The sequence below is a fragment of the Burkholderia sp. FW306-1C-G01B genome (genome assembly GCF_058781685.1).
Window position 1 is genome coordinate 285,790 of sequence record NZ_JBYSWZ010000001.1, and the last position, 57,671, is coordinate 343,460.

48 protein-coding genes and 1 pseudogene (1 of these 49 running past the window's edge) are annotated in these 57,671 nt (G+C 67.5%); 21 read left to right on the plus strand and 28 right to left on the minus strand.

All coding sequences use genetic code 11. From position 1 onward, the window contains the following. Positions 1–811: the 3' portion of a sensor histidine kinase gene (locus AC3WLY_RS01260; protein ID WP_492310121.1), read on the plus strand. 611 nt of this gene lie to the left of the window's left edge; 811 of the gene's 1,422 nt are visible here — the last part of the coding sequence; its start codon lies off the left edge, out of view; it ends in the stop codon at positions 809–811. 92 nt (positions 812–903) lie between these two features. On the opposite strand, the gene AC3WLY_RS01265 is transcribed toward AC3WLY_RS01260, so the two are convergent. From AC3WLY_RS01265 to AC3WLY_RS01280, 4 genes are read right to left on the minus strand one after another with little or no spacing between them, the layout of a single operon-like run. Continuing rightward, entirely contained in the window at positions 904–1,668 is a 765-nt protein-coding gene (locus AC3WLY_RS01265) for an ABC transporter ATP-binding protein (protein WP_492310122.1), read from the minus strand. Beyond that, complete coding sequence (locus AC3WLY_RS01270) at positions 1,665–2,522, minus strand: ABC transporter ATP-binding protein (protein WP_175960702.1); 858 nt, start codon at positions 2,520–2,522, stop codon at positions 1,665–1,667. The genes AC3WLY_RS01265 and AC3WLY_RS01270 overlap by 4 nt, the downstream gene beginning before the upstream one ends. 11 nt (positions 2,523–2,533) lie before the next feature. Continuing rightward, positions 2,534–4,345 carry an ABC transporter permease gene (locus AC3WLY_RS01275; RefSeq protein WP_492310149.1) on the minus strand — a complete coding sequence of 604 codons (1,812 nt, stop codon included), beginning with the start codon at positions 4,343–4,345 and terminating at the stop codon, positions 2,534–2,536. Positions 4,346–4,383: 38 nt separating this feature from the next. Next, on the minus strand, positions 4,384–5,577 hold the full coding sequence (locus AC3WLY_RS01280) for an ABC transporter substrate-binding protein (protein WP_492310123.1): 1,194 nt from the start codon (positions 5,575–5,577) through the stop codon (positions 4,384–4,386). A 123-nt stretch (positions 5,578–5,700) separates the two neighbouring features. On the opposite strand from AC3WLY_RS01280, the gene AC3WLY_RS01285 reads away from it, so the two are divergent. The 5 genes from AC3WLY_RS01285 to AC3WLY_RS01305 are packed head-to-tail and all read left to right on the plus strand — an operon-like array spanning position 5,701 to position 9,534. Further along, positions 5,701–5,880, plus strand: coding sequence for a hypothetical protein (locus tag AC3WLY_RS01285; RefSeq protein ID WP_492310124.1), 180 nt, complete (start codon positions 5,701–5,703; stop codon positions 5,878–5,880). Positions 5,881–5,933: 53 nt separating this feature from the next. Then, entirely contained in the window at positions 5,934–6,947 is a 1,014-nt protein-coding gene (locus AC3WLY_RS01290) for a LysR substrate-binding domain-containing protein (protein WP_492310125.1), read from the plus strand. Continuing rightward, positions 6,944–8,368 carry an NAD(P)-binding domain-containing protein gene (locus tag AC3WLY_RS01295; protein ID WP_492310126.1) on the plus strand — a complete coding sequence of 475 codons (1,425 nt, stop codon included), beginning with the start codon at positions 6,944–6,946 and terminating at the stop codon, positions 8,366–8,368. Before AC3WLY_RS01290 ends, AC3WLY_RS01295 begins: the two co-directional genes overlap by 4 nt. Positions 8,369–8,413: 45 nt before the next feature. Beyond that, a complete protein-coding gene (locus tag AC3WLY_RS01300) occupies positions 8,414–8,944 on the plus strand; it encodes a CMD domain-containing protein (protein WP_492310127.1) in 531 nt (176 codons plus the stop codon). Continuing rightward, the gene (locus AC3WLY_RS01305; protein ID WP_492310128.1) at positions 8,941–9,534 is read left to right on the plus strand and encodes a peroxidase-related enzyme; all 594 of its coding nucleotides are present in this window, start codon (positions 8,941–8,943) and stop codon (positions 9,532–9,534) included. Before AC3WLY_RS01300 ends, AC3WLY_RS01305 begins: the two co-directional genes overlap by 4 nt. Before the next feature lie 138 nt (positions 9,535–9,672). Here the strand turns inward: AC3WLY_RS01305 and AC3WLY_RS01310 are convergent, their stop codons facing one another. Further along, entirely contained in the window at positions 9,673–9,834 is a 162-nt protein-coding gene (locus AC3WLY_RS01310) for a hypothetical protein (protein WP_492310129.1), read from the minus strand. A 255-nt stretch (positions 9,835–10,089) separates the two neighbouring features. On the opposite strand from AC3WLY_RS01310, the gene AC3WLY_RS01315 reads away from it, so the two are divergent. Next, on the plus strand, positions 10,090–11,013 hold the full coding sequence (locus AC3WLY_RS01315; protein ID WP_425130129.1) for a LysR family transcriptional regulator: 924 nt from the start codon (positions 10,090–10,092) through the stop codon (positions 11,011–11,013). A 73-nt stretch (positions 11,014–11,086) separates the two neighbouring features. Here AC3WLY_RS01315 and AC3WLY_RS01320 read toward each other — a convergent pair whose 3' ends face one another. Then, entirely contained in the window at positions 11,087–11,449 is a 363-nt protein-coding gene (locus AC3WLY_RS01320; protein ID WP_492310150.1) for an Lrp/AsnC family transcriptional regulator, read from the minus strand. Between AC3WLY_RS01320 and AC3WLY_RS01325 the strand changes: the two are divergent. Further along, positions 11,368–11,784 (plus strand): annotated as a pseudogene (locus tag AC3WLY_RS01325) (Rossmann-fold NAD(P)-binding domain-containing protein); the annotation flags it as partial. The gene AC3WLY_RS01320 and the pseudogene AC3WLY_RS01325 sit on opposite strands and share 82 nt — an antisense overlap. Positions 11,785–11,843: 59 nt before the next feature. Next, positions 11,844–12,851 (plus strand): citrulline utilization hydrolase CtlX, encoded by a 1,008-nt coding sequence (gene ctlX, locus AC3WLY_RS01330; protein WP_492310130.1) that lies wholly within the window; start codon positions 11,844–11,846, stop codon positions 12,849–12,851. A 154-nt stretch (positions 12,852–13,005) separates the two neighbouring features. Here ctlX and AC3WLY_RS01335 read toward each other — a convergent pair whose 3' ends face one another. The 4 genes from AC3WLY_RS01335 to AC3WLY_RS01350 form a co-directional block, all read right to left on the minus strand. Further along, positions 13,006–15,807, minus strand: a complete 2,802-nt coding sequence (locus tag AC3WLY_RS01335) for an Hsp70 family protein (RefSeq protein ID WP_492310131.1) — start codon at positions 15,805–15,807, stop codon at positions 13,006–13,008. A 5-nt stretch (positions 15,808–15,812) separates the two neighbouring features. Beyond that, positions 15,813–17,654, minus strand: coding sequence for an Hsp70 family protein (locus tag AC3WLY_RS01340; protein ID WP_492310132.1), 1,842 nt, complete (start codon positions 17,652–17,654; stop codon positions 15,813–15,815). Continuing rightward, entirely contained in the window at positions 17,651–18,238 is a 588-nt protein-coding gene (locus AC3WLY_RS01345) for a DUF2760 domain-containing protein (RefSeq protein WP_175960723.1), read from the minus strand. The genes AC3WLY_RS01340 and AC3WLY_RS01345 overlap by 4 nt, the downstream gene beginning before the upstream one ends. A 259-nt stretch (positions 18,239–18,497) precedes the next feature. Beyond that, on the minus strand, positions 18,498–18,938 hold the full coding sequence (locus tag AC3WLY_RS01350) for an Rrf2 family transcriptional regulator (RefSeq protein ID WP_072442206.1): 441 nt from the start codon (positions 18,936–18,938) through the stop codon (positions 18,498–18,500). Positions 18,939–19,079: 141 nt separating this feature from the next. Here AC3WLY_RS01350 and AC3WLY_RS01355 point away from each other — a divergent pair, with 141 nt between their 5' ends. The 5 genes from AC3WLY_RS01355 (at position 19,080) to AC3WLY_RS01375 (ending at position 24,218) form a co-directional block, all read left to right on the plus strand. Further along, entirely contained in the window at positions 19,080–19,994 is a 915-nt protein-coding gene (locus AC3WLY_RS01355; protein ID WP_492310133.1) for an NAD(P)/FAD-dependent oxidoreductase, read from the plus strand. A gap of 163 nt (positions 19,995–20,157) precedes the next feature. Then, positions 20,158–21,117: a LysR substrate-binding domain-containing protein gene (locus tag AC3WLY_RS01360; protein ID WP_492310151.1), complete on the plus strand. Its 960-nt coding sequence runs from the start codon at positions 20,158–20,160 to the stop codon at positions 21,115–21,117. Positions 21,118–21,245: 128 nt separating this feature from the next. Further along, a complete protein-coding gene (locus AC3WLY_RS01365) occupies positions 21,246–22,376 on the plus strand; it encodes a DSD1 family PLP-dependent enzyme (RefSeq protein ID WP_175960729.1) in 1,131 nt (376 codons plus the stop codon). A 111-nt stretch (positions 22,377–22,487) separates the two neighbouring features. After that, a complete protein-coding gene (locus AC3WLY_RS01370) occupies positions 22,488–23,459 on the plus strand; it encodes an ornithine cyclodeaminase family protein (RefSeq protein WP_492310134.1) in 972 nt (323 codons plus the stop codon). A gap of 36 nt (positions 23,460–23,495) precedes the next feature. Continuing rightward, entirely contained in the window at positions 23,496–24,218 is a 723-nt protein-coding gene (locus AC3WLY_RS01375; protein ID WP_492310135.1) for an HAD family hydrolase, read from the plus strand. Positions 24,219–24,583: 365 nt separating this feature from the next. On the opposite strand, the gene AC3WLY_RS01380 is transcribed toward AC3WLY_RS01375, so the two are convergent. From AC3WLY_RS01380 to AC3WLY_RS01415, 8 genes are all read right to left on the minus strand, one after another. Next, the gene (locus AC3WLY_RS01380; protein ID WP_492310136.1) at positions 24,584–24,979 is read right to left on the minus strand and encodes a hypothetical protein; all 396 of its coding nucleotides are present in this window, start codon (positions 24,977–24,979) and stop codon (positions 24,584–24,586) included. 635 nt (positions 24,980–25,614) lie between these two features. After that, positions 25,615–26,010, minus strand: a complete 396-nt coding sequence (locus tag AC3WLY_RS01385) for a hypothetical protein (RefSeq protein ID WP_492310137.1) — start codon at positions 26,008–26,010, stop codon at positions 25,615–25,617. Between the two features lie 46 nt (positions 26,011–26,056). Then, on the minus strand, positions 26,057–26,749 hold the full coding sequence (locus tag AC3WLY_RS01390) for an RHS repeat-associated core domain-containing protein (protein WP_310131118.1): 693 nt from the start codon (positions 26,747–26,749) through the stop codon (positions 26,057–26,059). A 42-nt stretch (positions 26,750–26,791) separates the two neighbouring features. Continuing rightward, positions 26,792–27,187 carry a hypothetical protein gene (locus tag AC3WLY_RS01395; protein ID WP_492310138.1) on the minus strand — a complete coding sequence of 132 codons (396 nt, stop codon included), beginning with the start codon at positions 27,185–27,187 and terminating at the stop codon, positions 26,792–26,794. Beyond that, positions 27,184–32,109: an RHS repeat-associated core domain-containing protein gene (locus AC3WLY_RS01400; protein WP_492310152.1), complete on the minus strand. Its 4,926-nt coding sequence runs from the start codon at positions 32,107–32,109 to the stop codon at positions 27,184–27,186. The genes AC3WLY_RS01395 and AC3WLY_RS01400 overlap by 4 nt, the downstream gene beginning before the upstream one ends. 44 nt (positions 32,110–32,153) lie before the next feature. After that, complete coding sequence (locus tag AC3WLY_RS01405) at positions 32,154–34,967, minus strand: type VI secretion system Vgr family protein (protein WP_492310139.1); 2,814 nt, start codon at positions 34,965–34,967, stop codon at positions 32,154–32,156. Between the two features lie 139 nt (positions 34,968–35,106). Then, positions 35,107–35,724, minus strand: coding sequence for a glutathione S-transferase family protein (locus AC3WLY_RS01410; protein WP_492310140.1), 618 nt, complete (start codon positions 35,722–35,724; stop codon positions 35,107–35,109). A gap of 89 nt (positions 35,725–35,813) precedes the next feature. Then, positions 35,814–36,182: a hypothetical protein gene (locus tag AC3WLY_RS01415; protein ID WP_310131103.1), complete on the minus strand. Its 369-nt coding sequence runs from the start codon at positions 36,180–36,182 to the stop codon at positions 35,814–35,816. Positions 36,183–36,263: 81 nt separating this feature from the next. On the opposite strand from AC3WLY_RS01415, the gene AC3WLY_RS01420 reads away from it, so the two are divergent. After that, entirely contained in the window at positions 36,264–36,731 is a 468-nt protein-coding gene (locus AC3WLY_RS01420; protein WP_492310141.1) for a MarR family winged helix-turn-helix transcriptional regulator, read from the plus strand. A gap of 31 nt (positions 36,732–36,762) precedes the next feature. Here the strand turns inward: AC3WLY_RS01420 and AC3WLY_RS01425 are convergent, their stop codons facing one another. After that, positions 36,763–37,356 (minus strand): TetR/AcrR family transcriptional regulator, encoded by a 594-nt coding sequence (locus AC3WLY_RS01425; protein ID WP_492310142.1) that lies wholly within the window; start codon positions 37,354–37,356, stop codon positions 36,763–36,765. Positions 37,357–37,474: 118 nt separating this feature from the next. On the opposite strand from AC3WLY_RS01425, the gene AC3WLY_RS01430 reads away from it, so the two are divergent. Together AC3WLY_RS01430 and AC3WLY_RS01435 are read left to right on the plus strand one after the other, a co-directional pair. Beyond that, the gene (locus tag AC3WLY_RS01430) at positions 37,475–38,533 is read left to right on the plus strand and encodes a saccharopine dehydrogenase family protein (RefSeq protein WP_492310143.1); all 1,059 of its coding nucleotides are present in this window, start codon (positions 37,475–37,477) and stop codon (positions 38,531–38,533) included. Continuing rightward, the gene (locus AC3WLY_RS01435; RefSeq protein ID WP_492310144.1) at positions 38,520–39,281 is read left to right on the plus strand and encodes an isocitrate lyase/PEP mutase family protein; all 762 of its coding nucleotides are present in this window, start codon (positions 38,520–38,522) and stop codon (positions 39,279–39,281) included. The genes AC3WLY_RS01430 and AC3WLY_RS01435 overlap by 14 nt, the downstream gene beginning before the upstream one ends. A gap of 141 nt (positions 39,282–39,422) precedes the next feature. Here AC3WLY_RS01435 and AC3WLY_RS01440 read toward each other — a convergent pair whose 3' ends face one another. Further along, complete coding sequence (locus tag AC3WLY_RS01440) at positions 39,423–40,322, minus strand: LysR family transcriptional regulator (RefSeq protein ID WP_425131847.1); 900 nt, start codon at positions 40,320–40,322, stop codon at positions 39,423–39,425. Between the two features lie 104 nt (positions 40,323–40,426). Between AC3WLY_RS01440 and AC3WLY_RS01445 the strand changes: the two genes are divergently transcribed. Next, entirely contained in the window at positions 40,427–41,305 is an 879-nt protein-coding gene (locus AC3WLY_RS01445) for an aldo/keto reductase family oxidoreductase (RefSeq protein ID WP_492310145.1), read from the plus strand. 48 nt (positions 41,306–41,353) lie between these two features. On the opposite strand, the gene AC3WLY_RS01450 is transcribed toward AC3WLY_RS01445, so the two are convergent. Beyond that, complete coding sequence (locus AC3WLY_RS01450; RefSeq protein WP_492310146.1) at positions 41,354–42,556, minus strand: MFS transporter; 1,203 nt, start codon at positions 42,554–42,556, stop codon at positions 41,354–41,356. Positions 42,557–42,627: 71 nt separating this feature from the next. Here AC3WLY_RS01450 and AC3WLY_RS01455 point away from each other — a divergent pair, with 71 nt between their 5' ends. Next, positions 42,628–43,677, plus strand: coding sequence for an AraC family transcriptional regulator (locus AC3WLY_RS01455; RefSeq protein WP_175960753.1), 1,050 nt, complete (start codon positions 42,628–42,630; stop codon positions 43,675–43,677). Positions 43,678–43,790: 113 nt separating this feature from the next. On the opposite strand, the gene AC3WLY_RS01460 is transcribed toward AC3WLY_RS01455, so the two are convergent. Both AC3WLY_RS01460 and AC3WLY_RS01465 read right to left on the minus strand, forming a co-directional pair. Continuing rightward, entirely contained in the window at positions 43,791–43,958 is a 168-nt protein-coding gene (locus tag AC3WLY_RS01460) for a hypothetical protein (RefSeq protein ID WP_175960755.1), read from the minus strand. Between the two features lie 56 nt (positions 43,959–44,014). After that, positions 44,015–45,934 (minus strand): DUF3857 domain-containing transglutaminase family protein, encoded by a 1,920-nt coding sequence (locus AC3WLY_RS01465; protein WP_492310147.1) that lies wholly within the window; start codon positions 45,932–45,934, stop codon positions 44,015–44,017. A 220-nt stretch (positions 45,935–46,154) separates the two neighbouring features. Between AC3WLY_RS01465 and AC3WLY_RS01470 the strand changes: the two genes are divergently transcribed. Next, positions 46,155–46,313, plus strand: coding sequence for a hypothetical protein (locus tag AC3WLY_RS01470; protein ID WP_175960757.1), 159 nt, complete (start codon positions 46,155–46,157; stop codon positions 46,311–46,313). A 6-nt stretch (positions 46,314–46,319) separates the two neighbouring features. Here the strand turns inward: AC3WLY_RS01470 and AC3WLY_RS01475 are convergent, their stop codons facing one another. Next, on the minus strand, positions 46,320–46,445 hold the full coding sequence (locus AC3WLY_RS01475) for a hypothetical protein (RefSeq protein WP_275557390.1): 126 nt from the start codon (positions 46,443–46,445) through the stop codon (positions 46,320–46,322). A gap of 21 nt (positions 46,446–46,466) precedes the next feature. Next, positions 46,467–48,437, minus strand: a complete 1,971-nt coding sequence (locus AC3WLY_RS01480; RefSeq protein WP_492310148.1) for an APC family permease — start codon at positions 48,435–48,437, stop codon at positions 46,467–46,469. A gap of 538 nt (positions 48,438–48,975) precedes the next feature. Between AC3WLY_RS01480 and AC3WLY_RS01485 the strand changes: the two genes are divergently transcribed. Continuing rightward, a complete protein-coding gene (locus AC3WLY_RS01485; protein WP_492309551.1) occupies positions 48,976–49,839 on the plus strand; it encodes a crotonase/enoyl-CoA hydratase family protein in 864 nt (287 codons plus the stop codon). A gap of 52 nt (positions 49,840–49,891) precedes the next feature. Here the strand turns inward: AC3WLY_RS01485 and pdeR are convergent, their stop codons facing one another. From pdeR to AC3WLY_RS01500, 3 genes are all read right to left on the minus strand, one after another. After that, complete coding sequence (gene pdeR, locus AC3WLY_RS01490) at positions 49,892–51,895, minus strand: cyclic di-GMP phosphodiesterase (protein WP_492309552.1); 2,004 nt, start codon at positions 51,893–51,895, stop codon at positions 49,892–49,894. A gap of 689 nt (positions 51,896–52,584) precedes the next feature. Beyond that, on the minus strand, positions 52,585–56,223 hold the full coding sequence (locus tag AC3WLY_RS01495) for a hydantoinase B/oxoprolinase family protein (protein ID WP_492309553.1): 3,639 nt from the start codon (positions 56,221–56,223) through the stop codon (positions 52,585–52,587). Positions 56,224–56,338: 115 nt separating this feature from the next. Continuing rightward, positions 56,339–57,637 carry an MFS transporter gene (locus AC3WLY_RS01500; protein WP_492309554.1) on the minus strand — a complete coding sequence of 433 codons (1,299 nt, stop codon included), beginning with the start codon at positions 57,635–57,637 and terminating at the stop codon, positions 56,339–56,341. Positions 57,638–57,671 lie beyond the last annotated feature (34 nt).

Genomic DNA, 57,671 nt, shown 5'->3' on the forward strand with positions numbered 1-57,671 from the left:
GCGCGACCCGGCCGACCTGCGGCCGGTGGCCGTCGACACGCCGCGCGAGATCGACGCGATCATCGGGTCGATCAACGGGTTGATACACCGTCTGGCCGAACGCATCAACGCGATGCAGCGCTTCATCGCCGACGCCGCGCACCAGATGCGCACGCCGCTCGCGCGGCTCGACGCGCAGATCGAACTGCTCGACGGCGAATCCGATCCCGCGCGCCATGCGGCACGCCTCGACGCGCTGCGCGCGACCTGCTCGGACGTCGGCCGCCTCACCGGCCAGCTGCTCAATCATGCGATGGTGATCCATCGCATCGAGGCCGTGCCGCTGCAACCGGTCGAACTCGTCGCGCTCGCGAAGGACGTGCTCGGCCGCACGATTCCGCTCGCGGACGAGCGCGACGTCGCCGTCGCGTTCGCGAGCGACGCGCCGCTTGCGTGGATCGACGGCGATGCGATCAGCTTGCAGGAAGCGCTGTCGAACGTGCTGCACAACGCGCTGCTGCACGGTCATGCCGACGACATCGTCGTATCGGTCGCGACCGCGGGCAACGCAGACGGCGCGGTGACGCTGACCGTCACCGACAACGGCCGCGGGATTCCGCGCGAGCACTGGGACGCCGCATTGCAGCCATTCGTGCGGCTCGCGCCGGACGGCAGCGAACGGCGCACGGGGTCGGGCCTCGGGCTCGCGATCGTGCAGGAAGTGATGAAGGCGCACGGCGGGCGCGTCGGGTTTGCGTTTCCGGAAGCAGGCGGGTTCGCGGTGGTGATGACGTTTCCGCGGGCGGCGGGGATGGGTGCCCGGCAGGCATAGGCCGGTGAAACCCGGCTCACGGTCGATCGGGCACTTGCTTCGACTCATGAGCCGCGGGTCATCATGCTTCGGCCACCGATGAGCCACGCCAACTACCCCGCTACCGCCTCCCCGCCCAGATACGCATCGCGCACGCGCGCATCGTCGAGCAGCGCCTTCGCGGGCCCTTCGAGCACGACGCGCCCCGTCTGCAGCACATACCCGTAGTGCGCGATCTCCAGCGCGAGGCTCGCATTCTGCTCGACCATGAACACCGTCACGCCCTGCTTGTTGATCGCATCGATCAGTTCGAGCACCTTGTCGACGTAGAGCGGCGACAACCCCATCGTCGGCTCGTCCATGCAGATCAGCTTCGGCCGCGCCATCAGCGCGCGCGCCATCGCGAGCATCTGCTGCTCGCCGCCCGACAGCGTGCCCGCGCGCTGCGCGAGCCGCTCCCGCACGCGCGGAAACAGGTCGAGCACGCGTTCGTAATCTTCCGCCACTGCCGTGCGGTCGCTGCGCGTATACGCACCCATCAGCAGATTCTCCCGCACGCTCATGTCGCCGAACAGCCGCCGCGCCTCGGGCACGGCCGCGATTCCGCGCCGCACGCGCTGCGGCGTCGCGAGCGCCGTCACGTCGTCGCCGTCGAAACGCACGACGCCGCGGCGCGGCCGCATCAGCCCGAGAATCAGCTTCATCGTCGTCGACTTGCCGCTCGCGTTGCCGCCGAGCAGGCTGACGATCTGCCCGCGGCCCACTTCGAAGTTCACGTCGAAGTGCACCTGCACCGGCCCGTAGAACGTATCGAGGTGTTCCAGTTTCAGCAGCGCGTCGGTCACGGTCGTGTCGGGTCCGGAGGAAAGCGTGTTCATGCGGCCGCCTGCGTCGTGCGCTCCGCGGCGGCACCGCCCGCATGGCGCCGGCCGAGGTACGCCTCGATCACGCGCGGATCGTGCCGCACGTCGCGCGGCGCGCCTTCGGCGATCTTCGCGCCGTTGTCGAGCACCATCACGCGGTCGGACACGCGCATCACGAGTTCGAGCTTGTGCTCGATCAGCAGGATCGTCAGGCCGCGCGCCTTCAGCGACTGGATCAGTTGCAGCATCTCGGCCGTCTCCGTCTCGTTCATCCCGGCCGTCGGTTCGTCGAGCAGCAGCAGGCGCGGATGCAGCGCGAGCGCGCGGCCGATCTCCACGCGCCGCCGGTTCGCGTACGACAGGCTGTGCGCCGGATGATCGATGCGCGGCGTGAGCCGTTCGCCGAACCCGGCGACGATCGCGCGCGCCTCGTCGCGCAGCGCCGCTTCCTCGCGCCGCACCGACGCGGGCCGCACGAGCGCGCGCAGCACCTCGGCCGCCGCACCGAGCGCGGGCCAGCCGGGCCGTGCCGCACGCAGCCGCGCATGCGCGCCGATCAGCACGTTGTCGAGCACGCTCAGGTTGCCGAACACGCGGCCGTGCTGGAACGTGCGCGCGATGCCGAGCGCCGCGAGCCGTTCGGGCGCCGTGCCCGTGATGTCGCGGCCGTCGAACGTCACGCGGCCGGCATCGGGCCGGTCGGCGCCCGCGATCAGGTTGAACAGCGTCGACTTGCCGGCGCCGTTCGGCCCGATCACGCTCAGCAGTTCGCCGTCGGCCAGCGTCAGGCTCGCGCCGTCGAGCGCGGTCACGCCGTCGAAGCGGCGCGTCAGGTCCTGCACGTCGAGCAAGGGTCGGGGGGTGGTCATCGCATTCCTCCTCACACCGTGCCGAGCAGGCCCTGCGGCCGGAACCGGACAAGCAGCAGCAGCACGACGCCGTAGATCAGCATCCGGTAGTCGGCCGCCCAGCGGAACAGCTCGGGCAGCCCGATCAGTGCGACCGCGCCGGCGATGCCGCCGAGCACGTTGCCGAGCCCGCCGAGGATCACCATCGTCAGCGCGAGGATCGACACCTGCGAATCGAAGGTCTGGTGATTGATGTAGCTGTACAGGTGTGCGGCGATGCCGCCGCTCACGCCGGCCGCGACGCCGCCGACCGCGAACGCGATCGCCTTGTAGCGGTTCGGCGCGATGCCGTGCGCGCGTGCGGCGACATCGTCCTCGCGCACCGCGCGCAGCGTGCGGCCGAGATGCGAGCGCAGCAGCCGCACCTGCACGAGCGCGAAAACGACGAGCACCGCGAACGTGAACCAGTACGCGGCGCGCGCGGTCGTCGCCCACGGCAGCGGCGCGATGCCGGCGATGCCGAGCGGGCCGCGCGTGAGGCCGTCCCAGTTCAGGATCACGAGGCTCACCACTTCGCCGATGCCGAGCGTCGCAATCGACACGTAGTGCCCGCGCAGCCGGAACGCCGGATAGACGAGCAGCGTGCCGAGCACGGCCGCGATCGCGCCCGCGCACGGAATCGTCACGGCTGGCGACCAGCCGAGATCCGACGACAGCAGCGCCGACGCGTACGCGCCGATCACAAGCAGCGCCGCAGCCCCAAGCGAGATCTGCCCGACCGTGCCCGCGACGAGCGTGAGGCTCAGCGCGAGCAGGCCGTACAGCCAGGCGTTGGTCAGCGTCTGCAGCACGTACGGCGACGCGCCGAGCCACGGCAGCACGGCCGCGAGCGCGATCAGTACGACGAGCGCCGGGCGCGGCACGCGCACGGCTTTCGCGGCCGCGAGGAAGGTGCCCGTCATCGGCTCGGGCGGCAGCGCGCGGTTCGCGCTGAACAAGCCGTTCGGGCGCCAGACGAGGAACACGATCAGCAGCCCGAACGCGAACAGGTCGCGATAGCTCGTGCCGAACAGCGCGACGCCGTAGCTTTCGACAAGGCCGAGCAGCAGGCTGCCCGCGATCGCGCCCGGCACGTTGCCGAGCCCGCCGATCAGCAGCGCGACGACGCCCTTCAGCGTCGCCTGGAAGCCCATCGCCGGATCGATGCTGTTGTAGTACATGCCGACCAGCAGCCCGCTCACGCCGCCGAGCGCGCACGCGATCGCGAACACGGTCTGGTTCACGCGATCGACGTCGACGCCCATCTGCAGCGCCGCGTCACGATCCTGCGCGGTCGCGCGCACGGCCCAGCCGAGCCGCGTGAAGCGCAGGAAGCCGTACAGCAGCGCGGCCGCCGCGATGCCGATGCCCGCGATCAGCAGGTCGAGCGAGCCGAGCGTCGTGCCGGCGATCCGCAGGTGCCAGTCGGGCAGCGGCGTCGGCACCGCGCGCGGGTCCGCGCCGAATGCGAGCTGCGCGAGCTGGTCGAGGATGAAGCTGATGCCGATCGTCGCGAGCAGCGGCGCGATCCGCGCCGCATGGCGCAACGGCCGCAGCCCGATCCGCTCGATCGCGACGCCGAGCGCGCCGCAGCCGACGACGACCGCCGCGAGCGCGACCGGCAGCGGCAGCCCGAAGCGTGTCAGGCACAGCCAGCCGATGAACGCGCCGGCCATGTAGACCGAGCCGTGCGCGAAGTTGATCAGGTGCGACACGCCGAAGATCAGCGCGAGCCCGACCGCGAGCAGCGCGTAGATGTTGCCGACGATGAGGCCGTTGAGCGTGTAGTCGACCAAGGAAGCCATCACGATGCGTCCGTCACTTGCATGCGGTTCATTCGGAATCAGCGCGCGGCGAGCTGCGGCTTCGCGCCGTCCCACAGCGCCCACTGTCCCTGCTTCACGACCAGATACACGGTGCGCGCGCCCGCGACGCGGCGCGTCTGCGGATCGAAGCGCACCTTGCCGAAGATCACGCTCGGCACGTCGCTCACTTTCGCGAAACCGTCGTGCGCGGCCTGGCGCGTCGTACCGTAGCGGCGCAGCACCTCGGCTGACAGGATCAGCGCGTCGTATGCGCGCGCAACGAACGAATCGGGATCGGCGTGGAATTTCGCGCGATAGCGCTGCACGAACGCCTGCACCTCGGGGCGCGGCTCGGCCGGGAAGAAGTTCGATTCCGTATAGACGCCGTCGACGGCCGCGCCGCCCAGTTCGAGGAATTTCGGCGAATACACGGAGCCGACCGCCGCGATCGGCAGCGCGACGCCCGACGTGCGCGCCTGCCGCACGATCTGCGCGCCGTCCGCGTAGTACGAGATCAGCACGATCGAATCAGGCTTCGACGCGCCGATCCGCACGAGCGTCGAGCGGAAATCCTTCTCCGCCGGCTGGTAGCCCTCGGCCGCGACGACCTGCGCACCGAGCCCGGCCACCGCCTTCGCGAAGATGTCCTTGCTGGTGCGGCCCCAGTCGGTGTTCAGGTACAGCACCGCGATCCGCTTGAAGCCGAGTTCCTTCACCGCGTAGCGCGCGAGCAGCGGCTGCTCCTCGGCCTGGCTCAGCGCGGTGCTCCACAGGTAATCGCCGCCCTTCGTGAAATCCGGATGCGAGTTCGTGAAGCCGAACTGGATCAGTTGCCCGCGCTGGTAGATCGGCGACGCGGCCATCGACGTCGCGCTCGAGAAATCGCCGAGCTCGATCGTAATGCGCGGATCGGCGACGAACTTCTGCGCGATCGCCACGGCCTGGCGCGGATCGCTGCGGCTGTCCTGGAAATCGATCGCGAGCGGCCGGCCGTGAATGCCGCCGCTGCCGTTGATCTCGTCGAGCGCGAGATCGAAGCCGCGCTTCCATTGCTCGCCGTATTGCGCGTCCTGGCCCGTCAGCGGCCCGCTCACGCCGACCACCACCGGCTCGCCCGACACGCCCGCCGCGAGCGCGCCGCCCGCCGACAAGCCCCATGCGGCAGCGAGCGCCGCCACCGTGCCCAGCACGCGCCGCCATGCGCCGCGTGCGTCGTTCCCCGAAACGTTCATGCCGCCCCCCACCTTCAGTCAGTCGAAAAGAGTGAGGGCATGTAACCATCCGGTTCAGGGCGATCCAACGAAGTTTTGCGCATATCGATATCGCGCGCGGCGCGAAGCGGATGACGCGCGCGGATGGCCATCCGCATGCGGCGCATCGTGCAGTGCGTCTGCGTGCATCGCATCGCGTTGATTCGATTGCGGTTTCCCGCGCGGCTCTCCTCTCAGCCGAGGCGCACGTACGCGCCGCCGGCCATCGCGAAGATCGCGCGCTTCGCAGTTTTCGCGCTGTCGATAGCAAAAATCATTATATGAATCGCGCATGCTCGCACTCCTACAATGCGCAAATCGCATCATCGGAACGCGTCATGGAGCTGCATCAACTCGAAGCCTTTTCCGCGGTCATGTCGGCCGGCAGCGTGACCGGCGCGGGCGAACTGCTCGGCCGCTCGCAGCCGGCCGTCACGCGGCAGATCCAGGAGCTCGAAGCCGATCTCGGCTACGCGCTGTTCGACCGGCACGGCCCGCGCGTCACGCCGACGCGGCGCGCGTTCCTGCTGTACGAGGAAGTCGAGCGCTCGCTGGTCGGCCTGCGCGCGATCGAGGCGCGGGCACGCGCGCTCGGAAACGAAACGGCCGAACCCGTGCGCATCGCGGCGACGCCGTCGCTCGCGGCCACGCTCGTGCCGGCCGCGCTCGCCGCGCTGCCCGACGGCGCACACGCGCCGCACTACCAGTTGCGCAGCGAATCGGCCGAACATGTCGTGCATGAAGTGCTGGCCGGCACGGCGGATATCGGCGTCGTCACGCTGCCGATGGCGCACGCGGGGCTCGACGTGCACTGGATCGCGCAGACGCCATGCGTCGCCGTGCTGCCCGCCGGCGACCCGCTCGCGGCGAAGCCGCGCATCGCGCTGCGCGATCTCGCGCGCCGCCGCATCGTCACGGTCGCGAACCGGCACCGGCTGCGCCAGCGGATCGATGCGGCATTCGCGGCCGCGCGCGTCGATGCACGCGTGTTCATCGAAACCAATGCGTCGCTGAATGCGGTGATGGCCGCGCGCGCGGGCATCGGGATCGGCATCGTCGATCCGGCGACGGGCGCCGCGCTGCCGGTGGACGGCGTCGTCGCGCGCCCGCTCGACGTCGACATCCCGTTCGCGTTCGGCGTCGCGACGCCGGCCGGCAAGGCGCGCACGGCCGCCGTCGATGCGCTGCTCGACGCGCTGCACCGCACGACGCGCGCGCTGCTCGACGACGTGACCTTTCACGACGCCGCCGCGCACGACGCGCTGCTGCGCGGCGACCGGCTGCGCAGCGAACGCGCACCGCGCCCGCCTCGCACGACACGCACGCGCCGCACCCGCCCGGAGGCCGCATGACGACGCCGCTCGACGCACTCGAAGCGCGGCTCGCGCAAGACCTGCGCTGGCTCGACCTGCCCGCGCCGTCGTGGGTGCCGCCGCGCGAGGCCGACGGCGCGCGCGTGCTCGACGTCGCGATCGTCGGCGGCGGCATGGCGGGGCTCGCGGCTTCAGCCGAACTGCGCCTGCTCGGCATCGACAACCAGTGCGTGATCGACCGCGCGCCGGCCGGCTACGAAGGGCCGTGGGTCACGTTCGCGCGGATGGACACGCTGCGCTCGCCGAAGCAGCTCGCGGGCCCCGCGCTCGGCCTGCCCGCGCTGACGTTCCGCGCGTGGTTCGAAGTGCAATACGGCCGCGACGCGTGGGACGCGCTCTACAAGATTCCGCGTACGCAATGGATGGATTACCTGCGCTGGTATCGGCGCGTACTCGACCTGCAGGTGCGCAACGACACGACGCTCGTCGCGCTGCGCCCGCGCGACGACGGGCTGCTCGCGCTCGACGTGCGCGGCAACGGCGAAGCGCAGACGCTGCTCGCGCGGCACGTCGTGCTCGCGACCGGCCGCGACGGCCTCGGCGGCCCGTACGTGCCGCCCGTCGCGCAACGCGCACCTCGCACGCGCTGGGCCCACTCGTCCGAGCCGATCGACTTCGCGGCGCTCGCGGGCAAGCGCGTCGGCGTGGTCGGCGCGGGCGCATCCGCGTTCGACAACGCGGGCACCGCACTCGAAGCCGGCGCCGCGCGCGTCGACCTGTTCTTCCGCCGCGCGGACATTCCGCGCATCAACAAGCTGACCGGTATCGGCAGCCCGGGCCTCGTGCACGGCTACGCCGATCTCGACGATGCGACGAAGTGGCGCTTCATGCACTACGCGTTGACGTCGCAAACGCCACCGCCGCGCGACAGCGTGCTGCGCGTGTCGCGCCACGAGCACGCGCATTTTCATGCGGGCAGCCCGATCGAGACGCTCGCCGACCGTGCTGACGGCCTCGACGTGACGACGCCGCGCGGGCGCTACACCGTCGACTTCCTGATTTTCGCGACGGGTTTTCATTCGGACTGGACGACGCGTGCGGAATTCGCGTCGTTCGGGCAGCACGTGCGGCGCTGGAAGGACCGCTATCGACCCGAACCGGGTGCATGGCTCGACGAGCTCGCCGAATCGCCCGATCTCGGCCCCGCGTTTGCGTTCCAGGAACGCGAGCGCGATGCGTGCCCTGCCGTCACGCGGATTCATTGCTTCAATCATGCGGCGAGCCTGAGCCACGGCAAGCTGTCCGGCGATATCCCGGCCATCAGCGCGGGCGCCCAACGGCTCGCGCGCGGCATCGCGAGCCGGCTGTTCGACGCCGACCGCGACCGGCACTACGACGCACTCGTCGCGTATGCGAACGCCGAGCTGCAAGGCGACGAATGGCGCGACGCCGACGCATGAGCGCGCGTTCATCGATCACATAAACGACGAAGGGAAACCAAAACGATGACTGAATCCATCACGTCGGCCGCCGCGCCGGACACGATCGACGCGGTAGCCGGCCTGCGCGACGGCGATGCCGTGACCGCACTGCGCCGCGCGCGCGACAAGGTGCTGCTCCATACGCGGCTGAGCGAAGCCGCGCTGTTCGATCCGGCGTTGCCCGATCTTTCGTTGGTCGAAAGACTGCATGCCGCAAGATACGTCGCGCAACGATCGAACGCGCACGCACTGGCCTCGACGTATCGCACGCGGCTGCTCGACGCGGGCGGCATCGCCGAGGACATCGCGCTCGCCGACGCCGATGCGTTCGACGCGCTCGCCCCGCGCGTTGGCGCGATCCTCGCTCATGCGCGGCTGTTGACACACGCGCCCGCCGATGCACGCCCCGCCGACCTCGATGCGCTGAGGTCGGCCGGACTCACGACGCCCGCGATCGTCGCGCTGTCGCAGCTCGTTGCGTTCGTCGCGTATCAGTTGCGCGTCGCGGCTGCCGCGCAAGCGCTTCAGGCACGTGCCGCGAAGGAGGCCGCATGACGACGCCCGCCCACGGCTTCACGTCCGCCACACTCGGCTGGCGCGCGTGGCTCGACACGGTATCCCTCGATGCCGCGACACCCGATCAGCTTGCGGCACTCGAAGCAAGCCACCCGCATGCGAAAACATCCGACTACTACCTGCTGCTCGTCCACCTGCCCGAAATCCTGCGGCAGCGCTCGGGCGTATTCAACGCGATCATGTACGGCCCGGGCGGGCTGTCGCGTGCGGAGCGCGAACTCGCCAGCACGGCCGTGTCGCGCGTGAACGGCTGCGTGTATTGCGCGTCGGTGCATGCGCAGCGCTTCGCGCAGCTCGCGAAACGCACCGATGCGATCGAGCAGGTGTTCGACGATCCGGCGACGGCCGGCACGACGGCACGCGAACGCGCGATCGTGCGTTATGCGATCGCGCTGACCGAACGGCCAGATACGGTAGATGCGGACGACATCGCCGCGCTTGAAGCCGAAGGGCTGACGCAGGAGGACATTCTCGACCTGTCGCACGCGGTCGCGATCTTCGCGTGGGCGAACCGGTTGATGCTGACGCTGGGGGAGCCGGTGTTTCCGGAGCCGGCAATCGACGCCTGATTCGGCGACGCACACCCGACGGCATACGCTGCCCGGGTGTCGCCCGACACATCGATCATGCGATGCGTCGCCGACGCCGAACGCGCGCCCCCGACGCGCATCGCGCGTGACGCCGCACCCGCGCGGCGTCGCCTCCGCTCAGCGCCAGCTATCGACGTAATCCGCAACGAACCGCTCGAACGCGATCGGCGCCCGCCCGAGCAGCGCCTGCACGTCGGCGCTGACGGCCGCCTTCAGTTGCGCGACGAGTTCGCGCCCGATGTTCCCGGTCGCGCCGGTCACGAGAATGGTGTGGGACATGATGTGCCTCCTGATCGCAAATGGAATTCGCGCCGTATTGCCGGGCCGCGACGACCGCCTCGACATACGAAGCCGCCATCGCTGCCGTGCCGGCGCGCAAGCAGCTCCGCGCCCGTTCGCGTTCGTCACGGATAGCTGATGATGCGCCGCCTTTCCGTGGAACACGACACGACGGACCTCATCCTAGTCGCGCTCATTCATGCCGAATAGTCCATAATGTGTCGAATTAATTTCAACGATTTCGATCGAATCGTCATGAACGATCTGCGTGTGCTGGAAAGCTTTCTCCGGACCGTGGAAGCCGGCAGCTTCTCCGCGGCGGCCAACCGGCTGGGCGTCACGCCTGCGGCCGTCAGCAAGCATGTCGCGAAACTGGAACGCAGCCTCGGCACGCGGCTGTTCCGCCGCACGACGCGCAGCCTCACGCTGACGGAGGCCGGCGAACGGCTGTACGCCGAAACGTCGGCGGCGGCCAACGCGCTGAGCCAGGCGATGGCGACCCTGACCGAGCGCGACGCGCGTCCCGCCGGCACGCTGCGCATCAGCATCGCGCCGGGGTTCGGGCGCCAGTACGTGTTGCCGCTGATGCCGGCGTTTCTCGAACGCTTTCCGGACCTCCGGCTCGACTGGAGCCTCGAGAACCGCCACGTCGATCTGGTGAAGGAAGGCTTCGACGCCGCGATCGGCTCGGGCGTCGAGGACGACGCAAACGTCGTCGCGCGCGAGCTGGTGCCGATCCGGTTGCTGACGGTCGCATCCCCCGCGTATCTGGCGAAGCACGGAGAACCGGCGACGCTCGCCGAGCTGTCGCGCCACGACTGCATCCGGTTGCGCTCCGCGACGACGGGCCGCGTGCGCGACTGGGCGTTCACGGTGAATGGCGAAACGGTGACGGTCCCGATCGACGGACGCGTCGTGCTGACCGACCTGGATGCCATCTGCGATGCGGCCGTGGCAGGCATGGGGCTCGCGCGGCTCGGCGCGCATCATGTGCTGCCGTATCTCGACGAAGGCCGGCTCGTGCGCGTGCTCACGCGCTATCCGGCGACGGCCGGCACGATCTACGTGTACTACGCGCACGCGCGCCTCACGCCGCCGAAGGTGCGCGCGTTCGTCGAGTTTCTGACGGAGTCGTTTTCGCGAAGCGACTGGCGGGCGCGCGTCGACACGTTCGGTTGACGGGAATCGACAGGCGCCGGCTTGTCACGCGCGGTCGATTCATGCCGACCTCCCGACGCGGGCCCGGCCCGCGTCACGCCTTGTGCGTCGACAACAAAATACTCGTCTCGGTACTCGCGATCCCGTCGATCAACCGGATCGCGCCGAGCACGCGATCGAAATGCTCGAGCGAATCGGCGTGCAATTCGGCGACGAGATCCCAGCGCCCGTTGGTACTGTGGATCGACGCGACGTTCGGGTGCCCGCGCAGCACCTTCACCACTTCCGCGCCGCGATTGCCCTGCACCGCGATCGACATCAGCGCGCGGATCCGGTGCCGTTCGGCCGCCGGCTTGAGCCGCACCGTATAACCCCCTGAACGCGGTCGGCGGCGATTGCCCCGGCAAGACCGAGCTCGAAGCGGGCGTGCTGCACGCGGGCCGCGTGTTCGTCGAATTCGAGCCGCAGTCGCGCATCGAGGGCGAGATCCAGCAGATGCCGGCCGACTTCCCCGTCACCGAGCTGTGGCGCGTGCTGCAGGGCGAAACGACCGGCCGCGAACGCGCGGACGAAGTCACGGTGTTCGACTCGGTCGGCTTCGCGCTCGAGGATTATTCGGCGCTGCGCTACCTGTATGCGCTCGCGCAGCAGCACAACGCGGGCGTCGAGATCGCGCTGATTCCGCCGGCCGTCGACCCGAAGAACCTGTTCGCGCTGATCGACGACCCGGCCGCGATCGCGCAGGGTCACGCGGCATTCGTCACCGAAGCCGTCGCCGCATTCGCGCGCTGACCGTCATCGCCGGGTGGCCTATGCGCCGCCCGGTTCCCTGCCTTTCGCCCCTTCCTTCCTTGAATCTCGTATCGATCCAAGCGCCGGCCGCCGTCGTGATGATCCGGCCGCATCGTTTCCTGCCGAACCCGCAGACCGCGGCCGACAACGCGTTCCAGCGCATGGCCGCCGGCAGCGCGGGCGACCCGACGTCCGTGTCGGTGTCCGCCGCCGCGCGCGACGAAGTCACGGCCGCCGCGCAAACACTCGCCGACGCAGGCGTGCACGTGCACGTGTTCGACGACCACGGCGAGCGCGACACGCCCGACTCCGTGTTCCCGAACAACTGGTTCTCGACGCATCCGGGCGGCCACGTCGCGCTGTATCCGATGCACAGCCCGAACCGCCGCCGCGAGCGGCGCGCGGACATCGTCGAGATGCTGAAGGCCGAGTATCGCGTGCAGGACGTGATCGACTATTCGGGTCTTGAATACGACGACGTATTCCTGGAAGGCACGGGCGCGATGGTGCTCGACCACGTCGCGCGGATCGCATACACCGCGCGTTCGCGCCGCGCCGATCCGGTCGCGCTCGAACGCTTCTGCACGCACTTCAATTTCGAGCCGATCTGCTTCGATACGGCCGACGCCGACGGGCGCCCGATCTATCACACGAACGTGATGATGAGCGTCGCAACCGAGTTCGCGATGGTCGGCCTCGACCTGATCGCCGACCGCCGGCGCCGCGCCGAAATCGCGCAACGCCTGACTGAAACGGGACGCGCGGTGATCGCGCTCGATCAGTCGCAGATCGCGAACTTCGCGGGCAATACGCTGGAATTGTCGGGAAGAAACGGGCGCGTGCTCGCGCTGTCGCGGCGTGCGTTCGATTGCCTCACACCCGACCAGCGCGCGACGATCGAGCGCTCCGCACGGCTGCTGCCGCTCGACGTGCCGACGATCGAACTGGCCGGCGGATCGGTGCGCTGCATGCTCGCGGGGATTCATCTCGCGCGGCGGGCAACCGCGCCGGATGCGATCGCCGGAGAATCGGCCGCATCGCCACGCGAGACGACGCCGCAGATCTGACCGGCAACCCGGCAAAGCGCAAACGGCTGCCGATGCGATGCAACGGCAGCCGTTTTCTTGTTCGACGGGGCATTGAATCGGCGGGCGTCGGCCCGCATCGGCAACGCCGCGGAATGCTCCGGCATCCGAACGATACCGGAGCCCGCCGCGCTGCTCACCCGGCCAGCAGCTTCAACCCGGCCGGCAGCGTCTCGCCGAACACACGCACCGTGTCGGCTTCGTCGAATGCGATCGCTTCGCGCACCATGTCGATCCATGCGGCCGATGCATTCGCGGCCGACAGACGCTTGATCACCGCGTCGCGCGTATCGTCCGGCAGGTCGCGCGAACGGTCGCCCGTCATCCGGGCAATCTGCGCAGCCGCGAATGCGGCCGGCTCGACCTGCTTCCAGTCGAGCGCGAACAGCGCGTCGAGCCAGCCATTGGCGACTTCCGCAGGCACGACACTGTGCGCGCTGCCGTAGAACGGCCGGCGCGCACCGATGCGCCCGAGCGCCCATGCGCACAGCGCACGCTCGGCCGGCTTCTGCAATTGCGCGATCAGGCGCTCGGCCAGCTCGACCTTGCGCTCGACGGGCAACCGTTCGAGCGATGCGGACAGCCGCGTCATGTCGGCCGGGCCGACCTTGCCCGGATCGAACGGCAGCTTGCGCCGCTTGTCGTCGGACGGTTCGAGGAACGCGATCGCGTCGCGCACCTGCGTCTGCGCATCGTCGTCGAGACCGCCGGCCACGCGCCGCCACAGCGTCCACCACTCGGACCATACCTGAGCGTCGTTCACGTATTGAATCCCGTCGTCGAACAGCGGCCAAAGCTGCTCGATGCGCCACGCGTCGAGCGGATGGCCGAAGCCCGGACGCAGGCAATAACCGGCGAGGTTCAGCCACGCGCGTTCGTGATCGGCCGAGCGCCGGCGGCGCCGCGCCCGCGCAAGCAGCGCGTCGAACAGTTCGCGCGCGAGCGCGACGTCCCACTCGTCGCGCGGGCCGAGCACCTGCTCAAGTTGCGCGCGCAACCGGCGCGTATCCTTCGGCGTAACGTCGGCGGCCTTGCTGCCGAACGAGCGCTCGATCAGCTCGATGGCCTGGTCGAGACGCGGATGCCGCGCGGGCGCATCGTCGCCGCCGTGCGCCGGCGCATCGCCGCGCAACTGGAATTCGAGCCGCCAGCGGCGTGCCGCGTCGTCGGTCGCGATGCAATGCATTTCGAGCGTGCCGACCTCGGTCAGCGATGCGGTGAGCTTCACCGGCGTTTCGCGCGCATCGCTGCCCGCCTGCCGCTCGACGACCGTCGCGATCGGCGGCAGCCGCACGAAATCGCCGCCGTCGAGTTCGACCAGATCGCCGGGCCGGTACGCGGTCTCGGCCACCGTCGATACGAGGTGGAAACGCACCGGCTGCCCGAGCTGCAGCGCGAAGGTGCGATCCTCGAGCCGGATCTCGCGGCCCTCTTCCGCGCCGCGCGGCAGCAGGCAGACGCCGCGCGCGGCTGCGTCGCCGGCGCCATCGTCGAGCACGAGGAAATAGCTGCGCGCGGAACCGCCGCCGATGCGCGGCGCATGCCCGGCGCGCGCGAGCCCGTAGGCCACCGCGCCGCGCGCGACGGCCACGTCCGGATGCGCGTTGTGCAGCACGTCGAGCGGCGCGCCGCGCCACGCGCCGAGCGTCTGCGCGAGACGGCCGGCGAGCGCGCCCGCACGGAACACGCCGCCGTTGAGCAGCAGCGTGTCGGGCAGCGGGCCTTCCGCATGACGGTTCAGGAACGCGGCGACGTGCCGCGTGACGGCCGGGTCGCTCGCATACGGCAACCCGAATTCGACGATCGCCGCCCGCGCGCGGCGCGGCAGTTCGCCGGCCTCGACCTGCGGAAAGAAACCGTCGACGACGATCTGTTCGACTTCCTGCCGTGTCAGTTCGGCCGAACGCGCGCCGCCGACGAGCTTGCTGCCCGCGCCGAGCAGCGTGACGGTGACGGACGCCGGTGCGTCGTCGCCGAGCAGCCGCTCCTTCGCCGCACGGCAGCGCTCGACGAGCTGCGACAGGCTCGCGGCCGACAGCCGCGTGCCGGGCTCGGTCAGCCGCGTCTCGACCAGGCGCGCGAGCGCGAGGTCCATGTTGTCGCCGCCGAGCATCAGGTGGTTGCCGACGCCGACGCGCGTAAAGGTCGGCTCGCCGTCGTCGCCCGGTGCGACATCGACGAGCGTGAGGTCGGTCGTGCCGCCGCCGACGTCGCAGATCAGCACGCGCCGCGCGTCGGCGAACGTGTCGCGCAACGTCGCGCGCTGGCCGTACAGCCAGTCGTAGAACGCGGCCTGCGGCTCTTCCAGCAGCCGCAGCGCGGGCAGCCGCGCGCGCCGCGCGGCCTCGACCGTCAACGCGCGCGCGCCGTCGTCGAACGACGCGGGCACCGTCAGGATCACGTCCTGCTTCGCGAGCGGCGCATCGGGAAAACGTGCGTCCCACGCGTTGCGCACATGCGCGAGATAACTCGCGCTCGCGTCGACCGGCGATACCTTGTCGACGCCGTCGGCCGCGCCCCACGGCAGGATCGCCGCGAGCCGGTCGACCGATGCGTGCGACAGCCAGCTCTTCGCGCTCGTCACGAGCCGGCCCGGCACCTGCGCGCCGAGCGTGCGTGCATAGCGGCCGATCACGGGCGGCAGCGCGTCACCAGCGCCGCTGTCACGACCGGCTGACCCGCCGTCACGGCCGCCGCCCGAACGGGCGGCCGCGTCGCGTGCGCCGGCCGCCTGCCACGGCAACCTCAACGCGTCCGCCGCGAGCTCACCGGCCGCCGGGTGATAGCGCACCGACGGCAGCAGCGGCTGCGCGGCCACTGCGCCGGGGCCGACGAGCTGCTCGACGTCGAACACGCGGATCGCGTCGGAGCCGGCCTCGACGTATGCGACGACCGTATTGCTCGTGCCGAGGTCGATGCCGACCGTATAGCGCTTCATCGCGCTCAGGCGGCGCCGCGCACGTCGAACTCGACCTTCCAGCGCTCGTTCGTGCCGCTCGGGATCGCCTCGAGTTCGAGCGTGCCGGCTTCGGTCACGCGCGCATGCAGCTTCACCGGCACGATCTCGCCGACCGTGCGCCCTTCGGCGGGCAGCGTCGCCTGGATTTCCTCCAGCTCCTGCAATTCTTCCGGCGACCAGTAGTCGAGCAGCGTACCGACCTGGTCCTGGCGGCGCACCGACGAACCGAAGAAGCGGAACTGCACCGGTTCGCCGACGACGAGGCCGAACTCCTGCGGCGGCAGCGCCGCGTCCGAGCCTTCCTCCATCCCGAACGGCGCGACGCACAGCGCCTGCACCGGCGGTTCGAGCCCCGGCACCGCGGGCATCGCCGATTCGATCGCGACGTAGTACGCACGCGCCGTGCCGCCGCGAATGCGCACGCCACGGCCGCGCTTCACGTAGCCGTAATAAGCCGCGCCGCGCGCGACCGCGAGATCGAGATCGGCGCCTTCGAGCAGGCGCGCGGGCGGCGCGCCTTCGGCGGCCAGCCAGCTGTTGAGCGTATCGAGCACGCGCTGCGTGAGCAGCGCCGACTTGAACACGCCGCCGTTGAACAGCACGGCCGTCGGATGCAGGAACGTCGCACCCTGCGGCAGCGTACGCTGCACGCCTTCGAGCGTGTCGAGCGCCGCGACCTGGCGGCCGAGGAACGCCGCGAGATGGCGCGTGATGCCCGCGTCCTGCGCATACGGCAGGCCGAGCTGCGTCAGGCCGACGCGCGCGCGGCTCACCGGGCGCGCGGCCGCATCGACCTGCGGGAAGAAGCCTTCGAGGATCGTCTGCGTGAGTTCCGCGCGCGTGAGCTCCGTGCGGATCGAACCGCCGATCAGCTTCGAGCCGCGGCTCGGCACGACGAGCGGAACCGCGTCGGTCGTCGGGTCGGACAGCAGCGTTTCCTTCGCGGCGCGGCATGCGTAGGTGAGCGCGCGCAGTTGCCACGGATCGGCCTGCGTGCCCTGCTGCGCGAGCTTGCGCGCGACCACGTGCGCGAGCGCGAGGTCCATGTTGTCGCCGCCGAGCAGGATGTGCTCGCCGACCGCCACGCGATGCAGTTCGAGATTGCCGTCGCGCTCGACCACCGCGATCAGCGACAGGTCGGTCGTGCCGCCGCCGACGTCGACGCACAGGATCAGGTCGCCGACCTGCACCTGCTTGCGCCAGCCGCCTTCGCTCTTCTGGATCCAGCTGTACAGCGCGGCCTGCGGCTCCTCGAGCAGCGTCATCCGCGTGTAGCCGGCGGCAAGTGCGGCCTCGGCCGTCAGTTCGCGCGCGGCCGGATCGAACGATGCGGGGATCGTCACGGTCACGTCCTGGTCGGCGAACGGCGCGTCGGGATGCGCGTGGTCCCACGCTTCGCGCAGGTGCGTCAGGTAGCGGATCGAGCTTTCCAGCGGCGACACGCGCGACACTTCGGGCGGCGCATCGCTCGGCAGGATCGCCGCGCGGCGGTCGACGCCCGGGTGGCACAGCCAGCTCTTCGCGCTCGACACGAGGCGAATCGGCGTGCCGGCGCCGCGCGTGCGCGCCATCTCGCCGACCACGAAGCCGCGCGAGGCCGTCCACGGCAGCGTCAGGTCGCCCTGCGTCAGTTCGCTTTCATGCGGCAGATAGAGGAACGACGGCAGCAGGTCGCGCGACTCCAGCGCGCCGGGCGCGGTGAGCTGCGCGATCGGCAGCACCTGCTGCGTGATTGTTTCGCCGTCGCTCGCGGCGCTGTCGACGTACGACAGCGCGCAGTGGGTCGTACCGAGGTCGATACCGATCGAATAGCGCGGATCGCTCACAGTTCCACCTCCGCCGGTGCGACCACCGATGCGTCGTGGCTGCCCGTCAGCTTCGGCAGGCGCACGTCGGCGACGCGCCAGCCGCGATGACTGACGGTGCCCGTGAACGGCGCCGAGCCGACCACGTTGCCCGTCACGCGCACGGCCGTCGCGTCGAAACCGGCCGGCAGCGTCACGCGGCTGCCTTCGGCTTCGTCGCGCACCGGCACGATCGTGAAGTGTTCGCGCAGCGCGGCACGGCAGCCGTCGTGCACGAGACGCGCAGCCGCGCCGATGTCGGCGTCCGCGTAGCCGGCGATGTCTTCCTCGACGAAGTCGATGAAGCGCGCATCGCGCTGCAGCAGGCCGAGCAGTTGCAGCGCGGCCTGCGGGCTCGCTTCGCGCAGCTCGGGCGCCGGGGCCTTCACGGGCGCAGGTGCGGGGGCCGGGGTCGGTGCGGCCGCGGGTGCCGGCGCGACCGCTGCCGGGGCGCCGTCGCGCACGCGCAGCACGCCGGCCGCGAACTCGCGGTTGCCGAGCACGGAGAAGAACGTGCCGACGGCAAGCGACAGCCGGCCGAAGAAGGACAGGTTGGATTCGGGCATGGGGTCTGACTCCTGTGGGCTCGCGACACGGCGAGCAATCTTGCCTGGGCGCCCGGCGGCGGCGTGCGAAATGCGCACTGCCGCCGCCCGGCGCGTGATTCGGACGCGCCCTCGCGGGTGCGGAAAACCCGTATTTTGCCCTGTGGCGGGCGAACCGGACAGAAGTTGGGGGACAGAACATTGCGGCGCGACGGTTTGGGCCGCGCCGGATCGCGCCGGATTGCACGTCAGGCGCGATCGATCGTGATGCTGCGGCGCGTCAGCGCGTGTAGCCCCGCAGCGCGGCTTTCGCTTCGAAATCGCGCGACAGCATGCCGAGCGTGACTTCGCCGAAGCGCGCCAGCAGCGACGCTTCGGCGTCCTTAAGCGTCGCCGACAGATGCGCGTTGACGGCCTGTTCGACCAGGCATTCGGGCTCGTCCTCCGGCACCAGATCGGAAAACAGCGGCGGCTCGCCCACCGCGCGATAGACGTCGAGCAGCGTGATGTCGTCGAGCGCGACGCTCAGCACCCAGCCGCCGCCGTGCCCTTTCTCCGACTGCACGTAACCGCAGTCGCGCAAGCCGCCGAGCAGACGCCGCACGACGACCGGATTCGTGGCCAACATCGTCGCGATCGCCTCCGACGTCAGCGGGCCGTCGGCCTGGTCCATGTGGATCAGCGCATGCAGCATGCGCGACAAACGGCTGTCGGTTCTCACGGGCGGCGCTCCCCTTTCTCGAAACTTCTGAAGTTGCATGAATGATACCATCGCCCTATCATGCAACTTCACGTGTTTCATGAGTTGACCGCCATCGGGACACGTCCGTCATTCACGCAGGTTCAGGAAAGGAGCGGATGCATGCATAACCATCATGAAGTGATCGTGGTCGGCGGCAGCTTTGCGGGGCTGTCGGCCGCGATGCAGCTGGCGCGCGCACGACGCCGCGTGCTCGTGATCGACGCCGGCCGGCCGCGCAACCGCTTTGCCGAGCACGCGCACGGCTTTTTCGGGCAGGACGGCAAGCCGCCCGCGCAGATCGTTGCCGAAGCCGTCGCGCAACTGGATGCGTATCCGACCGTGCAGCGGGTCGACGGCGAAGTGCGCACGGCCGAGCGCGATGCCGACGGCCGCTTCCACGTGATGCTGTCGAACGGCCGCCGCGCGAGCGCCGACCGGCTGATTCTCGCGACCGGCATCCGCGATGAACTGCCGGCGCTGCCGGGGCTCGCGGAACGCTGGGGCATCAGCGTGCTGCATTGTCCGTATTGCCATGGGTACGAGGTGAGCGGCCAGCGGCTCGGCGTGCTCGCCACGCATCCGCTTTCCGTGCACCAGGCGATCCTGATTCCGGACTGGGGCCCGACGACGTGGTTCACGCAGGGCGTGGTCGAAGCGAATAAGGAAGAAGCCGCGTTGCTCGACGCTCGCGGCGTGCGCATCGAGCGGCCGCCGGTTGTTGAAATTCTTGGCGATGCGCCGCGTATCGAAGCGCTGCGGCTCGCCGACGGGCAGGTCGTGCCGATCGATGCGCTGTTCGTCGGCGTGCGCACGGTAATGGCGAGCGATCTCGCGGAGCAGCTCGGGTGTGCATTCGACGAAGGGCCGCTTGGCTCCGCGATTCGCGTCGACACGTGGAAGCAGACGAGCGTCGCCGGCGTGTATGCGGCAGGCGACGCGTCGAGCCTGATGACCAACGCGACGTTCGCGTCTGCGTCGGGGGTGGCGGCAGGAGTTGGTGCGCACCGGTCGTTGATTTTCGGGCTGCACGCTTGACGGGAATGCGTGCAGCCGGGTGTGACGCGACGCGCGGCGCTTTCGCCGCGTGACGAAGGTCAACCTGTCGAGCCTGGCACGTGCTCGCACACGGTCGGTCATCGCACGCATTTGCCGCGATCCGCAGCCGCATCGATGGATTCGCGGCGTGATGTGCGGTTTAATGCTCGGCAACACCAGCATTAAGAGACATGAAATGCTCGATCTCGACGACCTTCGACTCGTGCGCGCGATCGGCGCGTCGCGCTCATTGGCCGCTGCCGCGCGCCTGCTCGACCTCACGCCGCCCGCGGTCACGATACGCCTGCAGCGGATGGAGGCGCGATTGAACGCACGGCTCGCCGTGCGGCAGTCGAAAGGGATCGCGTTGACCGACGAAGGGCAACGGCTGTACCAGGAAGCCGTCGATATTCTCGAGCGCGTGGAGGCGCTGCCGGTCAGCATCTCGGGCGATCACGGCGACGTGCAAGGCACGCTGCGCGTCGTCGCCCCGTTCGGCTTCGGGCGCAAGTACGTCGCGCGGATCGTGCGTGACGTGCAACGCGCGCATCCGAAGCTCGAAATTTCGCTCCATCTGTCGGAGAGCCCGTTGACGAGCGCGTCGGCTGCCGACGTGGTCGTGCACGTCGGCAGCCTCAAGTCGTCTTCGTGGATCGGGTATCCGCTCGCACCCAACGAGCGTTTCCTGTGTGCAAGCCCCGGCTACGCGCGTCGCATCAAGGAACTGAATCATCCGTCCGACCTCGCCCGATACGACTGCCTGTGCCTGCGCGAGAACGACGAGGACATTCCGCGATGGCGCTTCTCGCCAAGTGGCGACGGTCAACGCGAGTCCGGACGGTCATCCGTGATCCGCGTCACGGGCCTGCTGTCGTCCAACGACGGCACCGTCATCACCGATTGGGCATTGGGCGGGCTCGGGATCGTGGAGCGCTCGGAATGGGACGTCGCCCCGCTGCTGGCGAGCGGCAAGCTCGTGCGGTTGCTGCCCGACTGGAGCCTGCCGCCCGCGCCTGTCACGGCGCTGTTGCCGTCGCGAACCGGCCGATCCGCGCGGCAACGGGTTTTTCTCGAAGCGGCACGGCAGTTCCTCGATCCGCCGCCGTGGCGCGGCAAGGCATGAGCCGCACCGCGGTCCGCGCGATTCAGTCGATTAAATCGCGCTTAATGGTGGATTAGCCATGCGTTAAACACGGTGTCCGCCGGCTGCCCTACTGTGTTCGCTGTCGACAACATCGCACCCAACGCATCGTGGACATTCAAACCCTCAACACCCCGGCCGCCTTGATCGATGTCGGCCGCATGCGTCGCAACATCGACCGCATGCAGGCACATCTGGACGCACTCGGCGTCAGGTTCCGGCCGCACGTCAAGACCACCAAATGCCGGCAAGTCGTCGATGCGCAAATCGCGGCGGGCGCGCAGGGCATCACGGTGTCGACGCTCAAGGAAGCCGAGCAGTTCTTCGCGGGCGGCGTCCGGGACATCGTCTATGCGGTCGGCATGGTGCCCGCGAAGCTGGGCCAGGCGCTTGCGCTGCGCCGGCAAGGCTGCGACCTGAAGATCGTCGCCGACAGCCTGCAGGCCGCACACGCGATCGCCGCATTCGGGCGCGAGCATGGCGAACGCTTCGAGGTCTGGATCGAGATTGACGTCGACGGCCATCGCTCGGGCGTCCCGCCCGAGGACGACCTGCTGATCGACGTCGGCCGCGCACTGGTCGACGGCGGAATGGCGCTCGGCGGGGTGCTGGCCCACGCGGGCTCCAGCTACGAGTACGATACGCGCGAAGCGCTGGCGGCGATCGCCGAACAGGAGCGCAGCCGCACCGTGCGGGCCGCGCAGCGCCTCAGGGCCGCCGGGTTGCCCTGCCCGGTCGTCAGTATCGGTTCGACGCCCACCGCCCTGTCGGCGGACAACCTCGACGGCATCACCGAGGTCCGCGCCGGCGTGTACGTGATGTTCGACCTCGTGATGCACAACATCGGCGTGTGCGGGCTGTCCGACATTGCGCTGTCGGTGCTGACCACCGTCATCGGACACCAGGAAGAGAAAGGCTGGGCGATCGTCGACGCGGGCTGGATGGCGATGAGCCGCGACCGCGGCACGCAGCGTCAGGCCCGCGATTTCGGCTACGGGCAGGTCTGCACCGAAAACGGCGAAGTGCTCGGCGACTACGTCGCGAGCGCAGCGAACCAGGAGCACGGCATCGTGTCGCGTATCGGCTCGCCCGACACAGGCATCGCGCAGCGGTTTCCGATCGGCACGCGCCTGCGCATCCTGCCGAATCACGCATGCGCCACCGGCGCGCAACATCCCGAATATCAGGCCATCGGCGAAGACGGGGTCGTACACACGTGGCCGCGCTTCTACGGGTGGTGAGCGGAGCGTGGCCTCCACGCCCCGTCCGGCCCAGAATTTGACTATTTGTCTAAATCTGGACACAATTTAAACCTTCCCGATTCGCCCCTGGGCCGGAAAGCCTGACCTGACATGCCGACAGACGCCCGACTCCTTCTTCTCGACCGCGATGCCGTCGAACCCGCCCTTCAGGCCGAGCAAGTGATTGCCGCGGTGCGGGAAGCCTTCGTGCTGCACAGCCAAAGGGCCGGACGCGTGTTCCCGGTGGTCCGCGAGAAGCTGCACACCGACGGCGTATTCGGCATCAAGTCCGGCGACGTCGCGAGCCAGGATCTTCTCGGGTTCAAGGCGGCCGGATTCTGGCCCGGCAACCGGAGCCGCGGCGGCGAGCCGCATCAGGCAACCGTTGCGCTGTTCGATCCGGCCACGGGCCGCCCCGTCTGCATCATGGACGGCAACGCGATCACCACCGCGCGGACCGGTGCCGCCGGCGGCCTCGGGCTGCAACTGCTGGCCCGCCGCGACAGCGCGCGGATCTGCGTGTTCGGCACGGGCGTGCAGGCGCGCGTCCAGCTCGAATACGCACTCAGGCTGCTGCCGCAACGTTGCGCGGTGCGGTACGTGAACCGCAGCGGCGAGCCGGACCCGGTGTTCGAATCGGCCTTCCATGGACGATGCGAAATCCGCGTCGCTCGCGACCGGAACGACGCGGTGGCCGATAGCGATGTGGTCATCACGGCAACGCCGGGCGGCGGTGCGTTGTTCGATGCGGATGCGGTTCAGCCGGGTACCCACCTGACCTGTGTGGGCGCCGACACCGCGGGCAAGCGCGAACTTCCGGCAGGCGTGCTGGAACGCGCGCGCGTTTTTGTGGACGATCACGATCAGGCGCGCAGCATCGGCGAGTGCCAGTGGGCGCCGGATCTGCCGCGCACCGAAATCGGCGACCTGCTCGCCGGAACGGCGTCGATCGACCGCTCGCCGAGCGACGTCACCGTATTCGACATGACCGGACTCGCGCTCCAGGATCTGACCGTTGCGCGCTTCCTGTATGAGCAGGCCCTTGAAAACGGCACGGGAACCTCAGTACCATGGCCGTGGTGAACGCCCTCCACCCCGCACCGTCATCCGCCATGCGCCATGCGCCTGCCTGACGTATCCGCCCTCTCGTTCGACCTGGACGACACCCTGTGGCCGTTCGGACCTGCCGTCGAACGGGCCGAAGCGGCGCTTCGCGCATGGCTGATCGAGCACGCGCCCGATACCGCGAGCGTGCTGCCCACGCAACAGGCGCTGAGCGAGCTACGTGAGGAATACGAACGTTTGTGTCCGGATCTCGTCAGCGACTATCGCGCGTTGCGAATCGGCTCGATCCGGCTTGCGCTGGAGCGCGCGAACGCAGATGTCACGCTGACCGAGCGTGCGTACGAAGTCTTCTATGCGGCGCGCAACCGGGTCGAGTTTTATGAAGATGTGTTGCCGGCGCTGGCATGGCTGAGCGCCCGGTTTCCGCTGATCGCGGTGACCAATGGCAACGCGGATCTCCGGCTGACCGGCGGCGGCGAATTCTTTCGGGAAACGCTCAGCGCGCGTGCGCTCGGGATCGCGAAGCCGGAACCCGAAATATTCCATGCGGCAGCGAAGGCACTCGACGTGCGGCCGGCGGAATTACTGCACGTCGGGGACGACTTCCACCTCGATATCGTCGGTGCATTGAATGCGGGGCTTCAGGCGGCATGGGTGGTGCGCGACCATCAGCCGGAAGTGGAGCACGATCCGCAGCATGTCGCGACGCCGCACCTCACCCTCCGCAACCTGTCGATGCTGTGTCGCGCGCTCGGCGGGCCCGATAAGCTGTCGTGACCGCGTGCAAGCGCAACGGCACGGCCTATCCTGCCGTTCGGCGCGATCGGCCACCCTTCGTCAGCCGCCTTGCGCGCTTCCGCGATCCGCTGCGGCGTCTTTGTGCCGCATCCGATCCGTCTAGCAGTTTTGGTTTACAGCAGCGAGGCATTTGCAGTGTGCATGCCACTGGCTATAGGGGGCATCCTGTTCGGGCGCATCTATCCGGGTAATGTTGCTCGGGCCTTGATCTCTGAGAACCGCCTTTTGAGCATCCTTCGGGATTCCTGACGAACCTAATAAATTATCGCCAGCCAAACCTAACGGGTACTCACTCATACCCATGGAACTGCAATAACGACAGGGCGCGAACGTGGCCCTTCCGTCTACGAGCTCAATCGCTCTTTTGCGGCCTGAGCAACCAACTCATCAGCGTCATTGGCAAGGCTCGTCAATATGTCTTTGGGTACCTTCGGATTACATGCGATTGCCTGCCTGACCCCTGAGTGAACATCAGAGGCCAATCGCTCAAAAATCTCCCGGCTAATTCTACGTTTTGTCGCAACATCACAACGAGTCATCCAATCTCCATTGCGAGATAAATGGCTCAGAATATTCAATGAAATGGTGCTGTTGGCGACAACAAGCCTAGACAATTCAGGATATTTTGACAAAATGTCTACCCATACCTCGTCAGCTGCCTCATCATTAACTTTTGTAAACTCGTTTTCATCGTCACTTTGAGCGTAGATTTTGTATTCATCAGCCGATTTAATCGTCATTACCCTTACCTTTCACTCACACTTCATGGACATTCCCTTTCCGTCCGCACCTTTATATTTGTCCATGTAATCCCCATAAATATCTGTATCATTTTCATGTGCGAGGTTTTCTCCAACTTGCCTCATAACCTTCCAGGCTGAACCAGCGTGACCCTCAGTATCGGCTGACCACCATAGCTTCGTGGTGGGATCCCGGAAGTACTTGACGCGCGTTCCGTTGAGCATCGCCTCACAGATTCGGTCAAAGCGATTAACTTCCCACTCCTTCCTGCAGGAACATTTCGCGTTCTGGTTCGGCTTATTCGATGCCGGTTTCCTCCTTGCGTCGCCGGGCATGCGCGCCAAGCCAACAGGATCCTTACTGACGAACCACCCACTATTCGGATCGCGGTACCAATACCGGTTTTAATACAGCCGTCTACTCGACACCATCCTCGGCCTAGCTGCCAATAAATCATATATACCGGTGCAGCTAGCATCCCCCATCGTAGTGGTATTGCTCGTTGCCGATCTGCCGTCAAGCCTTGTAGGGGGAGGCAATCAGACATAGCTCGACAATTGAATAGATTTGGCCTGCCACTCAATCTCACCCATAGAACTGCTATAACGACAGCCTCGAACTCGACTACTTCCGTCTACGACCCTAAGCGCTCTTTTGCAACCTCTGCTACCGATTCGTCTTGATCACCGGCAAGACGAACCAATATATCCCGTGGAACTTTTGGATTTAGAGCTATCCTTCTCCGAACAGCCGATTCAGGATCCAGCGACAATCTTTCGAATATGTCTCGATTTATTCTTCTCTTCATTGCAACGTCACACCGCGTCATCCAATCGTCGCTCGCAGACAAACGATCCAAAACGCCCATGGAAATCGCATTATTAAAAGCCACACTCCGCGAAAGCTCTGGGTATTTTTCCAAAACTGAAAACCACACGTTGCCAGATGCCTCCCATTGAGCTTTTGAAAATTCAGCATCGTCATCACTTTCAGCATACCCCTTGAATTCTTCTGCAGTTTGAATTTTCATCATTATTCACCTTTTTCATCTCGGCACTTCATATCCTTCATCGATATCACTTTTCCTGTCTCGCTTTTGTGTTTCCCCATAAAATCACCATAGACGTCCGCGTCGCGAAAATGAACAAGATTGCCCCCCGCTCTTCCATAACTTTCCACGCAGAACCTCCGTGTCCCTCCGTATCTGCGGACCACCATTGCTTGGCCTTGGGATCGCGAAAATACTTTACGCGCGTTCCGTTCAGCATCGCCTCACAAATTCGGTCGTAGCGGGTTACTTCCCACTCTTTCCTGCAAGGACATTTGGAATTCTGATTTGGCTTGTTCGATGTAGGTTTTCTTCCCACTCCGCCACTTGATGTGCCTGCCAAGCCGAGTGGGTCAATCCACTCAATCGGATTGGACGCGTACTGATAGACGTTGATCCCGCCCGCAAGCCCAATCGGATCCTTGCTGACGAACCGCCCACTATTCGGATCGTAGTACCGATACCGGTTGTAATGCAGCCCCGTCTCGTCATCGTAATACTGCCCCTGAAACCGGATCGGGTTCGTCGCTTCGTTCCGCTCCGGCACCTCCCGCCACACCGTCTTCTCGCCGCCCCACGCCCGATACCGCCCCAGCCACACCACTTTCCCCGACTCGTCCAGCAGTTCCTGCGGTGTCCCGAGGTGATCGTTCTGATAGAACAGCGTCGCATGCCGCGTCTTAGCAACTGAAGGCACGAGGCCGCACATCAACGGAAGCATCCCGGTTCAACAAAGATATACTCGCAAATCACTTCGCCACCACTAAACCTTAGTATCAATCCCGTCCGGTCCAACATAATTATTCACTTCGATATCGCTCAAATCGAAATCCGGGTCTGGCTCCCTCCCAATCAACACAAAAAACAGATCACGCACAAATCTCTCCTTATCTTCCACCTCATCCAAAGGAATCTCTTGCGGCAGCAAGCCCCTCCAATTCGCCTCCCATGAATGCGATGCCAATACGTACTCCAATGCATCAGAAACCATAGATTGGGACACCGGCCCAAACCTCGCAAACCTTGACCTCATTTCCTTGTAAAGTCGATCCAAATCAGGTTTACTATTTATATAAAAATTATCCAAATCATCATCTCCCATAGCATAGAGATAATAATATAATGGCGAAATGTAACTAAAATTAATGATCTTCTTCATAGACTCGGCAACTTTGGAAATGCCGTGATAATATTTCCATCTCGACGAACAACGGTAACCTCTGATGCGCTCAATGTTGTGCCACCGCCCTTGCGATACCCTTCTCCAATAGTTCTCCCCATATCGAACGTTACTGAGTTTTCCCCACTCGCGTTCATTTTTACCGTTCCACGTTGAATGGCATCCAACTGATCCACATTGTTCATAAACCGCGTCGAATCCGTGGGGCGAGGACGTTTAGGGCACGGACAATCGGGCGGAATTCCTGTCATGGCGCGATGCTCTTGCTGAGCCAGAGTTGTACTTGCGCCGTGGCGGGAATAGGCATGACCTCCACCTCTCGCATCGATATCTTGTAAGATATTGCCCGCACGACGGTTCGCACGGTTCCCTGCTAAACCTAAAGGATCGATCCATACGGTGCTGTTGGGCGCATATTGATAGACGTTGATCCCACCCGCCAGCCCGATCGGATCCTTGCTGACGAACCGCCCACTATTCGGATCGTAGTACCGATACCGGTTGTAATGCAGCCCCGTCTCTTCATCACAATACTGCCCCTGAAACCGGATCGGGTTCGTCGCCTCGTTCCGCTCCGGCACCTCCCGCCACACCGTCTTCTCGCCGCCCCACGCCCGATACCGCCCCAGCCACACCACCTTCCCCGACTCGTCCAGCAGTTCCTGCGGCGTCCCAAGATGATCGTTCTGGTAGAACAGCGTCGCATGCCGCGTCTTCGCCGGTACCTGCACGAACCGCCCATCCGTGCCTGTCGCAATAAACGCCGCCTCCACCAGCGTCTCGTCCAGCCGCGCCATCGGCACGAACGTGCCCGGTTCGTGCATATACAGCGACGCACCCTGCCACTGGTACCGCTCCCCGAACGTATGCATCCGCTGCGCCACCGGCACCGAGTACGCATCGTCCGGATCCTCCCGCACCACCTGCGTCGGACGATGCGTCACCCGCTCGCGCTCGCCCGGCTGCAGCGGCGGGATATGGAACCGCTCCTCCATCAGCAGCACATCGCCGTCCCACGTGAACACCGTCCGATCGATGCTGCCGTCCTTTCTCCCTACATCCTTCAACCTGCGACGGCCGAACGCGTCATAGGCGAAGCTCACGCGCAACTCCGGCCTCGCCGTACCCGGATCGGAGGCCCAGCCGCCCGCTTCGTACTCGCCCCGCCCGATCTCGTTCGCCACCGGCGGCTTCGCATAGCGATCGGCCCGTCTGAGCCGGTGCGCCGCGTCGTAGTCGTACAGCCACGTCACCCCGCCCGGCTCCGTCTTCCGCACCAGATTGCCGTGCGCGTCGTGTTCATAGCGTGTGCGATTCAGCTCCTTCAGCACATTGCCGACGCATTTCGGCAGCGACTTTTCCCAATTGGTCAGCGCGATGTACTCGTCGGCCATGTGCAGGCGCCGCGCGACCTGCTCCGGCGACATCCGTTCGCCCGGGTGCGCGTCCTGCCACGCCTGATCCTGCGCAATATGGCGCCGCATCCGCGCCGTCACCGACTCGATCGTTTCGTCGCTCGGGCGCGGCGGGATCTTCTCCGGATCCACCGGGTTGCCAGCCGGGTCGAACGCAAACACTTCCTTCAGGTCCGGCGTGGTCGCCTTCAGCAAGCGCCCGGTCGGGTCGTACGTGTAGTCCGTGACGCCACGCATGCGATCCTCGATGCGCGTCAGTTGGCCCACGGCGTCGTAGCCCAATTGCCGGCTGGCGATCCAGTCGGCCGGCCGCGCGTAGGTCTCGCGGCGCACGATCATCCGCTTCAGCCGCCCGACCGGATCGTATTCGCGCGTCTGCTCGAAGCTGCGGTACCGGCGGACCGTTTCGCGATGCAGCGCATCGCGCTCGAAATCCACCAGCGGCTGGCCATCCAGCAGCACCCCGTGCAGGTGGCCAGAGCCGTAGCGCAACCAGTCGATCGTGCGCGTGTTCGGCAGTTGCGTGCGGATCCGGTTGCCGAGTGCGTCGTATTCGTGCCGGGTCACCGCCGTATAGGTGCCGTCGGTACCCGGGTAAATCGTCTGCTCTTCGGCGATCAGGTTGTCGGCATCGTCGTAGTGCAGGTGCACGCGGCTGCCGTGATCCTGTGCGGTCGTCAGGCGGCCGCGGGCGTCGTAATAAAAGTGCTCGGTCACGTGGCCGCGACCGCCCGCGCCCTTCGTCTCCCAACGCGTCAATCGACCGAGCGGGTCACGTGCGTAGGTCGTCTCGATGTCACCCGCCTGCGAGCCGCTCAGTTGCCCCGCGTCGTCCCACACGTAACGGGTCGTACTGTCGTCGAAATCCGTCTGTTCGACGACGCGCCCCAGCCGATCGTAGCCGAACCGCGTCCGGTCGCCGTTCTCGTTGGTCAGCGTCTCCAGCCGCCATTGCCGGTCGTATCCGTATGCCAGTTCCCGGCCCGCGGCATCCTTGCGCCAGGTCGGCTGTCCGCGCGCGTTGAACGTGTATTCGGTGAACTGGCCCGCGCCGTCACGGTACGTGCGCAGGTTGCCTTCGCCGTCCCACGTGAAGCGCTCCTCGGTGCCGTCCGGATGCGTGACGCAGACGATCTGCCCGCGCGCATCGCAACGGTACAGCGTCACGTGACCGGCGGCATCGGTGACCCGCGACGGGTGGCCGCGTTCGTCATAGCCATAATGCGTCGTGTGACCGGAACAGTCGGTCGCCTCGGCCAGCCGCCCGCCGTGGTCGTAACGGAAGCGCTTCACGCCACCCTTCGGGTCGGTCAGCGACAGCAACTCGCTCCGGACACCCCATGCGTAGCGGGTGGTGCGGCCTGAGGCGTCCGTCACCGAGATCGGTCGACCCAGTTCGTCATAGGCCGTCTGAGTGACGCGCCCGTCCGGGGTAGTCACCTTGATCGGCAACCCGTTCTCGTCGTAGTCGGTACGCGTGGTATTGCCGAGCGTATCGGTTTCGGCCGTCAGCCGCCCCTGCGCGTCATAGGCAAAGCGCTGCGTATGGCCCAGTGCGTTCTTCGTGCCGACCAGACGATTTTGTTCGTCCCATTCGTAAGTTTCGGTCGAGCCGTCCGCGTGTTCGACCAGCACGATCCGGTTGTGGAAGTTGTAACGATGGATCGTGGCATGGCCATCCGCATCGGTGACCTTGGTGTACCAGTGGTCGCGGTGATACTCGAAGTGCGTGTCGTCCTGGACATGCTGACCTTCGTTGCCGTGCCACGTGCGGACGCATCGAGCGTCGGCCGGCGCCGGCACGCCTTCGCGTCGCCCCGGCCAGTCCCATGTCAGGTTCGCGGGGTGGCCGTTGAAATCCGTATAGCGCGTGAGCAGGTGCTGCTCGTACGCATACGTGCGCCGGAAACCGAGCATGTCGACGTGGCCGCTCAGGTCGCCTTCGACGCTGTACGTGTAGTGCGCCAGTGCCTCGTTGGCAAGACCCGGCACGCCCGCGCGGTAGATCGTCGAGATGCGGCCGTCGACGTAATCGATACGGATCGCATTTGCTGCGCCGTCGCTGATCGCGGCAAGTTCGCCGGCCGTGTTGTAGGTGAAGGTCAGGCCGAGGCCATCGCGGTTCGTGCGGGCGATGAGGCGATAGCGAGCATGCGTCACCGTACCGTGCAACTCATAACGCTCATGCGAGCCATCGGGGTACGTCAGCAGGACATGTCGTCCATCCGGACGCTTCACGGTGAACTGTTCGGTCGGCACCTCCACCGACTCACCGACCGCCATCGGCGGCAGCGGCACCGCGCGGCTGTCGGGGTCGAAGAACGTCAACGCGCCGTCCCGCTCTTCCAGCGACAGGTGATACGCGCTGCTCCAGCGCGCGCCGAGTGGGCTCGCATCGTAGGCAGTGAGGCTCGACCGGTAGCGTCGGGTCCACACGATCGGCACGATGCCGTCGAGCACGAAGTCCGTCTGCTCGAGGTTCTCGTCGCCCATCGCGTAGTTGACCGGCTTGCTGCTGCCCGTCTTCGGGCACCCGCAGCCATCCTTTGCCGGCAGTGTGCTCGGCGCCGCCCCCTTCTGCGTCGAATCGCGGTGCTCGCCCGGCTTCATGTGCGGCTCGCGCATCGTGCCCGGCGCGGCCTGCGCCACATGCGACGGAATCCTGCGCGCCTTCCGAGCCTGGATCTCCGCGGTGATCTGCGCGGCCATGAACAGCAGGCTGCCGGCTTCCTCCACGTTGCCGAATGCGCGGTCCAGCATCGGCTCCGTGTTGCGATCGAACTCGTCCAGCCATGCGACGATCGCATCGCGCTGCCCCGACACCTTGAGCAACTGGTCGATGCCGATCAGCGCGACCTCCTCCGACGACGGCACCCATGACAGGAAGCCCGTGTTCTTCCTGACCCGCCCCATCTGTTCGGCAGTCGACACAGGATTGAGCACGAAGCGCCGCACTGTGCGCGACGCGTCGCGCACGCCTTGAACGATGCTGTCCTTCCACTTCCGCAGATGCGTATCGAGTTCGACCATGAACGCGAGCACGTCGCCGCCGGCCGTCGCCCAGAACAGATCGACCAGCACCGCCGCGCCGGCGCCCTTCGCGAACGCGAGCAGCACTTCCTTGACGACCGCGCGCGCCGGGCGCGTGGCGTTGCCCGCAGCCGGCACGACCCCGATCGCGTCGATCGCGAGGATCCCCCAATTGAGCACCTTCTTCGTGCCGCCCGGCTCGCTGCAAATGCGGTAAATGTCGACGCCGACGTCGTACAGCGACATCGCGTTGCCGACGAACGGCACCATGTACAGGCACTGCACGAAGATCTCGAGGCCGGGGTTCTTGACCGATTCGGTGCCGGCGGCAACCAGCTTCGGTGATGTTCCCGGCGCGGGAACCGGACTGACAATGACACGCCGTGCTTCGGCGTTCTGCTGGAGCGCCCGCGGGATCGGGCGCTGAGGAGTGGAAGGGGCTGCAGTTCCGGCCATAAGTTGTTGTCTGTTTCTAACGGGAAGCGGACGCGACGCGCGAATCAGCGCGATACGGTGGTTTTGACGAGGCCCGGCGCAACATCCGGTATCGCTGCCGTGGCGCGATTGGCGGTGGCATTCACAACCGGCTGGGCGACTCTGTCGAGTGCGGATCGAGCGAGCGCGGCGACATCGCCTTGCACGCCACTTGCCGCGACGCCCAGTGCTGCCGTCTGGACGGAAACTGCAGACTGCGGCGCCTGCATGACCGTTCCGGCTTCCGGTATTGCCGCCGCCATCGCCGCCCCGACGAGACTGGGTACCGCCTGACCGGCATCGCCACTCGCTGCCGAAAATGCCCGCATCCCGTTCGGGTCGCCCCACTTGCGCGCAGCATCCTGAAGATCGTGGTCTTCCTCGCGATACTCGACCGAGCCGCCGCCGCGCGGTGCATTCGCCACCGTGCCCCGGCCGTTGGCATCCAGCAGCCCCTCGCGCCACGACCCGTCCGGAAACGTCACGCGATACGGTGCATTCCTGACCGGCTCGCCATTCGGATACGCATGCCAAAGCTGCATGCCGGTTTGCTCCTGTTCGGGCATCAACGGCAGCGCCTGTCGTCGCGTCGCAGCCGGCTCGATGCTCAGCGGCCCCTTCAACTTGATTTCGCTCGCGCTGCCGATCTCCACCAGCCCGCCCGCGAGCCTGATGTAGGCCCCACCGCACATCAGCGTCAGCGCCTTCTGTGCATTCAGCGTCACGGCGTCCGACGTGCTCGCGATCGTCACGCCCTTCAGTGCCGTGAGTTCGAGCGCATCCGCTTGCGCCTGTACGTCGACCTTGCCCGCGCCCGCGTACAGCTTCATTCCCTGCGCGTTCGCGTACATCGACACCGCGTTTCCGGCCGCAACCGTGTAGTTGCCGCCGATCGCCGCATCCGCATTGCCCCCCGTTGTCGTGAAGAGATGTCCGCCGGCCGCCAGTTGCAGGTGCTCGCCACTGGCGATCGCGACGCCGTGCGGCGCGGATGCGAGTAGCACGGCAGCTTCGAGATCCTTGATCCGCGATTCGAGCAATGCTTGCTGCGCATCGCATGCGGCCACCGTCGCCCGGGCCTTCTCGACCGCATCGGCCAGACTGCGCATGCGTGACCGGGCCGCGTCGAGCTGCTGGCGGGCCGCGGTCATGTCGAAGGCCTTTCCGCGTGCATTCGACTGGGCATCGGCCGTCAGGAACAGCCCCTTGCCGGCTCGCACGACACCACGCTCGTCGGTTCGGACCTCGAACCCTTCGCCGCGCGTCTCCTTCCGGTTGTCGACGAGATGCCCGAGATTGACCTGTGTCTTTCCACCATAATCCGTCGACAGCTTGATGCCCTCTCGTCCAGTCCGGTCCTCGAAACGAAGCTTGTTGTTCGCTCGCGTGCGAATCACGTTGCGCGTATCGAATCCGTCCCGGCTCGTGACCGGATCGACCGCCTCACTGTGGTGCTGCGCATGCGCGATATACGGCCGGTCCGGACTCCCGCCGGCAAATGCGATGGCCACCTCGGTATCGGCCAGCAGCGGAAAGTGAAACCCGGTCTGGTTGCCGCCCGCGAACGGCTTGGCGAGCCGCAACGGCACGCTTTCGCCGCCAGCCGGCCATTCGTCGAAGTCGAAATCGAAACGTACCGTGTAGCGACCGTCGTTCGTCAAATGCGCATGGGGCGAAGCGTCGGGCGCCGTGATGCGCGCCGACAACGTGCCCGCAATGGTCGGCCAGCGGCGTTCATCCAGCTTCAGGCGAAACGGCCTGCCGCATGGAATCGCGTCGAACGTGTTGATGTACGACGCATCCCGGCCGCCTGCATGACGTACCGAAACGATCACGATCCCGTGCGGCGCATCGGCAGGTTCGTCGTCGAGCTTGACGACCAGCCCCGGCGCGAAGTCCACCACCGAACTCTTGCCGTAATACACGACCTGCCATGCGACCGCGGCCTCGTGACGCAACTGCGCTTCGCGCCGGGCTTCGTCGCCGTCCGGATGATGCGTGCCGAATACGTAGCTCGAGCCCCAGGTCGTCGGGTCGTCGTGCGCGATGTTCGTTTCGGCGTTGAACCGGTCGTAAGCTTTTTCTGGGTTGTAATCGGCGACCTTGATCGAGCGTGGGATCGTTTCGCTCCGCGATTCGAGCGAAAGCACGGCCTCGTGACCGGCTTCGAGGCCGCTTGCCTCGCGGTACGGAACGATGATTTTCGGACGATACGTATAGGCATCGACGTCATCGCCGAAATGCAACTCGTCGCCATGCTGCCCCGCGCGGAAAAAGCAGAACAGCCCCGTCTGCTCCATCAACAGGCGGATGTAGTCCCAATCGGACATCCGGTACTGCATGCGGAACGCGAAACGCGGACAGGCGCGCCGCAGCTTGAACGAGAACTGGTGGGAACGGAATGCGTGCCGCCTAAGGATCGACTCGATGATCTCCGGTACGGACTGCTGCTGATAAATGCGCGTCGCCTCCACGAGACGCAGTCTGGCGACGAACGGCTCGACGACGATCCGGTACGACACGAAATCGCGCGTCTTGCGGATCTGGCCAAACGCGGTGACACAGCCGGCGAACCGGCGCACCGCCTCCCCGGCGCCGTTCGTTCCGGCCGGTTGAATCGTGAAGGTAGCGGGACGATTGAGGTAATCGGTGCGAGCGAGCGAAACCGGGCTCGTCAGCGTCACCTCGATTCGATAGGGTTCGCCAAGTCGCTCGTCGAGCACGAACGACATGATCGACAGGTCCTGCACGCCGGGAGCGCCCGGCACCTCCAGGAAATACGACTGACGACCGGTTATCCACTGCGCGAACGCACCTTGTATTCCTTGTTGTTGGACCATGCTTTTCCCTCAGCAACCATCTTTTTTCTCGGAAGCTGAAGGGATAACGGATGGCCGCGTTCGCGTCCAGCGAACGGCAACGGTCTGAAACAATGTTCGTGGTCGATCACGCCGTTTGGCATGACCGACCACCATCCCGTCACGCCGCCTTGCGCGCCTCCGCAATGCGCTGCGGCGCCTTCGGCCGCGAGTAAAGGCGTTCGAGATACGCCCGCAGTTGCGGAAACGGTTCGATCAGGTTGCATTCGCTGGCCCAGTCGATCAGGTAGGCCGTCACGCAATCGGCCACCGTCAGCGTATCGCCGACGATGAACTCGCGCCCTTCGAGGTGCTTGTCGAGGATCGCGGCCATCGTCGCGAAATCCTCGCGCGCCAGTTCGATGTCGGCCGGCGAACGCTTCTCCGGCGGATAGATGAACGAATGCCGCGTGATCCGCCACAGCGGCTGCTCGAGCTCCGTCACCGCGAACATGACCCACCGATAGGCCTGGGCACGCAGCGCCGGATCGACCGGCAGCAGCGCCTTCTCCGGGTACTTGTCCGCGAGATACAGCACGATCGCGGCCGACTCGGGAATCACGAGATCGCCATCCACCAGCACCGGCACCTTGCCGGCCGGATTGAGGCGCACGAATTCGGGCTGCTTGTGCTCGCCCGTAAGCAGGTTGACCGACACGAACTCGAAATCCGCATCCAGTTCCTTCAGCCCCCACAGCGCGCGTTGCGTGCGGGTGCCGGCAAATCCGTAAAGCTTCATCGCCAGTCTCCATCCAGAATGTCGGGGAAATCTCCGCATGCAGGCCACGGCACATCGACGCAACGCGATGCGCAGCGCGCCGCCATCGTTCACGCGCCGGGAATCGCCAGCACCGGCATCACGTCGATCGTCTCGCCCGGGAAAATCGTGAAATGCGGATGGCCTTCGAACATCGCGGCCGCCGCATCGTGCGAAGCCGCCCGCACGACGGTGAAGCCGCTCAGCGCGTTGGCCGTGTCCTTGATGCCGCCCGCATCGATGGTCTTGGTCTTGCCGAGCGGCCCGCCCAGCTCGACGATCGCGTCGCGATGGCGTTCGACCCACGCCTTCCATGCGGCGATGCCTTCCTGCTCTTTCGCGCGCCGCTCCTGGTCCGAAAGCGCGACCCACGCCTTCATCTGCGGGCTGTCCTTGCTGCCGAGGAATACGGCGAGATACAACTGCTGTTGAGCACTCATGCTTTCTCCTCCGGTGACGGGCGCGGCGGGCTGCCGCGCCTCGACCTTGACAAGATAGGTTTATATCAACACAATTGCAACATGGCACGAAAAGAAAAGCTCCCCTTCGAAACGACGCTGATGGTGCGCGATTGCTGCCTGTGCCTGCACATGCAGCGCGCGGCGCGCAAGATTGCGCGGATCTTCGACGACGTGCTGCGCCCGCTGGATCTGACCAACGGCCAGTTTTCGCTGCTGATGTCGTTGAACCGGCCGCAGCCGGCCCCGATGAAATCGGTCGCGTCGCTGCTCGCGATGGACCGCACCACGCTGACCGCCGCGCTCAAGCCGCTCGAGCGGCGCGGGCTCGTCACGATCGCGCAGGATCCGGACGACGGGCGCAGCCGCCTGCTCGAACTGACGCAGGCCGGCCACGATCTATTGGCCGAAGCGTTTCCGCTGTGGCAACAAACGCATGCCGACATCGAACGGCAATTCGTGCCGGGAGAAGTCGATCTGTTGCGCGGCCAGTTGCGCGCGCTGTCGGAGGATCCGGCTGCGCGCGGCTGAACCGGCGCGCGGATCGCGGCCGTGTGCCGCGTTACTTCCTGCCCTTCTTCGGCAGCAGCAGTTGCGCGAATTCCTGCAGGAAATGCACGGGGCCGCGCTCGTGCAGCGCACGCCCGCTGCTCAGCGCACCGTCGATGACGGTCGCGAGCCGCAGCGCGAAAATTTCCGGTTCGTCGATCCGCATCGCGCTCGCCAGCTCCGTCAGCCGGCGCCGCAGTTCCTGCTTGTGCGCGACGGCGACCTTGCGGGCCGGATGGCTGTCGTCCGCATATTCGGCGGCGATGTTGATCTGCGGGCAGCCGCGATAGCCGGGGCGCGCAATGCGCTCGCCGATCCATCGAAGCTGCGCATCCAGTTCCTCGCGCGGCGTGCGCTTGTACTGCTGCGCCACCGCATCCCAATGCGCCCAGAAATCCGCGTCCTCGCGCAGCAGGAACGCCTCGATCAGATCGTCCTTCGTCGCGAAATGACGGTAGAGGCTCGTCTTGGCAACCCCCGCCTGCGCGACGATCAGGTCCACGCCGACCGCACGCGTGCCTTCCCGGTAGAACAGCTCGCTGGCCGTTTGCAGAATGCGCTCGCGCGTATCGAGCGCGCCCCCGTGTGTGTCCGTTCCCTTTTTCATCCAAGCCCGGCCGCCGAGGGCCGCCCGTACCGCAACAGTGAACCGATCATAGCATCGCGGAGTTGACGACGCTACAGGTCTGTACTATAAAACAGACCGTTCTGTAGCGGAGTTGATCATGGACGATCGAAAAACGGTTGCGGTCTATGGCGCCACGGGTCACACCGGGCGGTTCGTCGTCGCCGAACTGGCCCGGCGCGGCGTTGGCGCGATCCGCATCGGCCGCGATGCCGCGCGGCTCGCGGAAGGCGGCACAAGCGACGCCGCACGCTCGCGCGTCGCGGCGATCGACGATCCGGCCGCGCTCGACGCCGCGTTGCGCGGCGCGGATGCCGTGATCAACTGCGCGGGCCCGTACCTCGATACCGCGCTGCCGCTGGCCGATGCCGCGCTGCGGGCCGGCATCCCCTATCTCGACCTGACCGCCGAACAGCCGTCGGTGCTGGCGCTGGCCGAACAGGTCGATGCCCGTGCGCGCGCGGCAGGCGTGACCGTCGTTCCCGCCGCGGCGTTCTACGGCGGCCTGGCCGACCTGCTCGTCACGGCCGTCGTCGACCAACGCAAGCCGATCGATCGCGTCGATATCGCGACCGGCCTCGACAGCTGGCACCCGACGCGCGGCACGCGCGTGACGGGCGAACGCAATCGCGCGGTGCGGCTCGTCCAGAAGGACGGCAGGCCGACACCGGTGCCTTCGATGGCACGCGAACGCGTGTGGCCGTTCCCGGCGCCGATCGGCAGCGTCGACGTGACGCTGCTGCCGTTTTCGGAAGTGATGACACTGTCGCGCCATCTGCGCATCGATACGATCGAATCGTGGCTCGCGACGCTCGCGCTGCGCGACGTGCGCGATGCCGCCACGCCGCCACCCGAGCCGACCGATGCGCTGGGCCGCTCGGCGCAGCAGTTCGCGATGGACGCGATCGTCGTGCAGGGTGGCACGACGCATCGCGTGACGGCGTCGGGACGCGACATCTACGCGGTCAGCGCGCCGATCATCGTCGAGGCGGCCGTGCGCCTGATGACGGGCAAGGCCGTCGTTTCAGGCGGCGTGCGCAGCCTCGGCGAATTGTTCGATGCGCGCGATTTCCTTGCGGCGCTCGATACGGTGGCAGTATCGTTCGGCACGACCACCGATCCGGTTTTCACAAGGAGAGACAAGCATGACGAGCAATGAGAAAGGCGCGTATTTCCGGTCGCTTCATCGCGCGGGCCAGCCGCTGGCGCTGTTCAACGTGTGGGACGCCGGCAGCGCGCGCACTGCGGCCGACGCGGGCGCCGTCGCGCTGGCGACCGGAAGCTGGTCGGTAGCCGCGGCCAATGGTTTCGGCGACGGCGAACAGATGCCGCGCGCGCTCGTGATGGAAGTGCTCGAGCGGATCGCGCGTGCGACGGACCTGCCCGTCACCGTCGATCTCGAAAGCGGGTACGGCGAGCGGCCCGAGGATGTCGCCGAGACGATCGCGCTCAGCATCGAGGCCGGCACGGTCGGCTGCAATCTCGAAGACAGTTTTCCGGCGACGGGCGAATTGCGCGACGTCGAAGAAGCGGCAGCGCGTCTCGCGGCGGCACGGCAGGCGGCCGATCGCGCGGGCGCCGACTACTTCATCAATGCGCGCACCGACGTGTTCTTCAAGGCGCCGGCCGACACGCACGACGAACGCCTGCTCGACGCCACGCTGACGCGCGCACGCGCTTATGCGGCGGCCGGCGCCGACGGTCTCTTCGTGCCGGGCCTTCGGTCGCCTGCGCTCATTCGCGCGCTGACGGCCGCATCGCCGCTGCCGGTGAACGTGATGCGCGTCGCGGAAACGCCGACGCTCGCCGACCTCGCCGAATACGGCGTGGCCCGCATCAGCCACGGACCGTATCCGTATCTGCAGGCGATGAAAGCGCTTGCGGCGATGGTCAAGCAAGGCGGCTAGCGGATTCACGGGACGGCCGGGCGTCGAACGATTACATCCGATGTAATCGGCGCACGGCCCGACCGTCCCTTCGCTTCCGGTATCGCGCCGCCATTCCGGCGGCGCTCGTCGCCCGGCAGACATCACGCCGGCCCGCAACGCTCAGGATGCCTTGATGAAATCGATGAACGCGCGCAGTGCCGGCGGCACGAGACGGCGCCCGGGGTAATAGAGGAAGGGCCCCGAAAACGGCCGCCACCACGGTTCGAGCACGCGTTCGAGTGCGCCGCTGTCGAATTGCGGGCGCAGCCACTCTTCGAAGAGATGCACGATGCCCGTGCCGGCGATCGCCGCATCGACCAGCAGGTCCGTCGCACCGCCGATCTGCACCAGCAGCGGCCCGGGGGCCGGCTCGACCCGCACGACCTCGCCGTCGCGCTCGAACTCCCACGGCGGCATCGCGCCGCTCGCGAAGCGTCCGCGCAGGCAACGATGGTCGAGCAATTCGCGCGGATGCCGCGGCCGGCCGTGACGGTCGAGATAGCCGGGGGCGGCCGCGGTCGCGAACCGCTGAATGCGCGGGCCGATCGGCACCGCGATCATGTCCTGTTCGAGCCGTTCGTCGTAGCGGATGCCCGCGTCGCAGCCGGCCGCCAGCACGTCGACGAAACTTTCGTCGGCGATCACTTCCAGCCGTATTTCCGGGTACGCATCGAGGAAGCGCGGCACGATCGCGGGCAGCACGAGCCGGGCCGCGCTGAGCGGCACGTTGAGCTTCAGCGTGCCGGCCGGTCTGTCCCGGAATTCGCCGATACCGTCGAGCGCCGCCGCCACTTCGGTCAATGCGGGCCCGAGACGCGCGAGCAGGCGCTCGCCGGCTTCGGTGGGCACGACGCTGCGCGTCGTGCGGTGCAGCAGCCGCACGCCAAGCTGCGCCTCCAGCCGGCGCACGGCCTCGCTCAGCCCCGACGCGCTGAGGCCCGTCATGCGTGCGGCGTCGCGGAATCCGCCGGCGCGCGCCACGGCCATGAACGCATTCAGATCGCCCAGATCGGTTTGCATTGTTCGCCTTTTCGTACAACCCGTGCGGATTATGACGGCTTATCGCGCACGCGGCCAATGCCTATGCTGGGCGCATTCATCGACAGATCCACAGGAGCACAATCATGTCCGACATTCGGCACACCGCCGCCTTCAGGCTCGGCGATCGCCACGTCAAACGAATCGGCTACGGCGCGATGCAGCTCGCGGGGCCCGGCGTATTCGGCCCGCCGAAGGACCGCGACGCGGCATTGAACGTCTTGCGCGAGGCCGTCGCGTCCGGCGTCGACCATATCGACACCAGCGACTTCTACGGCCCGCACGTCACCAACCGGCTGATCCGCGATGCGTTGCATCCTTATCGCGACGATCTCGTGATCGTCACCAAGATCGGCGCGCGACGCGGCGACGACGCATCGTGGCTGCCCGCGTTCGCACCCGACGAACTCGAACGGGCCGTGCACGACAACCTGCGCAACCTCGGGCTCGATGTGCTCGACGTCGTCAACCTGCGCATCATGTTCGACCCGCACGGGCCGACCGAAGGATCGATCGAGGCACCGCTGAGCGTACTCGCCGAACTGCAGCGGAGCGGGCTCGTCCGCCATATCGGCCTGAGCAACGTGACGCCCGCGCAGGTCGCGCAAGGCCGGCGGATCTGCGACATCGTCTGCGTGCAGAACCACTACAACATCGCGCATCGCGGCGACGACGCGCTGATCGACGCGCTGGCCCGCGACGGCATCGCGTACGTGCCGTACTTTCCGCTCGGCGGCTTCTCGCCGCTGCAGTCGTCGACGCTGTCCGGCGTGGCGGCCCGCGTCGACGCGACGCCGATGCAGGTCGCGCTGGCGTGGCTGCTGCGCCGTGCGCCGAACATCCTGCTGATCCCAGGCACGTCGTCGGTCGCGCATCTGCGCGAGAATCTCGCGGCAGCCGATCTCGATCTGCCGGACGATGCGCTCGCGGAACTCGACCGCATCGCGGACACCGGCGCTGCCTGACGGACGGACGACCGCCGGCGGGCCACGAAGCGCGGGCCGCCCGGCAGGTCAGGACACCACCACGCCCACCCGCTTCGGCACGCCGGTCACGATCGTCGCGACCGCGACGGCCAGCACGATCGCCGCGCCGACGAACACGCCGGCCGCGCCGTTCGCATCGAACACGACGCCGCCGACCGCCGCGCCCGTCGCGATCGCGAGCTGGATCGCCGCGACGATCAGCCCGCCCGCGCTCTCGGCCTCGTCGGGCACGGTGCGCGTGACCCACGTCGACCACGCGACGGGCACGCCGCCGAACGCCATCCCCCACAACGCGACGAGCACCGCGTCGAGCATCGGCGCGCGGCCGAGCACGACGAGCGCGATGCCGAGCACGACCATCAGCGCGGGCATCCCGATCAGCATCGGCCGCAGCCGGTGTTCGAGCACGCGGCCCGCGAGCGACGTGCCGACGAAGTTCGCAATGCCGTAGCCGAGCAGGATCGCCGACAGCCCGTTCACGCCGACGCCCGCGACCTGTTCGAGGAACGGCCGCAGATACGTGAAGAACGCGAAATGCCCGGTGAACACGAGGATCGTCGCGAACATCCCGAGGCCGACGGTCGGCCGGCGCAGCACGTCGATCAACGTGCGCAGCCGCGTCGTGCCGCTCGGCGGCATCGACGGCAGCGTCATCACCTGCGACACGAACGCGACGCCGCCGAGCCCGGCCGCGATCAGGAACACGTTGCGCCAGCCGATCAGGTGACCGAAATAGCTGCCCATCGGCGCGGACGCGATCGTCGCGACCGCCACGCCGCTGAAGATGATCGACAGCGCGCGCGGCACCATCGCCGTCGGCACGAGCCGCATCGCGGTGGCCGTCGCCATCGTCCAGAAGCCGCCGAGCGCGACACCAAGAACGACGCGGCCGATCAGCAGCGTCGTCAGGTTGGGCGCGAACGCGACCGCCAGATTCGATGCGACGAGCAGCACCGAGAACGCGAGCAGCACGCGCCGCCGGTCGATCGTGCGCGTCAGCGCGGAGATCAGCAGGCTCGTGACGAGCGCGACCGTCGCGGTGGCCGTGACGGCCTGCCCGGCCACGCCTTCGGTCACGCCGAGGCTGTCGGCCATCGGCGTGAGCAGGCTGGCGGGAAGAAATTCGGCCGTGACGAGCCCGAAGACGCCGAGCGCCATCGCGAATACCGCGCCCCAGGCCGGTTCGCGGGTGGCCGCCGTCGAGGCGGCCGGGGAAATTCCGGGATTCATGCGTCGTTCCGTTTTCGTCTAGGGAAAGTACTGATGACGACGTATCGTAAGGATCGGCAGCAGGACGGTCTATGACATACAATCCGTTCTTGTTGATCGATCGTCCGAATCTCGCCATGTCCGAGCCGCTGCTTCCCCCCGTCCCCGACGTGCACGACCTCGTCAGCGAGTTGCTGCTGGGGATGCGCCTGAGCGGCGTCCAGTACCGCCGCATCCAGGTCGCGCGGCCGTTCGGGCTGAATTTCGGTCAGGCGCCGGGCCGCGCGCAGTTCCATTTCGTCGGGCGCGGGCCCGTGCTGCTGCGCGATGCGTCCGGCGCAACGATGCGGCTCGAGGCCGGCGACGCGATCCTGCTGCCGCACGGCCGCATGCATGCGCTGGTGTCCGATCCGGATGCGCCGTGCCGCGAGATCAACGGCTTCGAAGTCGCGAAGATCTGCGATACGGTCGCGTCGGTGGCGTCGGCCGGCACGTCGCCTGCGGGCTGCGCGACGACGGAGCCGGGCGCCGGCGATGCGCTGATCTTCAGCGCATGCATGGAGCTCGATCTCGGCGGCATGCAGCCGCTGGTCGGCACGATGCCCGAGTTCATGCACGTCGGCACGCTGCTCGCGCGCTACCCGGAAATCCGTCCGATGCTCGACGCGATGGAGCGCGAATCCTGCTCGGCGCGCGCGGGCTTCGCGGGCATCCTCGCGCGGCTCGCGGACGTGGTCGCGGCATTCATCGTGCGCGGCTGGGTCGAGTGCGGATGCGGCGACGCGTCGGGCTGGGTGCAGGCGCTGCGCGAGCCGAAGCTTGGCCGCGCGATCGTCGCGCTGCATCGCGACCCGGGCCGCAACTGGAGCGTCGCGGAGCTGGCCGCCGAAGCGGGCGTGTCGCGCTCGGTGTTCGCCGAACGCTTTCTCGCGGCGACCGGGATGACGCCCGTGCGCTACCTGACCGAGCTGCGGATGCGGCTCGCCGCGCAGTGGATCGCGCGCGACCGCGAGGCGATCGAAGCCGTCGCGTACCGGCTCGGCTACGGTTCGCTGGCGGCGTTCAGCCGCGCGTTCAAGCGTGTGATCGGAAAGCCGCCGGGCGCCGTGCGTGCGGACGGCGAGGCGCGCGTCGAAGCGTAATGCCTGACGCTTGACGTGCGACGCCGACCCGGCCGCCACGCGTTGCTGCGCTCCGCAGTCGCACGCTCGCCGGCGTCGCGCAAGGCGCCGCCGCGTGTGACGCCTTTCCGCGTTCAGCCGCTGAGCGCTTCGAGCTTGTCGACCAGCGCCGTCGCGCACTGCACGGCGAGCGCCGCGCACTGCTCCGCATCCACGGCCGCGCCGTTCGCGACGGTGCCCTGCACGATCCGGCCCAGCAAATCCTTCGAGAGATCCGCGATCTCGTAGTCCCGTTCCGTCATGATGTCCCTCCTGCGCGTCGGCCGATGACGGCGACGCACTCACTGCCGTTGCCCGTTCAACGCCCTTTCGCACGCACGACGATCTGCGCCTGCGTATCGCGCTCGATGCGTTCGAGCGACGCGCGCAGCGCCGTGAATTCGTCGGGCGTGCATACCTGCCGGCCGAAATCAGCCTTCATCCGCCGCGTGACCTGCACGACGCGCGCAGCCGCGTCGAACACGTAATGCGACGTGAAGTCGACGAAGCGGTCGTGCACGGCTGCATCGGCCGGCAGGTCGGTCACGGCGACGTCGGCCGGCAGCGCGATCTGACCAGTCTCGTCGAACGCGCCGCCGATGCAGCCCCACGGCTGCGTGCGCACGGATTCCGCCAGCCAGTTCTCGACTTGCGTCGCAATGCCGCCCGTGAGGCTCGACAGCGCGGGCAACGCGGTCGTGCCGTCGGGCCACACGAAATGATCGAGCGTGCCCGACACCGTCACGTCGAACGGCCCGTCGGTCACGCGCCGGTCGCTGGTCGACAGTTGCGCGCGGCCGCGCAAGCCGCTTTGCCGCAGGCGTTCGGTCGCGAGCTGCTCGATGCGGTCGTGCGTCGCGCGGCGAAACAGGTTGCGTTCGAGTTCGGCCGTCCAGCCGTCGTCCTCGATGTACGCATGAAACCGCGCGGCGCCGGGCTGCGCGGCATCGATCGCGAGCCGGGCGATGCGGCCGCGCGGCTGCGTGGCCGGCGTGCGCGACAGCACGCCCGTGCCGACCAGCAGCGCGGGGCGATCCAACACGATCGGCGGCAGATAGCCGAACGCGATGCCGGCCGTCGTCGTGTCGGCGTAGAGCGCGAGATCGGGCAGCCACGTGATCGCGTGATTGATCGCGCCGCCGCCGTAACCGGGCACGGACGGCAGCGTGTACACCGAACCGAGATTGATCAGCACCGGTTCGCTGCGGATGCCGACCGCCGCGAGCAGCGCACCGAACAGCGCGACATGGTCCTTGCAGTCGCCGTAGCGGTTGCGCAGGATGTCGGTCGCGCGATGCGGCGCGGCGGCCGTTTCGCCCAGAAACAGCGCGACGTAGCGCACGTTCGCCTGCACCCAGTCGTACAGGATGCGCGCCTTGTCGCGCGGATCGGCGGCAGCCGCGGTGAGCGCGCGCGCCAGCTGCACGACGGCCGGATCGTCCACGCTCGGGTCGACGGCCGCGTTGCGGTAGCGCGCGGCGAACGCCGCGTAGTCGGGCAGCGTCGACACGACGAGCCGGTCGCCGTAGGTCGGATAGCCGACCGCGCCGTTCTCGATGCGCTCGTACGGGCCGTGCCGGTAGTCGAATTCGTAGCGCGTGCGGCCGTTCGCCGTGACCGGCGGCAGCGCGACATAGCCGCGCGCGTCCGCGTACAGCGGCATGTCGGCCGGCACGTCGAAGATCAGCCGCTGATTGTCGACGGGCTCGCGCGACGGCTCCACGTAGTAGCCGAAGTAGCCGCGATTGACGGGCTTCGTGCGCGTCTTGCGGAACGCCACGCGCGTTCTCGACCCGGCTTCGACGCCGGGAAACACGACGGTGCGCAACAGCCCGTCCTGGAATGTCGGCGCGCCGGCCGAGCGCGGCTCCTGCACGTCGCGGATGCCGTCCGCGCCGACCGGATGCGCGACGCCGTCGCGGTCGATCGTCTCGGCCGCGAGCAGGTCGACCTGCTCGAGATTCTTGTCGAACCACACGTAGCGCTGCGCGACCGCGTCGATGCCGTTCGCGTTGTTCGCGCGCAGCGTCGAATCGTCGTGCTCGTCGAGCGAACCGTCGTGCCGGATCACGAATTCGTGGACATCGCTGACGAGCGTGACGGGCGCTTCGTCGGCAACGCCGTTCGTGCCGTCCGCCGCCGTGCCCGCGCCCGGCGTCGCACCGACGGCGTTCGATGCGACGAACGCGGCAGCGCATGCCAGCATCCAGCCGGCCAGGCCGACAGAAAAGCGCACCACATCGCACCTCGTCGCGGTTCACGGAAAGCGCGGCCGCGCAGCGGACAGGGTCAACCGCGCGACGCTCGTGTCGGCCAGTGTGGGCGACGCATACGCACGCGTCAAGCCGGTGCCCGCCGACCTACAATGAGACATGGAAGCATCGTCGCGTGCGGCCGCCGGCATATGCTCGATCGCCGAACGCCGGCGAAGGATCGTCCGTCCGCGAGCGGGAGGCACCATGGAAAACGGGATCGTGGAAGTCGTCGTGCTGCTGGCGTTTGCCGCACTCGCCGTGCTGTTCTTCGCCAAGCGTCCGGGGCGCGACCGGCTGAGGGCCAAATTCCATCATCCGCCGCTGCGGCGGCCCAACCGTCCGCATCGGCATCATCAGCCTTGACGGCTGCTACCGGCAGTCGCCCACGCGCTTGCCGCGCCACGTCCACGCGCGCGTGTGCGCGCCGGCCTGCGCATGCTGCCCGCGCAATAGCCCCTTCGAGTCGTAGCTCGTCGGCGTGACAGCGCCCGTCACGGTGCCGTTGCCGCGCCACCGCTAGCCGACGTTCATCGGCAGCAGCACCATCTGCTTGCCCTCGACATGCAGGCGCGCCTGCAGCTCGACGGGCGTCTGGTTGTGCAGCCACGCGGTCAGGAAATTCACGCGCCGGAAGATCAGCTTGCTCGCGAAGCACACGGCATTCGGATACGCGTCGAGCGTCGACGACGCGAGGTTCATGAATTCCACGACCGGATTCGTGCCGAACGCGATCCGGTAGTCGGCCGCGATGCCGTTGCGGCGGCAATGCGCGACATAGTAGTCGAGCGCTTCGGTGATCGAGTGACGCAGCCGTTCGAGATGTTCGTGCCCGTCGTACGCCTTCGCATCGACCTCGCCGACCGCAAGGAAGATCACGTTGCGGAAGTGCCCGGGAAACAGCCGGTTGACCCACAGCAGCGCATGCATGCTCGCGCCGCGATGCTTGCCGACCAGCAGCACGGCCGTCGGTTGCGACGGATCGGGCTTGCCCGGCGCGCTCGCCTCGTCGACTTCGGGCGGCTTGCCGGAGAACAGCGCATCTTCCTTCGCGAGCTGCGCGCGCGTGTACGCGTAGTGGCGGTTGATCATGAAGCACAGCGCGATCACCGCGCTCGTCACGAGCACCGTGAGCCAGCCGCCCGCCGTAAACTTCTCGACCAGCGTGATGACGAGCACGGTCGCTGTCACGCTCAGCCCGAGCGCGGACAGGAAGAAATGCTTGAACCAGCCGCGCTCGCTGCGATGGCGCCACCAGTACGTGCACAGCCCGAGCAGCGACATGCTGAACGTAAGGAACACGTTGATGCTGTACAGCACGACGAGCACGTCGACGCTGCCGTGCGTCCACAGCAGGATCAGCAGGCTCGACAGGCCGACGACGATGATGCCGTTCTGCCGCACGAGGCGCGTCGACAGGTCGCGGAAATGGCGCGGCACCCACGAATCCGACGCCATGTTCGACAGCACGGCCGGGCCGTCGAGAAAGCCCGTCTGCGCGCCGACCACCAGCAGCCCGGCCTCGAACGCGAGCACGGCCGCGAGCAACGCATGCCGCGCGAACGCCGAGCCGAGCCCGAGATGGTCGATCACGCTGCCGAACACGACCGCGTTGAGCGTCTCGCCTTCGACGGGCCGCGCATGCCACAGCATGTACAGCAGGATGATGCCGCCGGCCGTGAACGCGAGCGACGTCGACATGTACCACATCGTCACCTTGCCGTTCGGCACGCGCGGATCGGCGAGCATGTTCACGTTGTTCGACACCGCCTCGAGGCCCGTATAGGTGCCGCCGCCGAGCGAGAACGCGCGCATCAGCAGCGCGAGCATCACGAACACGCCGAGCGACTGCGACATCCCGTGCGCCTCGTGCACGGCATCGGGCACGATCATCGCGAGGTTGCTGCCGTGCACGGCGACGCCATACACGATCAGCCCGAAGTGCAGCACGACGAAGCCGATGAAGATCGGCAGCAGCACCATGATCGATTCGCGCATCCCGCGGAAGTTGAGCCCGGTCATCAGCAGGATCAGCGCGATCTCGGTCGTGAGCTTGAATGCCTGCGCGCCGACCGGCAGCAGGCTGAAGAACGCGTCGACGCCGCTCGCGAGCGAAGTCGCGACGGTCAGCACGTAGTCGACCAGCAGCGCAGCACCCGACACGAGCCCCGGCTTCGCCCCGAGCAGCGCGGTCGCGACGCGGTAGCCGCCGCCGCCCGTCGGGAACAGCTCGATCACCTGGTTGTAGCCGAGCGCGATGATGAACACGGTCGCCGCGGTCGCGAGCGCGAGAAACAGCGCGAGCGGCGTGTGGTGCGCCAGCGCGAGGAACGCCTCTTCCGGGCCGTAGCACGACGACGACAACCCGTCGGCGCCGAGCCCGACCCAGGCCAGCAACGGCGTCACGGCGATCGCATGGCGCGTGCGCGGATCGAGCGGGTCCAGCGGTTTTCCGACCAGCAACTGCCACACCTTCCGGAATGCGGTCATGGTCCCCTCCCGGCACACCCGGCACGGCGGCGCGATCCCTTAAAGCTAATCGACGCGCGCTCGCGGCGCCAGTCCGCATATTCCATAGGGGTCGCCCGCCGGCCCGGCGCCGCTTTCAGCGCGTAAGCGACCGACGCCGGCGCCCGTGCGCAGGAACGGCCGCCTGCACGTGTTGGCCCGGCGCGGCACAACGGCCTCCCGGCCGCGTTGCGGCTCGCTCTCCCGCTCTCCCGCTCTCCCGCTCTCCCGCTCTCCCGCTCTCCCGCTCTCCCGCTCTCCTGCTCTCCCGCCCTCATCGACCGCGCCCGCCGCACTGTCCGCCGCCTCCGATATACGTCTCGTCGCCCGTCACTCCCCGTCTCGTCCGCGCGCATGCGATCCGCGCCCGCGTCCCAGTCGTGCGTTGTTCCCCGCAATTCGGCATTTGTGCGCGCGCAACAATGGCGATGCCTCGCGCCCGGCGCCAGGCGGGCAACCCGATTCCCGCATGGCGCCGGGCGCGATGGTCTTCGAAAACCACATCTCACGAGGACATACCATGCAACTCCAATCCCATCCGGCGTGCCGCCCGTTTTATGAAGCCGGCGAACTCACGCAACTGACTGCCTTTTACGAAGAAGGCCGCAACGTCATGTGGATGATGCTGCGATCGGAGCCGCGGCCGTGCTTCAACCAGCAACTCGTCACCGACATCATCCATCTCGCGCGCGTCGCACGCGACTCGGGCCTGCCGTTCGACTTCTGGGTGACGGGCTCGCTCGTCCCCGAGCTGTTCAACGTCGGCGGCGACCTGAGCTTCTTCGTCGACGCGATCCGCAGCGGCCGGCGCGACCAGCTGATGGCCTATGCGCGCTCGTGCATCGACGGCGTGTACGAGATCTACACGGGCTTCGGCACCGGGTCGATTTCGATCGCGATGGTCGAGGGCAGCGCGCTCGGCGGCGGCTTCGAAGCGGCGCTCGCGCATCACTACGTGCTCGCGCAGAAGGGCGTGAAGCTCGGGTTCCCCGAGATCGCGTTCAACCTGTTCCCGGGCATGGGCGGCTATTCGCTCGTTACGCGCAAGGCGGACCGCGGAATCGCGGAATCGCTGATCTCGACCGGCGAAACGCATGCGGCCGAGTGGTACAAGGATCGCGGGCTGGTCGACGAGACGTTCGACGCCGGTGACGCGTATCTCGCGACGCGCACCTTCATCGACGTGACGAAGCCGAAGCTGAACGGCGTGCGCGCGATGCTGCGCGCACGCGAGCGCGTGTTCCAGTTGTCGCGCTCGGAGCTGATGGACATCACGGAAGCGTGGGTGCATGCGGCGTTCACGATCGAGCCGAAGGACCTCGCGTACATGGAACGCCTGGTGATGCTGCAGAACCGGCGCGTGTCGAAGCTGCGCACGGTGTAATGCGGCGGGGGGCCGCCGGTTGCCGGCGGCGCCCCGCTCTCCGGAACGAAGCTCAGGCGATCAGCCTGAGCTTTCTCGTCTCGGCGAGCCACGCCTCGAATGCCTGCGCCGGCATCGGCCGCGCGTAGTAGTAGCCCTGCGCGTGATCGACGTCGAGCTGCTTGAGGAAATCGGCTTCCGCATGCGTCTCGACGCCTTCGGCGACCACCGCGAAATTCAGCGCCTTCGCGAGCGACACGACCGAGCGCACCAGCGCCTGCGAGCGCGGATTGCGGTCGATGCCCGTGATGAAGGTGCGGTCGAGCTTGATCGCGTCGAGCGGCAGGCGCGACAACTGCGACAGCGACGAATAGCCGGTGCCGAAATCGTCGAGATGGATCTGCGCGCCGAGCTGGCGGAACTGCCGCATCAGGCTGTTGGCGGAATCCTCGTCCTCGATGAAGCAGCTCTCGGTCAGTTCGATGTCGAGCAGGCCGGGCTTGAGCCCCGCGCTGTCGAGAATCGATGCGAACTGATGCACGATGTTCGTGTCCTGCAACTGCCGCGCGGACACGTTCACCGCGATCCGGATGCCGAGCCCCTTCGCCTTCCACGCGGCGGCCTGCGCGGCCGCGGTGCGCATCACCCAGCGCCCGAGCGGCGCGATCAGCCCCGACTCCTCCGCGAAGCGGATGAACTCGATCGGCGCGACGAGCCCGCGATCGGGCGACTGCCAGCGGATCAGCGCCTCGACGCCGCGCACGTCGCCGGTCGCGATATCGACGACCGGCTGATAGTGCAGCACGAACTGCTCTTCCTCGAGCGCCTTGCGCAGGTTCGTGTCGAGCCACATGTACTTCGCGACCTTCTGGTTCATCTCCAGCGAGAACACGCGGTACGTATGCTTGCCCTCTTCCTTCGCGACGTACATCGCAGTGTCCGCGCTGCGGATCAGCGTCTCGAGCGAATCGCCGTGCTGCGGATGCATCGCGATGCCGATCGAGCAGCTCGTATAGACCTCCATCAGCCCGAGGTGGATCGGCGTGCGCATCCGTTCGAGGATGATCTGCGCGGTCGCTTCGAGCAGCGGCCGCGTGCCGTGCTCGAACAGCACGAGGAATTCGTCGCCGCCGAGCCGCGCGAGCGTCGCGCCGGACGGCAGGCAGCCGCTGATGATCTTCGACACGTCCTGCAGCAGGCGGTCGCCGGTGATGTGGCCGTAGTGATCGTTGACGCGCTTGAAGTTGTCGAGATCGAGGAACAGGATGCCGACCTGGCCGCGCGACACGGCGCTCTCCGCGGCGATCGCCGCATGGATGCGCTCGCTGATTGCATGGCGGTTCGGCAGCCCGGTCAGCACGTCGGTGTTCGCGAGTTCGGTGAGCCGCTGCTGCGCGTTGCGCTCCTCGGTGATGTCGATGCCCGAGCAGATCAGGAACTGCTCTTCGACACCGCTGCCGCTCTGCACGAACTTGTTGCGGAACTGGAACAGGCGCGGCCCGTTGACCGTGTTGATGTAGCGCTCGACCGCGAACGAGCGGTTGCTCGCGAAAAAGCCCGTGATGTTGCTGCGCGACTGCGCGCCCTGCTCGGGGCTCATGAACAGTTCGAACGCGCTGCGGCCGATAACGTCGACCTCGCGCTTGCCCGTCACTTCCTCGCACAGGTGGTTGAAACGCTGCACCATCCCGTTGCGGTCGAGGATCACGACCAGCGAATTCACTTCGGACACGACCTGCTCGGCGAACGCGAGCCCGTGCGACAGATCTTCCGCGACGGACACGGCATCGGAATACGCGGAGGCCGTGCCGGCCCAGTCGGTCGTGTTGACCTTCCTGCCGACGAGATGGAGGCTGACCGACTCGCCGAACAGCGCGATGTCGAGCACGAGGTGCGACGTGACGCCCGTCAGCGCACGGATGCGCGCGGCCTGCTCGACCGTCAGTGCGACGGCGACGTTGGTCAGGCCGCGGACGGCGGCGAGTTCGAGCGCATTGCTGTCGCTGCCGAGACGCCAGCAGGGGCTGCGCGTACCGACATGCGCCTCGAGCACCGCGCTATCGTTTTCGTCATCCATGGACACGCCCCGATCCAGAAAAAAACGCACAGTGTAGACGGAGGCGAGTTGGCCGCCCGCCTTCCCGGGCCGCGCAGCGCGCGTTCCCGGAGGGGCAGCCGTGATTGCCGTGACAACGGCCCTCGTCTCGTACTTGTTTCCAACCAATGCGACCCGGCGTTCGCGCGTGAAGCGCGCAGGTTCTGCCTAACGAATGATGAGAGCCATCTTATCAAATGACGATGAGGATTGGCACTCACATTTAGAGCGGAGTGTCAAGGAATCAGGACTCGATTGGCAAGCCGGATTTTTCATGATTGGCGGCATGCTCGAAAGCAGGCGAGGCAGTGCGAAACGGGGCTGGCCGGATAGTCGGAGCGCCTTGCTCCGTATGGGTTTTCGGGAAATCGCAGAATGTAGGGACGGATAGTCTTCAGGACCACGGCGGCAGGGTCGGATCGTGTTCCGGCAACGCGAAATCCGGCCAATTTTGTTTCTATTTGGGCGTGAATGCGCTGCTTTATTCCACAGTCGGTTGCAATATCGCGCCGGCTGTCGACGCGGCATGTTTTATCGGATCCCGGCGGCGGGTCGACATCGCCGGTGGAACCGGTACGGCCGCCGTCGCGACCGGCGCGCGAGACACGCGGCGAGCGTCCGCCGTTCCGCACGAACACCCGCCGTCACCGCTGCCGCGCGTGTGTCGCGGCTCAGCCCGCCGCGCCGTAGCCGCCGCCGCCCGGCGTTTCGACGACGAACACGTCGCCCGGCGCCATCTGCGCGCGGCCGATATGCTCGAGCGCCTCGACCGTGCCGTCCGCGCGCTCGATCGTGTTGCGGCCGAGCGCGCCGGCTGCGCCGCCCGCCGCGCCAAACGGCGCGTGGATCCGGTTGTTCGACAGGATCGACGCGGTCATCGGCTCGAGGAAGCGGATCCGCCGCACCGCGCCGTCGCCGCCGCGCCAGCGCCCGCCGCCGCCCGAGCCGGCGCGGATCCGGTGCGAGTCGAGCCGCACCGGGTAGCGCCATTCGAGCACCTCCGGATCGGTAAGCCGCGAGTTCGTCATGTGCGTCTGCACCGCGCCGACGCCCGCGAAGCCGTCGCCCGCGCCGCTGCCGCCCGCGATCGTCTCGTAGTACTGGTAGCGATCGTTGCCGAACGTGAAGTTATTCATCGTCCCCTGGCTCGACGCGACGCAGCCGAGCGCGCCGTACAGCGCGTTGGTGATCGCCGACGATGTCTCGACGTTGCCCGACACGACCGCCGCCGGATACTCGGGGTTCAGCATCGAGCGCGCCGGCACGATCACCGTGAGCGGCTTCAGGCAGCCGGCGTTCAGCGGGATGTCGTCGCCGACCAGCGTGCGGAACACGTACAGCACGGCGGCCATGCAGACGGCCTTCGGCGCGTTGAAGTTGTTGTCGAGCTGCGCGGACGTGCCGGTGAAATCGATCTCCGCGCGCCGGGCCGCGCGATCGACGCGGATCGCGACGCGAATTTCCGCGCCGTTGTCGAGCGGATAGCGGTACGCGCCGTCCTGCAGCGCGCCGATCACGCGCCGCACCGCCTCTTCCGCGTTGTCCTGCACGTGCCCCATGAACGCGAGCACGACGTCGCGGCCGAACTGCGCGACCATCCGGCGCAACTCGTCGACGCCCTTCTGGTTCGCGGCGACCTGCGCGCGCAGGTCGGCCATGTTCTGCTCGACGTTGCGCGCCGGGTAGCGGCCCGATGCGAGCAGCGCGCGCGTGTCGGCGTCGCGCAGCACGCCGGCCGACACGAGCTGCCAGTTGTCGATCAGCACGCCTTCCTCGTCGATATGCGTCGAATCGGGCGGCATCGAGCCCGGCGTCGTGCCGCCGATGTCGGCGTGGTGGCCGCGCGAGCCGACGTAGAACAGCGGCGCGTCCGAGCTGTCCGCGAACACCGGCGTGATGACCGTCACGTCCGGCAGGTGCGTGCCGCCGTGATACGGGTCGTTCAGCATGAACACGTCGCCGTCGCGCATGCGGCCGCGGTTGCGCTCGATCACCGTGCGGATGCTCTCGCCCATCGAGCCGAGGTGCACGGGCATGTGCGGCGCGTTCGCGATCAGGTTGCCGTCGCCGTCGAAGATCGCGCACGAGAAGTCGAGCCGCTCCTTGATGTTCACCGAATACGCGGTGTTCTGCAGCCGCAGCCCCATCTGCTCGGCGATCGACATGAACAGGTTGTTGAAGATCTCGAGCCGCACCGGATCGGCATCGGTGCCGAGCGAGCGGCGCGTCGGCAGCGGCGTCGTGCGCGTCAGCACGAGATTGCCCTGTGCGGTCATCCGCGCGCGCCAGCCAGGCTCGACGACGGTCGTGCCGTTCTTCTCCGCGACGATCGCCGGGCCGTCGATCGTGTCGCCGGCCAGCAGCGTGTCGCGCACGTACAGCGACGCGTCGTGCCACTTGCCGCCGGAATGAAAGCGCACGGCGGAATCGGCACGCGGCGCAGCGCCTTCCCCGCGCGAGGCCAGCGGCGCGATGTCCACCGGCGCGTCGGAGCGGCCGATTGCCTCGACCGACGCCAGTTCGGCGACGAGCGGCGTGCCGGGCATCAGGAACGCGTAGCGCTGCCGGTACGCGGCCTCGAACGCCTGCTGCATCGCGTCGACGCTGCCGGCCGGCACGTCGAGCGCCGAATCGGTGCCCTGGTAGCGCAGGTGCACGCGCCGCTCGGTCGCGATCCGCTCCGGCGGCACGCCCTGTTCGAGCAGTGCGCCGACGGCCTCGTCGGCCAGCCGGTCGAGCGCCGCGTTCAAGGCCGGCAGCGATGCATCGGACAGCACGGCCTCGACCGCGCGCTCGCGCATCGCGGTCTGGTCGGCCAGGCCCATCCCGTATGCGGACAGCACGCCCGCGAGCGGATGCGCGAACACCTGCGTCATCCCGAGCGCATCGGCCACGCCGCACGCGTGCTGGCCGCCCGCGCCGCCGAACGTCGTCAGCACGTAGCGCGACACGTCGTGGCCGCGCTGCACGGAAATCTTCTTGATCGCGTTCGCCATGCTGCCGATCGCGATTTCCAGGAAGCCTTCGGCGAGTGCTTCGGGCGTCTCGCGCCGCCCCGTCGCCGCATGGATTTCATCGGCGAGCGCCGCGAACTTCGCGGCCACGCCGTCGCGGTCGAGCGGCTCGTTTGCATGCGGGCCGAACACGCGCGGGAAATGATCGGGCTGAATCTTGCCGAGCATCACGTTGCAGTCGGTCACCGTCAGCGGGCCGCCGCGCCGGTACGCGGCCGGCCCCGGGTTCGCGCCGGCCGATTCGGGGCCGACGCGCAGCCGCGCGCCGTCGAAGCCCAGCACCGAGCCGCCGCCCGCGGCGACCGTGTGGATGCTCATCATCGGCGCACGCATCCGCACGCCGGCCACCTGGGTCTCGAACACGCGCTCGAATTCGCCGTTGTAGTGCGACACGTCGGTCGACGTGCCGCCCATGTCGAAGCCGATCACCTGGCCGAAGCCGGCCGCGCGCGCGGCGCGCACCATCCCGACGATGCCGCCGGCCGGGCCCGACAGGATCGCGTCCTTGCCCTGGAACGCATCGGCGCGCGTCAGGCCGCCGCTGCTCTGCATGAACTGCAGGTTCACGCCCGGCATCTCGTGCGCGACCTGCTCGACGTAGCGACGCAGGATCGGCGACAGGTACGCGTCGACGACGGTCGTATCGCCGCGCGACACCATCTTCATCAGCGGCGACACTTCGTGCGACACCGAAACCTGCGTGAAGCCGATGCGGCGTGCGAGCTCCGCGAGCGCGCGTTCATGCGCGGTGTAGCGGTAGCCGTGGATCAGCACGATCGCGAGCGCACGCACGCCGGTGTCGAACACGCGACGCAGCGACGCTTCGGCATCCTGTGCATCGAGCGGCACGACGACGTCGCCATGCGCGCCGATGCGCTCGTCGATCTCGACGACGCTCTCGTACAGCGCATCGGGCAGCACGATGTCGAGATCGAACAGGCGCGGCCGGTTCTGGTACGCGATGCGCAGCACGTCGCGAAAGCCGCGCGTCGTCGCGAGCGCGGTGCGTTCGCCCTTGCGTTCGAGCAGCGCGTTGGTCGCGACCGTCGTGCCCATCTTCACCATGTCGACGCGCTCGGGCGTGATCGGCTCGCCGTCGGCGAGGCCGAGCAGGTAGCGGATGCCGGCCACGGCCGCGTCGCGGTACTGCTCGGGGTTCTCCGACAGCAGCTTGTGCGTGACGAGCGTGCCGTCGGGCCGGCGCGCGACGATGTCGGTGAACGTGCCGCCGCGGTCGATCCAGAATTGCCAGCGTGCGGCGTCGGAGGGAACGGGAGAAAGGTGTCGGTCGGTCATGATGGTCGATGCGTCGTGAAATCTCGGAACGAGCGCCGCCGCACGGCGCGCGTCGCGCGCCGTGTCACGGTGTCGATGAAAGGGGAAGAAAACGAAGGGCGGGCCGCCCCGCCGCTTACGCGGCGTCGAGTTCGCGGCCGCGCGTCTCGGGCAGCGTCAGCGCGGCGACGATCACCACGCCGTATGCGGCGACCGCGAAGACCCCGATGCTCGTGCCGAGCCCGTACTGCTTCGACAGCGCGCCGATCAGGAACGGGAACAATGCGCCGATCGCGCGGCCCACGTTGTAGCAGAAGCCTTGGCCCGAGCCGCGCACGCGGGTCGGGAACAGTTCGGTGAGGAACGCGCCCATCCCCGAGAAGATGCCCGACGCGAAGAAGCCGAGCGGGAAGCCGAGCCACAGCATCGACGCGTTGGTCAGGTTCAGCGACGTGTACGCGAACGCGATCGCCATCGAGCCGACCGCGAACAGGATGAAGTTCGGCTTGCGGCCGAGGCGGTCGGTCAGGTATGCGCTCGTCAGGTAGCCGACCCACGAGCCGAAGATGATCATCGCGAGATAACCGCCGGTGCCCATCACGGTCAGGTGCCGCTCGGTCTTCAGGAAGGTCGGCAGCCACGTCGTGATCGCGTAGTAGCCGCCCTGCGCGCCGGTCGTCAGCAGCGCCGCGCGCAGCGTCGTCGTGATCAGCTTCGGCGCGAAGATCTCGGTGAGGCGCGGCGCGTCGGCCACCTTCGCCTGCGCGGCCTTCTCCTTTTCGTAGACGTCCGGCTCCTTCACGTAGCGGCGGATCGCGACGACCAGCAGCGCGGGCGCCAGCCCGACGAGGAACAGCGCGCGCCACGCCTGCTCGGCCGGCAGCACCGAGAACAGCAGCGCATACAGCAGCGCGCACAGCCCCCAGCCGATCGCCCAGCCCGACTGCACCAGGCCGACCGCCCTGCCGCGATCGCGCGCACGGATCACCTCGCCGATCAGCACCGCACCGGCCGTCCACTCGCCGCCGAAGCCGAAGCCCATCAGCGCGCGCGCCGCGAGCAACTGGTGATAGTTCTGCGCGAGCCCGCACAGCGCGGTGAACACCGCGAACCACAGCACCGTGAGCTGCAGCGTGCGCACGCGGCCGATCCGGTCGGACAGAATGCCGGCGATCCAGCCGCCGAGCGCCGATGCGAGCAGCGTGATCGTGCCGATGAAGCCGGCGTCCGCGAGCGAGATGCCCCAGGTCGCGACGAGCGTCGGGATCACGAACGACAGCATCTGCGTGTCCATCCCGTCGAGCATGTAGCCGACCTTGCAGCTCCAGAACGCGCGGCGCTCGCGCGGCTGCGCGTACGCGTACCACGAGAACAGGCCGCTACGCTCGGGGCTCGCGGGCTCGGCGGCGGGTGCCGCGAGGGTCTTGCTTTCCATGGTGGTGCTCCTGTCGTTATGCGCCGTCAATTGT

Excerpts from the sequence above, each read along its gene's own strand:
- AC3WLY_RS01265 (WP_492310122.1), bottom strand. The coding sequence starts at position 1,668 with ATGAACACGCTTTCCTCCGGACCCGACACGACCGTGACCGACGCGCTG.
- AC3WLY_RS01270 (WP_175960702.1), bottom strand. The coding sequence starts at position 2,522 with ATGACCACCCCCCGACCCTTGCTCGACGTGCAGGACCTGACGCGCCGC.
- AC3WLY_RS01275 (WP_492310149.1), bottom strand. The coding sequence starts at position 4,345 with ATGGCTTCCTTGGTCGACTACACGCTCAACGGCCTCATCGTCGGCAAC.
- AC3WLY_RS01280 (WP_492310123.1), bottom strand. The coding sequence starts at position 5,577 with ATGAACGTTTCGGGGAACGACGCACGCGGCGCATGGCGGCGCGTGCTG.
- AC3WLY_RS01285 (WP_492310124.1), top strand. The coding sequence starts at position 5,701 with ATGGCCATCCGCATGCGGCGCATCGTGCAGTGCGTCTGCGTGCATCGC.
- AC3WLY_RS01290 (WP_492310125.1), top strand. The coding sequence starts at position 5,934 with ATGGAGCTGCATCAACTCGAAGCCTTTTCCGCGGTCATGTCGGCCGGC.
- AC3WLY_RS01295 (WP_492310126.1), top strand. The coding sequence starts at position 6,944 with ATGACGACGCCGCTCGACGCACTCGAAGCGCGGCTCGCGCAAGACCTG.
- AC3WLY_RS01300 (WP_492310127.1), top strand. The coding sequence starts at position 8,414 with ATGACTGAATCCATCACGTCGGCCGCCGCGCCGGACACGATCGACGCG.
- AC3WLY_RS01305 (WP_492310128.1), top strand. The coding sequence starts at position 8,941 with ATGACGACGCCCGCCCACGGCTTCACGTCCGCCACACTCGGCTGGCGC.
- AC3WLY_RS01310 (WP_492310129.1), bottom strand. The coding sequence starts at position 9,834 with ATGTCCCACACCATTCTCGTGACCGGCGCGACCGGGAACATCGGGCGC.
- AC3WLY_RS01315 (WP_425130129.1), top strand. The coding sequence starts at position 10,090 with ATGAACGATCTGCGTGTGCTGGAAAGCTTTCTCCGGACCGTGGAAGCC.
- AC3WLY_RS01335 (WP_492310131.1), bottom strand. The coding sequence starts at position 15,807 with ATGAAGCGCTATACGGTCGGCATCGACCTCGGCACGAGCAATACGGTC.
- AC3WLY_RS01345 (WP_175960723.1), bottom strand. The coding sequence starts at position 18,238 with ATGCCCGAATCCAACCTGTCCTTCTTCGGCCGGCTGTCGCTTGCCGTC.
- AC3WLY_RS01355 (WP_492310133.1), top strand. The coding sequence starts at position 19,080 with ATGCATAACCATCATGAAGTGATCGTGGTCGGCGGCAGCTTTGCGGGG.
- AC3WLY_RS01360 (WP_492310151.1), top strand. The coding sequence starts at position 20,158 with ATGCTCGGCAACACCAGCATTAAGAGACATGAAATGCTCGATCTCGAC.
- AC3WLY_RS01370 (WP_492310134.1), top strand. The coding sequence starts at position 22,488 with ATGCCGACAGACGCCCGACTCCTTCTTCTCGACCGCGATGCCGTCGAA.
- AC3WLY_RS01375 (WP_492310135.1), top strand. The coding sequence starts at position 23,496 with ATGCGCCTGCCTGACGTATCCGCCCTCTCGTTCGACCTGGACGACACC.
- AC3WLY_RS01380 (WP_492310136.1), bottom strand. The coding sequence starts at position 24,979 with ATGACGATTAAATCGGCTGATGAATACAAAATCTACGCTCAAAGTGAC.
- AC3WLY_RS01385 (WP_492310137.1), bottom strand. The coding sequence starts at position 26,010 with ATGAAAATTCAAACTGCAGAAGAATTCAAGGGGTATGCTGAAAGTGAT.
- AC3WLY_RS01390 (WP_310131118.1), bottom strand. The coding sequence starts at position 26,749 with ATGCTTCCGTTGATGTGCGGCCTCGTGCCTTCAGTTGCTAAGACGCGG.
- AC3WLY_RS01395 (WP_492310138.1), bottom strand. The coding sequence starts at position 27,187 with ATGAAGAAGATCATTAATTTTAGTTACATTTCGCCATTATATTATTAT.
- AC3WLY_RS01400 (WP_492310152.1), bottom strand. The coding sequence starts at position 32,109 with ATGGCCGGAACTGCAGCCCCTTCCACTCCTCAGCGCCCGATCCCGCGG.
- AC3WLY_RS01405 (WP_492310139.1), bottom strand. The coding sequence starts at position 34,967 with ATGGTCCAACAACAAGGAATACAAGGTGCGTTCGCGCAGTGGATAACC.
- AC3WLY_RS01410 (WP_492310140.1), bottom strand. The coding sequence starts at position 35,724 with ATGAAGCTTTACGGATTTGCCGGCACCCGCACGCAACGCGCGCTGTGG.
- AC3WLY_RS01415 (WP_310131103.1), bottom strand. The coding sequence starts at position 36,182 with ATGAGTGCTCAACAGCAGTTGTATCTCGCCGTATTCCTCGGCAGCAAG.
- AC3WLY_RS01420 (WP_492310141.1), top strand. The coding sequence starts at position 36,264 with ATGGCACGAAAAGAAAAGCTCCCCTTCGAAACGACGCTGATGGTGCGC.
- AC3WLY_RS01425 (WP_492310142.1), bottom strand. The coding sequence starts at position 37,356 with ATGAAAAAGGGAACGGACACACACGGGGGCGCGCTCGATACGCGCGAG.
- AC3WLY_RS01430 (WP_492310143.1), top strand. The coding sequence starts at position 37,475 with ATGGACGATCGAAAAACGGTTGCGGTCTATGGCGCCACGGGTCACACC.
- AC3WLY_RS01435 (WP_492310144.1), top strand. The coding sequence starts at position 38,520 with ATGACGAGCAATGAGAAAGGCGCGTATTTCCGGTCGCTTCATCGCGCG.
- AC3WLY_RS01440 (WP_425131847.1), bottom strand. The coding sequence starts at position 40,322 with ATGCAAACCGATCTGGGCGATCTGAATGCGTTCATGGCCGTGGCGCGC.
- AC3WLY_RS01445 (WP_492310145.1), top strand. The coding sequence starts at position 40,427 with ATGTCCGACATTCGGCACACCGCCGCCTTCAGGCTCGGCGATCGCCAC.
- AC3WLY_RS01450 (WP_492310146.1), bottom strand. The coding sequence starts at position 42,556 with ATGAATCCCGGAATTTCCCCGGCCGCCTCGACGGCGGCCACCCGCGAA.
- AC3WLY_RS01455 (WP_175960753.1), top strand. The coding sequence starts at position 42,628 with ATGACATACAATCCGTTCTTGTTGATCGATCGTCCGAATCTCGCCATG.
- AC3WLY_RS01460 (WP_175960755.1), bottom strand. The coding sequence starts at position 43,958 with ATGACGGAACGGGACTACGAGATCGCGGATCTCTCGAAGGATTTGCTG.
- AC3WLY_RS01470 (WP_175960757.1), top strand. The coding sequence starts at position 46,155 with ATGGAAAACGGGATCGTGGAAGTCGTCGTGCTGCTGGCGTTTGCCGCA.
- AC3WLY_RS01480 (WP_492310148.1), bottom strand. The coding sequence starts at position 48,437 with ATGACCGCATTCCGGAAGGTGTGGCAGTTGCTGGTCGGAAAACCGCTG.
- AC3WLY_RS01485 (WP_492309551.1), top strand. The coding sequence starts at position 48,976 with ATGCAACTCCAATCCCATCCGGCGTGCCGCCCGTTTTATGAAGCCGGC.
- pdeR (WP_492309552.1), bottom strand. The coding sequence starts at position 51,895 with ATGGATGACGAAAACGATAGCGCGGTGCTCGAGGCGCATGTCGGTACG.
- AC3WLY_RS01495 (WP_492309553.1), bottom strand. The coding sequence starts at position 56,223 with ATGACCGACCGACACCTTTCTCCCGTTCCCTCCGACGCCGCACGCTGG.
- AC3WLY_RS01500 (WP_492309554.1), bottom strand. The coding sequence starts at position 57,637 with ATGGAAAGCAAGACCCTCGCGGCACCCGCCGCCGAGCCCGCGAGCCCC.